Source organism: Achromobacter sp. Root170, from assembly GCF_001428165.1.
Lineage (GTDB): Bacteria > Pseudomonadota > Gammaproteobacteria > Burkholderiales > Burkholderiaceae_B > Achromobacter > Achromobacter mucicolens.
In genome coordinates this window covers 457,635-514,462 of record NZ_LMHN01000012.1, presented here as the reverse complement: position 1 = coordinate 514,462, position 56,828 = coordinate 457,635, and the positions used below count along the sequence as shown (strand labels likewise).

General features: G+C 65.7%; 50 protein-coding genes (2 of these 50 cut by a window edge). 14 read left to right on the top strand and 36 right to left on the bottom strand.

Annotated elements, in window-relative coordinates; all coding sequences use genetic code 11:
• Together ASD87_RS12550 and ASD87_RS12545 are read right to left on the bottom strand one after the other, a co-directional pair.
• A protein-coding gene (locus ASD87_RS12550; RefSeq protein WP_056321794.1) for an energy-coupling factor transporter transmembrane protein EcfT crosses the window boundary here: on the bottom strand, positions 1-316 show its 5' portion. The gene continues 281 nt to the left of window position 1, outside the view; only the first 316 of its 597 coding nucleotides appear in the window; it begins with the start codon at positions 314-316; its stop codon lies beyond the left edge, outside the window.
• Positions 313-990 (bottom strand): energy-coupling factor ABC transporter ATP-binding protein, encoded by a 678-nt coding sequence (locus tag ASD87_RS12545; RefSeq protein WP_056321789.1) that lies wholly within the window; start codon positions 988-990, stop codon positions 313-315. Before ASD87_RS12545 ends, ASD87_RS12550 begins: the two co-directional genes overlap by 4 nt.
• 52 nt (positions 991-1,042) lie before the next feature.
• On the opposite strand from ASD87_RS12545, the gene msrB reads away from it, so the two are divergent.
• Genes msrB through ASD87_RS12525 form a run of 4 tightly spaced genes read left to right on the top strand, consistent with a single transcriptional unit; the run spans position 1,043 to position 3,096 of the window.
• Positions 1,043-1,441, top strand: coding sequence for a peptide-methionine (R)-S-oxide reductase MsrB (gene msrB, locus ASD87_RS12540; RefSeq protein ID WP_056321785.1), 399 nt, complete (start codon positions 1,043-1,045; stop codon positions 1,439-1,441).
• Complete coding sequence (locus ASD87_RS12535; RefSeq protein ID WP_056321782.1) at positions 1,441-2,025, top strand: septation protein A; 585 nt, start codon at positions 1,441-1,443, stop codon at positions 2,023-2,025. Before msrB ends, ASD87_RS12535 begins: the two co-directional genes overlap by 1 nt.
• Positions 2,026-2,032: 7 nt before the next feature.
• Positions 2,033-2,302: a BolA family transcriptional regulator gene (locus ASD87_RS12530; protein ID WP_056321779.1), complete on the top strand. Its 270-nt coding sequence runs from the start codon at positions 2,033-2,035 to the stop codon at positions 2,300-2,302.
• 17 nt (positions 2,303-2,319) lie between these two features.
• Entirely contained in the window at positions 2,320-3,096 is a 777-nt protein-coding gene (locus ASD87_RS12525; RefSeq protein WP_056321777.1) for a peptidylprolyl isomerase, read from the top strand.
• 206 nt (positions 3,097-3,302) lie between these two features.
• On the opposite strand, the gene ligA is transcribed toward ASD87_RS12525, so the two are convergent.
• The 3 genes from ligA to smc are packed head-to-tail and all read right to left on the bottom strand — an operon-like array spanning position 3,303 to position 10,049.
• Positions 3,303-5,402, bottom strand: coding sequence for an NAD-dependent DNA ligase LigA (ligA, locus tag ASD87_RS12520; RefSeq protein WP_056321774.1), 2,100 nt, complete (start codon positions 5,400-5,402; stop codon positions 3,303-3,305).
• Positions 5,402-6,469: a cell division protein ZipA C-terminal FtsZ-binding domain-containing protein gene (locus ASD87_RS12515; protein ID WP_056321771.1), complete on the bottom strand. Its 1,068-nt coding sequence runs from the start codon at positions 6,467-6,469 to the stop codon at positions 5,402-5,404. Before ASD87_RS12515 ends, ligA begins: the two co-directional genes overlap by 1 nt.
• A gap of 46 nt (positions 6,470-6,515) precedes the next feature.
• A complete protein-coding gene (gene smc / locus ASD87_RS12510) occupies positions 6,516-10,049 on the bottom strand; it encodes a chromosome segregation protein SMC (protein WP_056321768.1) in 3,534 nt (1,177 codons plus the stop codon).
• 264 nt (positions 10,050-10,313) lie between these two features.
• On the opposite strand from smc, the gene lplT reads away from it, so the two are divergent.
• Positions 10,314-11,627 carry a lysophospholipid transporter LplT gene (lplT, locus tag ASD87_RS12505; protein ID WP_056321765.1) on the top strand — a complete coding sequence of 438 codons (1,314 nt, stop codon included), beginning with the start codon at positions 10,314-10,316 and terminating at the stop codon, positions 11,625-11,627.
• 77 nt (positions 11,628-11,704) lie between these two features.
• On the opposite strand, the gene ASD87_RS12500 is transcribed toward lplT, so the two are convergent.
• Positions 11,705-12,742 (bottom strand): uracil-DNA glycosylase, encoded by a 1,038-nt coding sequence (locus ASD87_RS12500; protein WP_056321763.1) that lies wholly within the window; start codon positions 12,740-12,742, stop codon positions 11,705-11,707.
• Entirely contained in the window at positions 12,739-13,995 is a 1,257-nt protein-coding gene (gene tsaB, locus ASD87_RS12495) for a tRNA (adenosine(37)-N6)-threonylcarbamoyltransferase complex dimerization subunit type 1 TsaB (protein WP_056321759.1), read from the bottom strand. Before tsaB ends, ASD87_RS12500 begins: the two co-directional genes overlap by 4 nt.
• Positions 13,996-14,126: 131 nt before the next feature.
• Here tsaB and ompR point away from each other — a divergent pair, with 131 nt between their 5' ends.
• The 4 genes from ompR to ASD87_RS12475 all read left to right on the top strand — a co-directional run bounded on the left by ompR (position 14,127) and on the right by ASD87_RS12475 (position 17,494).
• Complete coding sequence (ompR, locus tag ASD87_RS12490; RefSeq protein ID WP_003813882.1) at positions 14,127-14,861, top strand: two-component system response regulator OmpR; 735 nt, start codon at positions 14,127-14,129, stop codon at positions 14,859-14,861.
• Positions 14,862-14,865: 4 nt separating this feature from the next.
• Positions 14,866-16,293 (top strand): ATP-binding protein, encoded by a 1,428-nt coding sequence (locus ASD87_RS12485; RefSeq protein ID WP_108005088.1) that lies wholly within the window; start codon positions 14,866-14,868, stop codon positions 16,291-16,293.
• A gap of 59 nt (positions 16,294-16,352) precedes the next feature.
• The gene (locus tag ASD87_RS12480; RefSeq protein ID WP_006217982.1) at positions 16,353-16,901 is read left to right on the top strand and encodes a peroxiredoxin; all 549 of its coding nucleotides are present in this window, start codon (positions 16,353-16,355) and stop codon (positions 16,899-16,901) included.
• 74 nt (positions 16,902-16,975) lie between these two features.
• The gene (locus ASD87_RS12475) at positions 16,976-17,494 is read left to right on the top strand and encodes a carboxymuconolactone decarboxylase family protein (RefSeq protein WP_042796792.1); all 519 of its coding nucleotides are present in this window, start codon (positions 16,976-16,978) and stop codon (positions 17,492-17,494) included.
• 76 nt (positions 17,495-17,570) lie between these two features.
• Here ASD87_RS12475 and ASD87_RS12470 read toward each other — a convergent pair whose 3' ends face one another.
• The 3 genes from ASD87_RS12470 to ispD all read right to left on the bottom strand — a co-directional run bounded on the left by ASD87_RS12470 (position 17,571) and on the right by ispD (position 21,029).
• A complete protein-coding gene (locus ASD87_RS12470; protein WP_056321755.1) occupies positions 17,571-19,682 on the bottom strand; it encodes a DUF4344 domain-containing metallopeptidase in 2,112 nt (703 codons plus the stop codon).
• A 175-nt stretch (positions 19,683-19,857) separates the two neighbouring features.
• A complete protein-coding gene (ispF, locus tag ASD87_RS12465; protein ID WP_056321752.1) occupies positions 19,858-20,349 on the bottom strand; it encodes a 2-C-methyl-D-erythritol 2,4-cyclodiphosphate synthase in 492 nt (163 codons plus the stop codon).
• Positions 20,346-21,029: a 2-C-methyl-D-erythritol 4-phosphate cytidylyltransferase gene (ispD, locus tag ASD87_RS12460; RefSeq protein ID WP_056321749.1), complete on the bottom strand. Its 684-nt coding sequence runs from the start codon at positions 21,027-21,029 to the stop codon at positions 20,346-20,348. Before ispD ends, ispF begins: the two co-directional genes overlap by 4 nt.
• Positions 21,030-21,058: 29 nt before the next feature.
• Here ispD and mfd point away from each other — a divergent pair, with 29 nt between their 5' ends.
• Together mfd and serB are read left to right on the top strand one after the other, a co-directional pair.
• Positions 21,059-24,541 carry a transcription-repair coupling factor gene (gene mfd / locus ASD87_RS12455; protein ID WP_056321747.1) on the top strand — a complete coding sequence of 1,161 codons (3,483 nt, stop codon included), beginning with the start codon at positions 21,059-21,061 and terminating at the stop codon, positions 24,539-24,541.
• Between the two features lie 24 nt (positions 24,542-24,565).
• The gene (serB, locus tag ASD87_RS12450; RefSeq protein ID WP_056321744.1) at positions 24,566-25,423 is read left to right on the top strand and encodes a phosphoserine phosphatase SerB; all 858 of its coding nucleotides are present in this window, start codon (positions 24,566-24,568) and stop codon (positions 25,421-25,423) included.
• 121 nt (positions 25,424-25,544) lie between these two features.
• Here serB and ASD87_RS12445 read toward each other — a convergent pair whose 3' ends face one another.
• The 17 genes from ASD87_RS12445 to ASD87_RS12365 all read right to left on the bottom strand — a co-directional run bounded on the left by ASD87_RS12445 (position 25,545) and on the right by ASD87_RS12365 (position 44,552).
• A complete protein-coding gene (locus ASD87_RS12445; protein ID WP_056321742.1) occupies positions 25,545-27,806 on the bottom strand; it encodes a TonB-dependent siderophore receptor in 2,262 nt (753 codons plus the stop codon).
• Positions 27,807-28,082: 276 nt separating this feature from the next.
• Positions 28,083-28,412, bottom strand: a complete 330-nt coding sequence (locus ASD87_RS12440; protein WP_056321739.1) for a DUF2818 family protein — start codon at positions 28,410-28,412, stop codon at positions 28,083-28,085.
• 16 nt (positions 28,413-28,428) lie between these two features.
• Positions 28,429-29,913 carry an NADH-quinone oxidoreductase subunit NuoN gene (gene nuoN, locus ASD87_RS12435; protein ID WP_056321736.1) on the bottom strand — a complete coding sequence of 495 codons (1,485 nt, stop codon included), beginning with the start codon at positions 29,911-29,913 and terminating at the stop codon, positions 28,429-28,431.
• A gap of 9 nt (positions 29,914-29,922) precedes the next feature.
• Complete coding sequence (locus ASD87_RS12430) at positions 29,923-31,425, bottom strand: NADH-quinone oxidoreductase subunit M (RefSeq protein ID WP_056321733.1); 1,503 nt, start codon at positions 31,423-31,425, stop codon at positions 29,923-29,925.
• On the bottom strand, positions 31,422-33,461 hold the full coding sequence (nuoL, locus tag ASD87_RS12425) for an NADH-quinone oxidoreductase subunit L (protein WP_056321730.1): 2,040 nt from the start codon (positions 33,459-33,461) through the stop codon (positions 31,422-31,424). The genes ASD87_RS12430 and nuoL overlap by 4 nt, the downstream gene beginning before the upstream one ends.
• 17 nt (positions 33,462-33,478) lie before the next feature.
• Positions 33,479-33,787 carry an NADH-quinone oxidoreductase subunit NuoK gene (gene nuoK, locus ASD87_RS12420; RefSeq protein ID WP_006217969.1) on the bottom strand — a complete coding sequence of 103 codons (309 nt, stop codon included), beginning with the start codon at positions 33,785-33,787 and terminating at the stop codon, positions 33,479-33,481.
• The gene (locus tag ASD87_RS12415; RefSeq protein WP_056321728.1) at positions 33,784-34,434 is read right to left on the bottom strand and encodes an NADH-quinone oxidoreductase subunit J; all 651 of its coding nucleotides are present in this window, start codon (positions 34,432-34,434) and stop codon (positions 33,784-33,786) included. Before ASD87_RS12415 ends, nuoK begins: the two co-directional genes overlap by 4 nt.
• A 17-nt stretch (positions 34,435-34,451) precedes the next feature.
• A complete protein-coding gene (gene nuoI, locus ASD87_RS12410) occupies positions 34,452-34,940 on the bottom strand; it encodes an NADH-quinone oxidoreductase subunit NuoI (RefSeq protein WP_008161196.1) in 489 nt (162 codons plus the stop codon).
• Positions 34,941-34,960: 20 nt separating this feature from the next.
• Positions 34,961-36,034: an NADH-quinone oxidoreductase subunit NuoH gene (nuoH, locus tag ASD87_RS12405; protein WP_056321725.1), complete on the bottom strand. Its 1,074-nt coding sequence runs from the start codon at positions 36,032-36,034 to the stop codon at positions 34,961-34,963.
• The gene (gene nuoG, locus ASD87_RS12400; protein ID WP_056321722.1) at positions 36,034-38,361 is read right to left on the bottom strand and encodes an NADH-quinone oxidoreductase subunit NuoG; all 2,328 of its coding nucleotides are present in this window, start codon (positions 38,359-38,361) and stop codon (positions 36,034-36,036) included. Before nuoG ends, nuoH begins: the two co-directional genes overlap by 1 nt.
• A 15-nt stretch (positions 38,362-38,376) precedes the next feature.
• On the bottom strand, positions 38,377-39,744 hold the full coding sequence (gene nuoF, locus ASD87_RS12395; RefSeq protein ID WP_056321720.1) for an NADH-quinone oxidoreductase subunit NuoF: 1,368 nt from the start codon (positions 39,742-39,744) through the stop codon (positions 38,377-38,379).
• Complete coding sequence (nuoE, locus tag ASD87_RS12390) at positions 39,741-40,235, bottom strand: NADH-quinone oxidoreductase subunit NuoE (protein WP_056321718.1); 495 nt, start codon at positions 40,233-40,235, stop codon at positions 39,741-39,743. Before nuoE ends, nuoF begins: the two co-directional genes overlap by 4 nt.
• 51 nt (positions 40,236-40,286) lie before the next feature.
• The gene (locus tag ASD87_RS12385; protein WP_056321715.1) at positions 40,287-41,543 is read right to left on the bottom strand and encodes an NADH-quinone oxidoreductase subunit D; all 1,257 of its coding nucleotides are present in this window, start codon (positions 41,541-41,543) and stop codon (positions 40,287-40,289) included.
• A gap of 3 nt (positions 41,544-41,546) precedes the next feature.
• The gene (locus ASD87_RS12380; RefSeq protein ID WP_056321712.1) at positions 41,547-42,173 is read right to left on the bottom strand and encodes an NADH-quinone oxidoreductase subunit C; all 627 of its coding nucleotides are present in this window, start codon (positions 42,171-42,173) and stop codon (positions 41,547-41,549) included.
• Positions 42,174-42,254: 81 nt separating this feature from the next.
• The gene (locus tag ASD87_RS12375; protein WP_006217960.1) at positions 42,255-42,731 is read right to left on the bottom strand and encodes an NADH-quinone oxidoreductase subunit B family protein; all 477 of its coding nucleotides are present in this window, start codon (positions 42,729-42,731) and stop codon (positions 42,255-42,257) included.
• Positions 42,732-42,770: 39 nt separating this feature from the next.
• Positions 42,771-43,130 carry an NADH-quinone oxidoreductase subunit A gene (locus ASD87_RS12370; protein WP_006217959.1) on the bottom strand — a complete coding sequence of 120 codons (360 nt, stop codon included), beginning with the start codon at positions 43,128-43,130 and terminating at the stop codon, positions 42,771-42,773.
• Between the two features lie 294 nt (positions 43,131-43,424).
• Positions 43,425-44,552 carry a porin gene (locus ASD87_RS12365; RefSeq protein WP_056321709.1) on the bottom strand — a complete coding sequence of 376 codons (1,128 nt, stop codon included), beginning with the start codon at positions 44,550-44,552 and terminating at the stop codon, positions 43,425-43,427.
• A 458-nt stretch (positions 44,553-45,010) separates the two neighbouring features.
• Between ASD87_RS12365 and ASD87_RS12360 the strand changes: the two genes are divergently transcribed.
• Genes ASD87_RS12360 through ASD87_RS12350 form a run of 3 tightly spaced genes read left to right on the top strand, consistent with a single transcriptional unit; the run spans position 45,011 to position 46,496 of the window.
• Positions 45,011-45,625 (top strand): TetR/AcrR family transcriptional regulator, encoded by a 615-nt coding sequence (locus ASD87_RS12360; RefSeq protein ID WP_056321707.1) that lies wholly within the window; start codon positions 45,011-45,013, stop codon positions 45,623-45,625.
• Positions 45,622-46,065, top strand: coding sequence for a PaaI family thioesterase (locus ASD87_RS12355; RefSeq protein ID WP_056321704.1), 444 nt, complete (start codon positions 45,622-45,624; stop codon positions 46,063-46,065). Before ASD87_RS12360 ends, ASD87_RS12355 begins: the two co-directional genes overlap by 4 nt.
• On the top strand, positions 46,062-46,496 hold the full coding sequence (locus tag ASD87_RS12350; protein ID WP_056321702.1) for an NAD(P)-binding domain-containing protein: 435 nt from the start codon (positions 46,062-46,064) through the stop codon (positions 46,494-46,496). The genes ASD87_RS12355 and ASD87_RS12350 overlap by 4 nt, the downstream gene beginning before the upstream one ends.
• On the opposite strand, the gene ASD87_RS12345 is transcribed toward ASD87_RS12350, so the two are convergent.
• The 9 genes from ASD87_RS12345 to ASD87_RS12305 all read right to left on the bottom strand — a co-directional run.
• Positions 46,467-47,234 carry a phosphatase PAP2 family protein gene (locus tag ASD87_RS12345; protein ID WP_056321699.1) on the bottom strand — a complete coding sequence of 256 codons (768 nt, stop codon included), beginning with the start codon at positions 47,232-47,234 and terminating at the stop codon, positions 46,467-46,469. The genes ASD87_RS12350 and ASD87_RS12345 overlap by 30 nt on opposite strands.
• Before the next feature lie 45 nt (positions 47,235-47,279).
• A complete protein-coding gene (locus ASD87_RS12340; RefSeq protein ID WP_056321696.1) occupies positions 47,280-48,071 on the bottom strand; it encodes a metallophosphoesterase in 792 nt (263 codons plus the stop codon).
• Positions 48,068-49,042 carry a diacylglycerol kinase family protein gene (locus ASD87_RS12335; RefSeq protein WP_056321693.1) on the bottom strand — a complete coding sequence of 325 codons (975 nt, stop codon included), beginning with the start codon at positions 49,040-49,042 and terminating at the stop codon, positions 48,068-48,070. Before ASD87_RS12335 ends, ASD87_RS12340 begins: the two co-directional genes overlap by 4 nt.
• A 90-nt stretch (positions 49,043-49,132) precedes the next feature.
• A complete protein-coding gene (locus ASD87_RS12330; RefSeq protein ID WP_056321691.1) occupies positions 49,133-50,932 on the bottom strand; it encodes a gamma-glutamyltransferase family protein in 1,800 nt (599 codons plus the stop codon).
• A 319-nt stretch (positions 50,933-51,251) separates the two neighbouring features.
• A complete protein-coding gene (locus ASD87_RS12325; RefSeq protein WP_056321688.1) occupies positions 51,252-52,748 on the bottom strand; it encodes an ABC transporter substrate-binding protein in 1,497 nt (498 codons plus the stop codon).
• A 219-nt stretch (positions 52,749-52,967) separates the two neighbouring features.
• A complete protein-coding gene (locus ASD87_RS12320) occupies positions 52,968-53,867 on the bottom strand; it encodes a LysR family transcriptional regulator (protein WP_056321685.1) in 900 nt (299 codons plus the stop codon).
• Positions 53,864-54,523 (bottom strand): metalloregulator ArsR/SmtB family transcription factor, encoded by a 660-nt coding sequence (locus ASD87_RS12315; RefSeq protein WP_056321681.1) that lies wholly within the window; start codon positions 54,521-54,523, stop codon positions 53,864-53,866. The genes ASD87_RS12320 and ASD87_RS12315 overlap by 4 nt, the downstream gene beginning before the upstream one ends.
• A gap of 30 nt (positions 54,524-54,553) precedes the next feature.
• Positions 54,554-56,005 carry an efflux transporter outer membrane subunit gene (locus ASD87_RS12310; protein WP_056321680.1) on the bottom strand — a complete coding sequence of 484 codons (1,452 nt, stop codon included), beginning with the start codon at positions 56,003-56,005 and terminating at the stop codon, positions 54,554-54,556.
• Positions 56,006-56,015: 10 nt separating this feature from the next.
• On the bottom strand, positions 56,016-56,828 hold the end of the coding sequence (locus ASD87_RS12305; protein WP_056321677.1) for a MexW/MexI family multidrug efflux RND transporter permease subunit. Its footprint extends 2,289 nt past the window's final position; the window shows 813 of its 3,102 coding nt (coding positions 2,290-3,102); its start codon lies off the right edge, out of view — the gene reads right to left on this strand; its stop codon occupies positions 56,016-56,018.

The window sequence follows — 56,828 nt, the reverse complement described above, 5'->3', positions numbered from 1 at the left end:
CGGCAAGGGCCAAGCCGACCATTGCCGCCACACGCAGCACGACGGCCAGGGCCTCGATCGGCCCCTGGAACCAGCCGGTGAACAGCGCCACGGCCAGCAGCACCCAGAGCAGCCCGCGCACCTGGCGCCACACGGCTGCTGCCGCGACGCCCGTGGACCAGACCATCGCCACCGAGACGCCGAAGGCAAACGCCAGCCAGAGCGGATCGCGCAGCAGGAACAGGCCCGCGCCCGCCGCCATCAGCGCCAGCAGCTTCACCCATGCCGGCAGCCGGTGCAGCGGTGTGTCGCCCGTGACGTACAGCGGCTCCATCATGCGCAGTGCTCCCGGTACCAGCGCAGCGCGGCGGCTGGCGAGTCGTCGGCCGCGATCACGCCATCACGCACGACCAGCACGCGGTCGAAATCCTCGAGCAGTTCCAGGTCATGGGTCACGACGATGGCGTCGTGGGGCAGCCCGTCGATGGCGGCGCGCACCCGGTTGCGGTTGCGCAGGTCGAGCTGCGTGGTGGGTTCGTCAAAGACGATAAGCGCAGGCTCCATGATCAATACGGCGGCCAGCGCCACCAATTGGCGTTCGCCGCCGGACAGCGTGTGGCTGCTGCGGTCGGCCAGATGGCCCACGCCCAGCCGGTTCAACTGGCTGTCGATGCGGGCCTCGCGCTCGTGGCGGTCGGGCGCCAGGCGCTTCAGGCCGAACGCCAGGTCTTCGCGCACGATGGGAAAGACGATCTGGTTTTCCGGGTTCTGAAAGACGAAGCCGACGCGCGCGCGCACGGCCTTCAGCTCTTGCCGCGTATCCAGCCCGTCCACGCGCACGCTGCCCGACGTGGGCGCCACCAGGCCATTGACCAGCCGCGCCAGCGTGCTCTTGCCGGCGCCATTGGGACCGACGATGCCGACGCGGCGTTCGGCCAGGGTAAGACTCACCCCGCGCAACACTTCCGCCTGGGGCGTCGACACTACCGCCTGGTCAAACTCGATTAACATGGGGCGGGATTATGCCCGAACCATTTCGGGCATCGCGACTCCAAGAGCTCATATGGAAAAAGTACGCAAAACCGACGCCGAATGGCGCGCCCAGCTTTCCCCCGAAGAATACGTGGTCACCCGCCAAAAGGGTACCGAACGCGCATTCACCGGGCGCTACTGGGATACTTTCACCCCTGGCATCTACCGCTGCGTCGGCTGTGGCACCGCGCTGTTCGCATCCGACACCAAATTCGACGCCGGCTGCGGCTGGCCCAGCTACTTTCAGGCGCTGGACCCCGAACTGGTGCGCGAAGAGCGCGACATCAGCCACGGCATGGTTCGCACCGAAGTGCTGTGCAACGTCTGCGACGCCCACCTCGGCCACGTCTTTCCCGACGGTCCCGAACCCACCGGCCTGCGCTACTGCATCAATTCCCTGTCGATGACGTTTGAGCCCCTAGAAGACTGATGAAGAAGTTCCTGTTCGACCTCTTTCCGCTGCTCCTGTTCTTCATCGCCTACAGGTATACGGACATCTTCACCGCCACCGGCGTCGCCATGGCGGCCGCAGTGGCGCAGATCGTCTGGCTCAAGGCCACCGGGCGCCCCACCGAAGCCATGCACTGGATCAACCTGACGGTCATCCTGGTGTTCGGCGGCGCCACCATCTGGCTGCACAGCGACGTTTTCATCAAATGGAAGCCCACGGTGCTGTACTGGATGTTCGGCGGCGCGCTGGTCTTTGCCCGCCTGTTGTTCAAGCGCAACCTGATCCGCCGACTGATGGAAAAGCAGATCCAGCTGCCGGACGCCGCGTGGGACAAGCTGAACATGATCTGGGCCGCCTTCTTCCTGATTGCCGGCGCGCTCAATCTGTATGTCGCGTTCTCGGGTCACTTCACCGAATCCCAATGGGTCAGTTTCAAGGCCTTCGGCCTCATGGGACTGATGATCGTCTTCGTGATTGGCCAGTCCCTGTGGCTGGGCAAGCACATCCAGACCGAGGAAAACACGCCGGCCAACCCGGGCGCCACGCCGCCCGGCAAGCCCTGAGCTTCCCATGCCAGAAACCACCGACCGTATCGCCCTGATCCGGGAGCGCCTTGCCGTCCTGGAACCCGTCAGTCTGGACATCCTGGACGACTCCCATTTGCATGCCGGCCACGAAGGCAGTAAAAACGGCGCCGGCCATTACCGCGTCATCATCGTAGCGCCTTGCTTTACGGGGCTCTCCGCCGTTGCGCGGCACCGGCTGGTGTATCATCATTTGCAAGATTTGATCCCCTATCCGATTCATGCGCTTGCGCTTGACGCCCAGGCTCCCAAATAGAAAGTAAAAGGATATTCATGAAACGCATCGTCATGCTGGCTGCGGCCTGCGTCATCGCCGTGCCGGCTTTTGCGCAAAACGTGGCAACCGTCAACGGCAAGGCCATCCCGCAAAAGAGCCTGGATCAATTCGTCAAGCTCCTGGTCGGCCAAGGCGCCACCGATTCGCCCCAACTGCGCGAACAGGTCAAGCAGGAAATGATCAACCGCCAGATCTTCGTGCAAGCCGCCGAATCCAGCGGCATCGCCAAGCAGGCCGACGTCCAGACCGAAATCGAACTGGCCCGCCAAGGCATCCTGGTCCGCGCGCTGATGGCCGACTACCTGGCCAAGCACCCGGTCACCGACGCCCAGGTCACCGCCGAATACGAGAAGATCAAGAAGGAACAGGCCGGCAAGATGGAATACAAGGTCCGCCACATCCTCGTCGAAGACGAGAAGAAGGCGAACGACCTGCTGGCCCAGTTGCAGAAAAACAAGGGCAAGTTCGACGACCTGGCCAAGAAGAACTCGAAGGACCCGGGCAGCGCCGAAAAGGGTGGCGATCTGGGTTGGGCGCCCCCGACCAACTACGTACAGCCGTTCGCGCAAGCCGTGACGCAGCTCAAGAAGGGCCAACTGGTCGACAAGCCGGTCCAGACCCAGTTCGGCTGGCACATCATCATGGTTGACGACACCCGTCCGGTCGAATTCCCGCCGATGGATCAGGTCCGCCCGCAGCTGGAAGAAATGCTGCGCCAGCAAACCCTGGCCGACTACCAGAAGCAACTGCGCGAAAAGGCCAAGATCCAGTAAGGTCTGCGCTGCTCAAATAACTGCCCGCCGATCGCGGGCAGTTTTTTTTGGGGGCCGACCCAGGTGTCAGACACCCCCTGAAACGCTGCCTCAAGCTGAAGACCATCTCTGCGGGGTGTCTGACACCCCCCCCCCAGCAAGCAACAAAAAGGGCTGCACGCCGGTGGCGTACAGCCCTTCTTCGTTAGCGCGCGGCAGCGTCCTGGCTAGGAAACGCCCAGCAGCGCCTTCAGTCCATCTTCATCCAGCACCGGCACGCCCAGTTCCTGGGCCTTGGTCAGCTTGCTGCCCGAATCTTCGCCCGCGACCAGATAAGCCGTCTTCTTGGACACCGAGCCGCTGACCTTGCCGCCCGCGGCCTGGATGTGCATCGAGGCCTCTTCGCGCGTCCAGTTGGGCAGCGTGCCGGTCAGCACGAAGGTCTTGCCGGCCAGCGTGGTGTCTTGCGGCGCGGCTTCGGCCACCGGGTTCACGCCCTGCGACTTCAGTTGCTCGATGACGTCGCGGTTGTGCTGCTCGGCAAAGAAATGCCGGATCGACGCGGCCACCACGGGACCCACGTCCGGCACCGACGACAAGGCGTCTTCGTCCGCGTCCATGATGGCGTCGATGCTGCCAAAATGCCGTGCGACGTCCCGCGCCGTGGTTTCGCCCACGTGGCGGATGCCTAGCGCGAAGAGCAGCCGGGACAGGTTGGGCGAGCGCGCCTTCTCGATGGCGGCCACCAGGTTGTCCGCGGACTTCTGGCCCATGCGGTCCAGGCCCACGAGTTCCAGCGGACGCAGGCTGTACAGGTCTGCCAGTGTCTTGACGCGGCCGCTGTCCACCAACTGGTCCACCAGCTTTTCGCCCAGGCCTTCGATATCCAGGGCCTTGCGGCTGGCGGCGTGCCACAGTGTCTGCTTGCGCTGGGCGCCACAGAAAAGGCCCCCGGTGCAGCGCGCGATGGTCTCGCCTTCCAGGCGCTCGATGGCCGATTCGCAGACCGGGCATTGCGTCGGCATGACGAATTCACGCGCATCGTCGGGCCGCTTTTCCAGCACCGGGCCCAGCACTTCGGGAATCACGTCGCCCGCGCGCCGCACGATGACGGTGTCGCCAATGCGCACGTCCTTGCGGCGGATCTCGTCTTCGTTGTGCAGCGTGGCGTTGGTGACGGTGACGCCGCCCACGAACACGGGCTTGAGCCGCGCGACCGGGGTGATGGCGCCGGTGCGGCCCACCTGCACTTCGATGTCCACCAGCGTCGTGGTGGCTTCTTCGGCCGCGAACTTGTGCGCCAGCGCAAAGCGCGGCGCGCGCGCCACGAAGCCCAGCACCTTCTGCGCGGGCAGCGAATCGACCTTGTAGACCACGCCGTCGATGTCGTACGGCAGGGTGGCGCGCAAGGCGCCCACCTTGGCGTAGAAGTCCATCAGGCCTTGCGCGCCGCTTGCGCGGTGGTTGTGCACCACATTGACCGGCAGCCCCAGCGAGGACAACCACTCCAGCATGGCGCCGTGGGATTTCTCGGGCAGTTGCGACGCCTGCGCCGCGCCCGCGGAGGCTTCGTCGAACAGGCCGCTCTGCGAGCCGGGCAAGCCATGGACCTCGCCCCAGCCGTAGGCAAAGAAACGCAGCGGCCGCTTGGCCGTGATGCGCGGATCGAGCTGGCGCAGGCTGCCTGCCGCCGCATTGCGCGGGTTGACGAAGACCTTTTCATCGCGCTTGGCCTGGGCGGCGTTCAGCTTTTCGAAGTCGGCGCGGTTCATCAGCACCTCGCCACGCACCTCCAGCACCTTCGGGGCCGCGCCCTTCAATTGCAGGGGAATTGCCTTGATCGTACGGATGTTGGACGTGACGTCCTCGCCGGTCTGGCCGTCGCCGCGGGTGGCGGCCTGCACCAGGCGGCCGTCCTCGTAGCGCAGGCTGATCGCCAGGCCGTCGAGCTTCAGTTCACAGAAGTAGTCTGGCTGCTGCGCGGGTCCCAGCATGCCGGCGCCGCGCAGCGTCTCGGTGACGCGCCGGTCGAAGGCGGCCACCTCTTCCTCGGAAAACGCATTGTTCAGCGACAGCATCGGCACCACGTGGCGCACGCTGCCAAACGCGGAGACCGGCGCCGCGCCCACGCGCTGCGTGGGCGATTCCGGCGTCACCAGTTCGGGATGCTCGGCCTCCAGGGCCTGCAATTCGCGCATCAGCCCGTCGTACTCGGCATCCGAGACGGAAGGCTCGTCGTAGACGTAGTAGCGGACGTTGTGCTGTTCGATTTCGGCGCGCAGGCGCGCCGCGGCTTGCGCCGGGTTCTCGCCGGACATGCTTGCCATCAGGCAAACACCCGCTGGGCGCGCTCGCTGCCGGCGGGCAGACCCGCTTGTTCGAGTTGGCCGAAGAGAACCTGCAGGCGCTCGTCGATGACGGCTTCAGAGCCATCGGCCAGGGGCTTGCCCTGATCGTCGACCAGCTCGGCGCGCAGGCGCGACGCCAGGTCGCGGCCCACATCGACCATGCGGCCAAAGGCGCGGGTGTCGGCCGGGCTGCACGGCACGTCCAGCAGCAGGTACAGGCGTTCGATGCCGCCCATGCCCGCGTCGAACGCCGCGCCGTCTGCGCGGGCCAGCGTGAAGCGGGCCACGCCGTTTTCGTTGGGCCACGCAAGGCGGTTGCCGTCGGCGACGAAACCGACGTCGCGCGCCACGGCCAGGACTTCGGCTGCCGGTTGGGCCGAACCCAACAGCAGCGTCAGGCCAACCTGGGTATCCAGTGCGGCGCAGGTGTCGTCCAGTCGGGCGCCCTGCTCCAGCACGGCCTGCTGGTCGGGGCCTTCGATCGTGGCGTCGAAGCGCTCGGCCATGTCCTGGGCACGCGCCCAGGCTTGCGACCATTCGATGGCGGTCAGGGGACCGCTGCGGTTGGCCAGCAGCACGGCCAACTGCATGGAGGCATAGGATTCGCCGGGATGGACGCGCGCGCGGTGGCGGCGCTGGTCGGTTTCGGCGAACACGCGCATGGGCTTGCGGCCCACGCTGCGCAGGCTCTGCATGTAAGGCAGCAGATCCGCGCCGCGCACCGCGTCGGCAAAGTTGATCTCGATGACCACTTCGCACGCGGGATCGGGTTCTTCCGCGTCGTCGGCATCGCTGCCGGGATCGACGGGGGCCGGTTGGCCGGGCTGCGCGCGCGCGGGCTCACCGCCCATGCCGGGCTCGCGCCGGGCCACATTGGCCGTGGCGGCGCCCGCCGCCCCCGCGCCCAGCAACGGATCCTGTTCGGACGTGGGGAAGTGGCTCTGCATCTTGCGGCGCACGCGCCGGTCCTGCCACCAGTTGAATCCCAACACCAGCAGTATCAGCAAGACGCCCAGGGCTATCAGCCCGATCTGCAAATCACTCATGTATAAATCCCGCGCCTGGAAGGCGGCGCCTTTCTCAATATTGGGTTTATGCCGCTTCGGAGGCCATCATCTGGACGGCCGAATCTATGTCTACCGCAACGATACGCGAAACCCCTTGCTCTTGCATGGTTACACCGATCAATTGCTTTGCCATTTGCATCGCGATCTTGTTGTGCGAGATGAAGAGGAACTGCGTCTGCTCGCTCATGTTGGCGACCAGATTCGCATAGCGTTCGGTGTTGGCGTCGTCCAGCGGCGCGTCCACCTCGTCGAGCAGGCAGAACGGCGCGGGGTTCAGCTTGAACAACGCGAACACCAGCGCGGTCGCGGTCAGCGCCTTTTCGCCGCCCGACAACAGATGGATCGTGCTGTTGCGCTTGCCCGGCGGCTGTGCCATCACCTGCACGCCCGCGTCGAGAATTTCTTCGCCGGTCATGCTGAGCTTGGCCTCGCCCCCGCCGAAGAGCTTGGGGAAGAGATCGCCGAAGTGGCCGTTGACGATGTTGAAGGTCTCTTGCAGCAGTTCGCGCGTCTCGCGGTCGATCTTGCGGATGGCGTCTTCGAGGGTCTCGATGGCGGTCATCAGGTCCTGGTGCTGGGAATCCAGGAAGCCCTTGCGTTCGCGCGAGGTGTTCAGCTCGTCGAGCGCGGCCAGGTTGACCGAGCCCAGCGCTTCGATCTGGCGCGAGATGCGGCCGACTTCCTGTTGCAGCCAGCTGGCGCGGCGCCATTCGTCGGGTTGGTTGGCCAGGAACTGGGCCAGCTCCTCGCGGTCGACTTCGCGCGCGTTGAGCTGCTCCGTGAACTGTTCTTCAGCCAGTCGCGCGGCCTGCTCCTGCAGTTGCAATTCCATGATGCGCGCGCGGCGCGGTTCCAGCGTCTGCTCCTGTTGCTGGCGGTCCTCGTCGGCGCCGCGCAGCAGGGCTGCCAGGTTTTCGAGTTCCTGGCGGGCGCGCGACAGCGCTTCCTCGCGCTCGGCGCGCATTTCCAGGGCATCCTGCAAGCCGGCCTGCGACGCGGACGCGTCAAGCTCCGCCAGGTCGCCCATCAACTGTTCCAGCTCGACCGCGCCGCGCTGGCTCTGGTCTGCGGCCAGTTGCTGGTTGCGCTGCAGGTCGGTGATGCGGACCTGGATGCCGCGTTCGGCGAATTCGGCTTCCTGGGCAGCGCGCTCCAGTTCGCGCAGACGGGTGCGGGCCGCCTCGGCTTGCGCCGCCAGCGTCTCGCCGTCCATCTCGGCATCGGCGAACTTGGACTGGTGCTCGGCGAGTTCTTCGTCCAACGCTTCGAAGCGGGCCTCGGCCTCTTCGCGCGTGGCGCGCAGGTCTTCTTCGTGCGCCTTGATTTCTTCCAGGTCCTGACGCAGGCGCGAGGCGCGTTCGCCGGACTGTTCGGCCTGCTGCTGCAGCCGCGAATGTTCCAGCTGAATGTCGTGCACGCGGCGCGTGACTTCGGCCACACGCGTGCGCGCCGGCGAGATGGCCTGGGACACCTGCTGCCAGGCGGCTTCGGCGCGGGCAACCGCGGCGCGGGCCTGGTCGGCGATCAGTTGCTGGGCCTTGATCTCGCGCTGCAGGTTTTCGATTTCCTGCTGGCGCGCCAGGAGGCCAGCCTGTTCCGAGTCGGGCGCATAGAAACGCACGCTGTGCGCGTCGATCAGGTGACCGGCCTTCACCACGCAGGCAGCGCCGGCGGGCAAGGTGGCGCGCAGGGCCAGGGCCTGGGTCAGGTCATTGGCCGTGTAGACGCCCGCCAGCCATTCGTTCAGCAGCGTGCGCAGGTCGGGATCGGTGATGCGCAGCAGGCTGGCCAGCGGCGTGAAACCGGCCGGCGCCGGCGGCGTGGGCGCGGCGGCGGGCAGTTGATAGAACGCCAGCCGGGCGGGCGGCGCATCGTCGGCAAAGGCGCGCGCCCAATCCAGATTGCGCACTTCCATGGAAGCCATGCGTTCGCGCAGCGCCGATTCCAGGGCGGTTTCCCAGCCCGGTTCGACGTGCAGCTTCTGCCACAGGCGCGACAGTCCGGCGAGTTCGTGCTTGGCCAGCCAGGGTTCGAGCGCGCCCTGCTTCTGCACGTCGTCCTGCAGCTTGACCAGCGCGGACAGGCGGGCTTCCAGGCGGGCCAGGTTCTGGGCTTCGGTCTGGGCGGCGGCCTGGGCGCGGCTGCGCTCGGCGTCGGCCTCGGGCACGCGGCCCTCCAGGACGGCCAGTTCTTCCTGGGCGGCTTCGAGCTGGTCTTCGCCCGCGGCGCGGTCGCCGGCCAGTTGTTCCAGGCGCTCGGGGTCGGGGCTGTGCAGTTCGCGCAGTTCCTGTTGCAGGCGCTCGCGCCGCTGGTCCAGGGTCTGCATCTGGCGGTCGGCGTCGCGCTGGGTCTGCGCGACCAGCGCAAGGTTCTGCTCGACACGGGCCAGAGCCGCGCGCATCTCGTCGCGGCCGGCGGCGGCTTCGCGCACGCGCTGCTCGACCGAGGGCAGGCCCGCCTGCGCGTCTTCCGCGGTGGCGCGCGCCTCTTCGGTGCGCGCGGCGGCCGCGGCCAGGTCGTCTTCGGCCTGGGCGATCTGTTCGGTGCAGTGCTCGCGCTGGCTGGTCCATTCGGCGATCTGCTGCTGAAGCTGATCACGACGGGCCTGCAGGCGGTTGCGGGAATCGACGACGTGGCGGATCTCGGCTTCCAGGCGGCTGACCTGGGCGTTGGCCTCGTACAGGGCGCCCTGCGCGGTATGGACGGCGTCGCTGGCGGCGTAGTGGGCCTGGCGCCGGGATTCCAGCGCGGCCTCGCCCGCACGCAGCCCGGCAATGGCCGCTTCCAGTTCGTTCTGGGCCTGCGCCATTTCCTGCGCCTTCTTGGCGCGTTCCTCGCGGGCCCCGGTTTCCTTCAGCAGCCACAGCGAATGCTGCTTCTTTTCGCCGTCGGCCTGGAGCTCGCGGTAGCGGGTGGCCACTTCGGCCTGGGCTTCCAGCTTTTCGAGCTGGCTGTTCAATTCACGCAGGATGTCTTCGACGCGGGTCAGGTTCTCGCGCGTGTCGGACAGGCGGTTTTCGGTCTCGCGGCGGCGTTCCTTGTAGCGCGACACGCCGGCCGCTTCTTCCAGGAAGACCCGCAGTTCTTCGGGGCGGGCTTCGATCAGGCGGTTGATCATGCCCTGCCCGATGATCGCGTAGCCACGGGCGCCCAGGCCCGTGCCCAGGAAGATGTCGTGGATGTCGCGGCGGCGGACCTGCTGGTTGTTGACGAAATAGCTGCTGGTGCCGTCCCGGGTCAACACCCGGCGCACCGCAATTTCGGCGTAGCTGCTCCATTGGCCGGCAGCGCGCCCCTCGCTGTTGTCGAACACCATTTCGACCGAAGCCCGGGCGGCGGGCTTGCGGTTGCCCGAGCCATTGAAGATGACGTCCTGCATGGACTCGCCACGCAGTTCCGATGCCTTGGCTTCGCCCAGCACCCAGCGCACGGCGTCGATGATGTTCGACTTGCCGCAGCCATTGGGTCCCACCACGCCGACCAGCTGGCTGGGCACGGGGATGACGGTGGGGTCGACGAAGGACTTGAAGCCGGCGAGTTTGAGCTGAGTAAGGCGCACAGTACGATGACGACGGGGTGGGTTGAACGAAAGGCGTTAACGGACCTGCCGCACAGATTGCAAACCGGCCCAAGAAGGGCCGGCTCTCATATGGGTCGTATGATACCGCAGGCGGTCTCCACCCTGACCTTGGCGCCGGGCAACCCGCGGGCAAACGCGCAATGGCTCGGGGCAAGGGTCCGGCTATACTCCCTGACACTTTTTGGCACGACACATAATTTTCACGCGGACTGGCCAGCCTCTGGCCAAAGATCGGGGACATTCTTGAAACGTGGTTTCTATCTGGTCATGGCGGCGCAGGCCTTCTCGTCATTGGCGGACAACGCGCTGTTCATCGCAGCGATCGCGCTGATACAGGAGCTGCACGGTCCTGACTGGCTGGCCCCGATGATGAAATGGTCGTTCGCGCTGGCCTATGTCGTGCTGGCCGCGTTCGTCGGCGCCATCGCGGACTCCTATCCCAAGGGCCGCGTGATGTTCTCCACCAATGCCCTGAAGGTGGCCGGCTGTCTGCTGATGTTCTCGTACGCCAGCATCGGCGTCGCCCCCCAATACCAGACCTGGCTGGTCTGCGCGGCCTACGGCGTGGTGGGCATCGGCGCCGCGGCCTATTCCCCCGCCAAGTACGGCATCGTGACGGAAATGCTGCCGCCCACCATGCTGGTCAAGGGCAACAGCTGGATCGAGGGCCTGACGGTCTTCTCCATCATCCTGGGCACCGTGCTGGGCGGCCTGCTGATCTCCTCGTCCGTTTCCACCGCCCTGCTCAGCCACTCCTTCATCGGCAAGCTGGTCCACACGCCGGCCGAGGCCGCCATCCTCGTCATCGCCTTCGTCTACCTGCTGGCGGCGCTGTGCAACCTGATGATTCCCCGCACCCACGTGCGTTATCCGCCGCAGCAGAAGAACCCCGTACGCCTCGTGCGCACGTTCTGGGGCTACGTCTGCGTGCTGTGGAAGGACAAGCTGGGGCAGATCTCGCTGGCCGTCACCACCCTGTTCTGGGGCGCCGGCGCCACGCTGCAGCTTATCGTCATCGAATGGGGCCGCAGCCACCTGGGCTACCAGCTCGACAAGGCGTCGATGCTGATGGGCGTGGCCGCGCTGGGCACGGTGGTCGGGTCGATCCTGGCCGGCCGCATCCCGCTGCGCCGCGCGCTCGCCGTGCTGCCGGTCGGCGCCATGATGGGCCTGGTCGTGCTGCTGATGCCGCTGGTCTACCAGCCCTGGAGCGTCTATCTGCTGCTGTTGCTGACGGGCGGACTGGCCGGTTTCTTCGTGGTGCCCATGAACGCCCTGCTCCAGCACCGCGGCCACGTGCTGCTGTCGGCGGGCCATTCGATCGCCGTGCAGAACTTCAACGAACAGCTCAACATCCTGCTCATGGTGGCCATGTACACGCTGCTGTTGTGGCTGGAACTGCCGATCAACGTGATCATCGTGATCTTCGGCTCTGTCGTGGCCGTGCTGATGGTGGTCTTCATGCGCTGGAGCAAGCGCAACATGCAGGCCAACCCCGACCTGCACGACCAGATCGGACAGGAAGGCCACGGCCGCGCACTGGATACCACCCACTAGGCCGCGCGCGCCAACCACTTGATCTTCCAGCAAAAAACCGGGCTCTCGCCCGGTTTTTTCATTTGCCGCCGGTTCCGCTACAGTTCGCGGGCGGCCAGTTTCAGGTCCTGCCAGGCACGCGCCTTTTCCGACGGGCTGCGCAGCAGATAGGCCGGGTGGTAGCTCACGACGACCGGAATCTGCGCGCCCTCGTCCGTCTTCAAGTGATGGACGCGGCCCCGCAGGCTGCCGATGGTGGCGTCCGTGCCCAACAGCGTCTGCGCGGCAAACCGCCCCAGCACCAGGATGCGCTCGGGTTTGAGCAACGCGATCTGCCGCATCAGATACGGGCTGCAGGCGGCGATTTCCTCGGGTTTGGGATTGCGGTTGCCCGGGGGACGGCACTTGATGACATTGGTGATGAAGACGTCCCGCTCGCGGCTCATGCCCACCGCCGCCAGCATGGCGTCCAGCAACTGGCCCGACCGGCCCACGAAGGGCTGGCCCTGGCGGTCTTCCTGTTCGCCGGGAGCTTCGCCCACCACCAGCCAACGGGTCGGCTGAGCGCCCTGGCCGACCACCGCATGGCGGCGGCCCTGGCACAGGCCGCAGGCCGAACACGCCACGACCTGCGCGGCCAGCTGTTCAAGATTGGCGTCCTTGACGGCCTCGGCCACCGGAATGGGCGGTGGCGCTTCCTCCTGGACTTCGACCTTCGGCGCCGGCCGCGGCGGCGGGCCGGTGCGGTTCAGGATCGAGGCCGGAATGGCCGATGATGCGCGCCCGGATGGCGGGTCTGCCGGCGTGGCGGCGGGCGCGGAAACCTGGGCAGCCTGCGCGGGCGGCGCAATCGTTGGAACCGCAGAGGGCCATTCGGCCGGGGCCGGCGCGACGATGGCGGATTGGGGTGCGGCAGCGGGCGCGCCGCCGGACAGGGCCGAGGGCGCCGCCACGGGGGCTGGCGCCGATGCGCCGGAAGGCACGGCGGCAGAGGGCCCGACGGGCGTCTTGATAACCGGCGCGGCAGGCGGCGTACGCAGCCACAGCCGCTCCATGCCGAGTTCGCGCAGCCAGATGCGCTGCAACGGGTTGATGCGGGGAGGCACGGGGCGCGCCGCGGCGTCCACCGGGTTCATGCCTGGGCTCCGTCGGCTTGGCCAAAGCGCTTTTGCATGACGATGGCATCCTCGCGGCCGCCCTTGTCAGCCGGGTAATAACCACGGCGCACACCGATCTGCAGGTAGCCGTGGCCCTTATAGAAACTGATGGCCGAGGCGTTGGACGGCCGCACTTCCAGCAACAGCCCTTCCAGCCCCCGTTCGCGCGCCTGCTGTTCGCACCAATCGAGCAGCGCGCCGCCGAGCCCCTGGCGGTGCAGGTCCCGCGCCACCGCAATCACCAGCAGGTGCGCCACGTCGGGCGCATACATCAGCACGCAGAATCCGGCCAGTTTGCCCTCGCGCCGCAACGTCCAGGCGCCGTAGCCCGACGCCAGGGCGTCAGCGAAATTGCCGCGCGTCCAGGGGAACGCCTGTACTTGCGCCTCCAGCGCCACGACTTCCTCCAGGTCCGCCTGCGTCATGGGCTGCGGCACCGGCGTGGCGAGCGATGGCTGGGCTTTGGGATTGCCGCCCTCGCCACGCAGGCGCTCGGCGGTGGTGAACGCCACCTTGTCCCGCACATACAGGGGCGCCGCCAGCTCGGGCGCCAGGGTTTCGCCCCGCAGCCAGCCCTGGCGGGCAAGGCGCGCCACGCTGGCTGCCTGCGGCCGCTGGGCATCGACGGCACGGCGCCATTCGGCGGGCGCCGCCATGTCGGCGGCGTATGCGTCCCAGGCATCGCCTGCCAGCAGCGGCGCGATCGGCTGCCCGGCCCGCGCCGACCAGATCGGCAAATGGTGCGCCGTCCAGGGCACGACCTCGGCGGCGGCGATCAGCATCGGCGCCTGCAGGGTTTCCCAGACGGATTCATCACCCGCCGCGGCGCTGCGGCGGTAGACTGCGAGATAGACCTCGTTCATGCGGGCGTCCAGCGCCACGACCACGGCCTCGCCAGGGGTGCCATCGACGTCCGCGGCCACCGCCTGGTGCGAAACAATAGGCAACACCGGGATGCCCAGCCCCAGCGCCATTCCCTGGGCGACGCCGCAGGCCACGCGCAGGCCGGTGAAGCCGCCGGGCCCCTGCCCGAACGCCACGGCGTGCAGCCCTGATGCGGCAATGCCGGCCTCGGCAAGCAGCGCATCGGCCATAGGCAGTAGGCGCTCGGCGTGTTCCTGGGAACCTTCGTGTTCGCGGACACTGATCTCCAGGCGGCCGTCGACCGCCCGCAAAAGGGCCACGCCACATCGTGACGACGAAGTTTCCAGTGCCAGCAGGTTTAGTTCCATAGATGCAGATTGTACGAAATAAGGCGCTGTAACCCCCGGGTGTAAGGGGGATTTCAACCAGGGATCGCAATGTGTAATATCTTGTGAACGCCCTCTAGCCCCCGGTTCTTGTCACTGTTACATTTCCGGCCATGAATACGCAAAACACCACCCCCACCCGAAAAATCCTCGTCGTTGACGACGATCCGCGCTTGCGCGATCTGCTGCGCCGGTACTTGTCCGAACAGGGATTCAACGTTTTCGTCGCCGAAGACGCCAAAGAGATGGGCAAACTCTGGCAACGTGAGCACTTCGACCTGCTCGTGCTGGACCTGATGCTGCCCGGCGAGGATGGCCTGTCCATCTGTCGCCGGCTGCGCGGTGGTCACGACAACACCCCCATCATCATGCTGACGGCCAAGGCGGAAGAAATCGACCGCATCGTCGGCCTGGAGATGGGCGCGGACGACTACCTGTCCAAACCCTTCAACCCCCGCGAACTGCTGGCCCGCATCAATGCGATTCTGCGCCGCCGCGGCACGGAAGAACATCCCGGCGCCCCCAGCCAGGAAAACGAATCCATCGCCTTCGGCCCCTACGTGCTGAATCTGTCCACCCGCACGCTCACGCGCAACGGCGAACAGGTGCCCATCACCACGGGTGAATTCTCGGTGCTCAAGGTCTTTGCGCGCCATCCGAAGATTCCCCTGTCGCGCGACAAGCTCATGGAACTGGCTCGCGGCCGCGAATATGAAGCCTTCGATCGCAGCCTGGACGTCCAGATCTCGCGTCTGCGCAAACTGATCGAGCCAAACCCGTCCAAGCCCGTATTCATCCAGACCGTTTGGGGTCTAGGATACGTGTTCGTGCCGGACGGTGGTAGCTGATCGGCTGGCCCGCCCCGGGCAGGAGCGCAGCGTCGTGCCGCGCCTGCGCAGAACATTCAGGAACCTGACATCACGTTTGCGGCTGGGCTTGTTCGGCCGCACGTTCCTTTTGCTCGCCGCGCTGATGCTCGTCAGCCTGGGCGCGTGGCTTCAAGTATTTTTCAGCATGGAGCTGGGACCGCGCGCCAATCAAATGGCGCAGCGGGTGATCACGGCCGTCAATATCACGCGCACCGCGCTGATCTATTCCCATAACGGCGAACGCAGCAAGCTCCTGCTCGACCTGGCCACCAACGAGGGCATCCAGGTCTATCCGCGCGAGGTCACGGACTTCGCCGAAGCCCTGCCCGACGACGACTACTGGCAACGTGTCGCCCAGCACATCCGCACGCGCTTCGGCCCGGAAACGCAGATTGCCTGGGGCGTGAACCAGGTCCCCGGCTTCTGGGTCAGTTTCCAGATCGAAAAGGACCTGTACTGGCTGGTATTCGAGCGCGAGCAGATTGGCCTGACAGGCGGCATTGAATGGCTGGGATGGGGCGCCACCGCGCTATTGCTGTCTCTGGTCGGCGCCGCGGTCAGTGTGGGATTCGTCAACCGGCCGCTCTCCCGTCTGGCGCGTGCGGCCCAGGTGCTGTCGCGTGGTGAAACACCCGCGCCGCTGCCCGAGCAGGGCCCGCTCGAGATCCGCGACCTGAATGCGTCGTTCAATCGCATGGCCAAGGATTTGCGGCAGGCCGAGGCCGATCGCGAACTCATGCTGGCCGGGATCTCGCACGATCTGCGCACCCCGCTTGCGCGCATGCGGCTGGAAATCGAACTGAGCGGCGTGTCCGAGGACGCGCGGCAGGCCATCGACGAAGACCTCGGCCAGATCGACCACAGCATCGGCCAGCTCATGGAATACGCGCGCCCGGCGGGCACGCTGCCGCAACTGGCCACCGATATTTCCGCCGTGCTTGCCGAACTGTACGAACGCGAGCGCAGCCATACCGCCTCGCTCGGCGGCGAACTGGAAGCCTCGCTCGAACCTGGCCTGCGCGCCCGCATCACCGCGCTGGACTTGAAGCGCATCGTCAGCAACCTGATCGAAAATGCGCGCCGCTATGGCCGCTCGCCCGACGATGGGATGGCGCACCTGAACATGACGCTGCAGGCCGAAGGCAGCATGATCGTCATCGAAGTGTCCGACCGCGGCCCTGGCATCGCGCCGGAAGACGTGGACCGACTGCTGCGCCCGTTCTCTCGCGGTGAGGCCGCCCGCACCGGCGTCAGCGGCGCGGGCCTGGGTCTGGCCATCGTCGAACGCCTGCTCAAGCACGTCGGCGGGTCGCTGCGCATGCTGCCGCGCGAGGGCGGCGGACTCACCGCACGGATAGAGCTGCCCAAAGCCAAGTTTAGGAATTATCAATTAGACAACGATAATCCATAGCGTAAAATTTGTGGTTTGAGGCGCTGCCTTATCTCCACCCAACAACTACGGGAGTAAACATGAAAACTGTTGGCGACAAACTCGAACCCTTCAAGGTCACCGGCGTCAAGCCCGGCTTCAACCAGCACGAAGAAAACGGCGTGTCGGCGTTCGAAGACATCACCGAAAGCTCGTTCCCCGGCAAGTGGAAGGTGATCTACTTCTACCCGAAAGACTTCACGTTTGTGTGCCCGACCGAAATCGTCGGCTTCAACAAGCTGGCCAAGGATTTCGAAGACCGCGACGCCGTCCTGCTGGGCGGTTCGACCGACAACGAATTCGTCAAGCTGGCCTGGCGCCGTGAGCACCCGGACCTGAACAAGCTGGGTCACTACCAATTCGGCGACACCACCGGCGCCCTGATCGACCAGCTGGGCGTGCGTGAAAAGGGTGCTGGCGTTGCCCTGCGCGCCACGTTCATCGTCGACCCGGACAACACGATCCAGCACGTTTCGGTGAACAACCTGAACGTCGGCCGTAACCCGGAAGAAGTGCTGCGTCTGCTCGACGGTCTGCAAACCGACGAACTGTGCCCGTGCAACCGTACGGTTGGCGGCGCCACGCTGTAATTTCCAGCCCGGTCCGGGGCCTGTTCGCAGGCCCTGCTCCGGGTATTTATTGCGCTAGATTATAGGTAAAAACTATGGAATTTCTTACGACCATTAAGGAACAGCTGCCGGATTGGGCCAAGGACATCCGCCTGAATCTGGACGCCGTGATTGCCCGCTCGACGCTGGCTCCCGAAGACGCCGTGGGCGCCGCCCTGTCCGCCGCGTATGCCGCGCGCAGCCCGGTGCTGGTCGAGGCCTTCAAGAGCGGCCTGTCGGAAGGCGACGCCAATGCCGCGCTGACCGCCTCCGCCCTCATGGGCATGAACAACACCTGGTATCCCTACGTGGAGATGACCGGCGACGCCCAGTTGAAGAGCCTGCCGGCCCAGTTGCGCATGAACGCCTACGCCACCCACGGCGGCGTGGAAAAGAAGCGCTTCGAGCTCTTCGCCCTGGTGGCTTCCATCATCGGCAAGTGCCATTTCTGCGTGGCTTCGCACTATGAGAACCTGAAGAACGACGGCCTGTCGACCGAACAGCTGCGCGACGCCGGCCGGATTGCCGCCGTCGTCAACGCCGCCGCGCTGGCGCTGGCCGCCCAAGGCAAGTAAGCGCCCCGCCGCTCGCAAAAAAAAGCCCGCCTGCATGATGCAGGCGGGCTTTTCCTTTTGGCTGACGTGTAACGCGCTATTTGCCGGCGGCGGGCTTGACCGGCGCGGTCGGCAGGCCGTTGGCGGTCCACGCCTCCATGCCGCCCCGATACCAGTAGGCGCGCCAACCCAGGGTCCCCGCGCGCAGCGCCGCGTTGTAGGAGGATCGGTCGTTCATGCCCGCGCCCATGAACACGATGGGCGTGTCGCGCCGGTCTCCGGTGTTCTTCTTCAGCCAGGCGTCCAGCGCGCCTTGCAGGTGGTCCGCGACGCTGCCGTCCGACCCGGCGTCGGACAGCGGATAGGCGATGGGCAGCGTCTCCCGTAGCCCGCTGGTGTCGATGATGAGAATGTTTTTATCGTTGTTGATCAACCGCACCAGCTCCGGCGTCGTGATGATGTCGGCGCGCGTGTGCTTGTTGGGCGTTGGCCCCCGATACGGCGACGAGAACAGCAGGTTCGTCGGCGGCACGCCGTAGTCCTTCAGCTCGTCGAAGGCGCCGGCGGGCAGCGCCGGCATGCCTTGCCCCGCCGCGGGCGGTTGCCGCGGCGCCGGCGGCGCGCCGCCATCCTTGGCGACGACCTCGCCGCCCACCGTGCCCATCTCAATGTCCGAAACCATCACCGCGATGTTCTCGATGAGGTCGTAGCACATCGTGATCGACCCCTCGCGCGGGTTGTACCAGGCGTTCAACTGGCCGCAATCCTTGAACACCACGTTGACCGGCCGCGGCAGCACGTAGGTCTGGCCGAGCAGCTTGATGTTGTTGGTGATGGCCTCGGACAGGTTGTTCGCGAACAGGTTGCCGATCTTGCGCTTGGATGGCTCGAACACCACGTTGACCGGCGCGCCGGGCGCGTTGGCCGGCTGCAGGCCGTCGGGCGTCCAGGTGCCGACCCGCGTATGCGGTGCCAGCAGCCGGCGCCACGCGCGGTTCTGCTTGTTGAATTCGTCCGTGCACCGCGCTTTGGTCCGGTCCTCGAAGCCAACGTGCTTGGCCACCGGTTCGAACACCGCGGGATTGCCGCCGTACATGATGCACAGCATGTTGCGAAAGCGCTTCAAGTCGCCCGTGTGCTCGTCCTGCCAGGCCGAACTTGCCGAGGCGCCGCGCTTTTCCGCCAGCTTGCCGCTGTAGTACCACTGCAGCGCGGCATACGTCGCGGCCTCGCGGGCCATCGTGTTCAGGTCCTCGTCCTTGGTCGGATACATGGTGGGCTCGACGATCTGCAACGCCGAGTACATGTCGACCGCGTCTTCCTCGGCGCCCGTCGCCGGCAACTCCAGCTCGCCGATCAGCGCGTGGCCAAACTCGTGCAGGAAGATGCTGCGCATGATCCCGACGTAGACCCCGACGATGCGCAACGTATCGCCGCCAAAGCGCGGATAGGGACCCTCGCCCGGCAAGCCGGGAGCGTTGTTGGCGGGCGTGCGGGTGGCGGGCGTGTTGTTGGCTGCCGTGTTATTGGCGGGCGCGGGAGGCGGCGCCGCCGACGGCACGCGCGGCGCACCCGCCCCCGCGCCGCCTTGCGCGCCGGACCCGGCGGGCTTGGCAGCCACGTCCGACACGATCATGAAGTCGGCAATGCCGAACGTGCCTTCGTCGTACGCCATGATGCCGATTTCGCTGCCCAGCGCGGGCTCGTTCTCGATATCGGCAATCTTCTGGCCATTGACCAGGAAACGCGCGGCGCCGGGCACTTCCACCACTCTGATGCGGTCGGTGCCGTCCAGCTTGGCCACGTTGGGCACGGAAGCGATGTCGCGGCGCGTCTGGCCCTCCAGACAGAACAGCATCGTGTTGCGGTCCGCCCGGATCTCCAGGAGGCACAGGCTCTTGCGCGCGTTGTTGTTCAGCGCGATGCCGATGGACGCCTTGGGACTCTTCGAGTTGACCATCACGTTGACATCGGTGATGCGGCCCGTCTCGGGCGCAGGCCCCGGATTGATGTAGAACGTCTGCTCGCCGCCGGACACATCGCTATTGCGCAGCGTGAACCAGCCGTCCTGCTCGCCGACGTGCCAGCCCTGCAAAAGCTGCTGTTTGACGGTGCCTGCCAGTGGGCCGAGCTGCTTCTCATACGCCGCGTGCGCGGTGGTAGCAAAAGCGGCCAGCACGAAAAATAGCCCCGCGCCACGGAATCGCATCTGAATGTCCCTGATTAGTCAGATTTCAAGTCGCGCAGCGTATGTCAGATCAAACCCGTCCGCTTATTCATTTGTTAAAGATGTATTCCAACGTAAAAGCCGCCCGGGCTGGCGGCACGGACGGCTTTCGATTTGGGGGCGGGCGTGGCGTTCGCGCCACGGAACCGGTGGCGCGTCAGGAATCCACGCGCGCCAGCAGCGCAACCACCGTCGCCGCGATGCCTTCCTTGCGGCCCAGGTAGCCCAGCCCTTCGTTGGTCTTGGCCTTGATGTTGACTTCGGTCTCTGCCAGCCCCGTATCGGCGGCAATGTTCTTCACCATGGCCGGCGCGTGCGGGCCGATCTTGGGCGCCTGCGCATGCAGCGTGGCGTCGATATTGACCGGCGCCCAGCCCGCCTGGCGCACGCGCGCCATGGCTTCGCGCAGCAGGACGCGGCTGTCGGCCCCCTTGAAGGCCGGATCGGTGTCGGGAAAGTGCCGGCCGATGTCGCCCAGCCCCGCCGCGCCCAGCAGCGCGTCGGTGATCGCGTGCAGCAGCACGTCCGCATCGGAATGCCCTAGAAGGCCGTGCGTATGGGGAATCGTGACCCCGCCGATGATCAGCGGCCGGCCTTCGACCAGCGCGTGCACGTCAAAGCCCTGCCCGACGCGAAAAGGAATGCTCATAGCCATTTTTCCATCAGTTCAAAATCGTCCGGCCATGTCACCTTGAAATTGCGCATCGACCCCGAGACCAGCAGCGGCGCGTAGCCGGCGGCCTCGATGGCCGAGGCCTCGTCGGTGGCGATGACGCCATTCACGGATGCCGCGGTCAGCGCATCGCGCAGCACGCCTGCCCGGAACATCTGCGGGGTCTGCGCCAGCCACAGGCCATTGCGATCCAGTGTGCGCTCGACCCGCTGGTGCCCGCCCTTGACCGTGTCGGCCACCGGCAGGGCCAGCAAACCGCCCACCGGATCGGCCAGGCAGGCATCGATCAGCCGCGCCAGCGCCTCGGCAGGCAAGCCGGGGCGGGCCGCATCGTGCACCAGCACCCAGGTGTCGTCGGCGACCTCGCTGTCGGCAAGCGCGCCGGCGACCGTATCGGCGCGCGTCGCGCCGCCGCAGGCACGCCAGACAGTGCGCGGCAGGCCAGCAAGCGCGGCATCGACCCAGCCGTCGCCCGGGCTGACCGCCACCCGGACCTCGGACACGCGCGCGTCGGCCAGCAACGCGCTGACCGCATGGCGCAGCATGGGCTGTCCGGCCAATGGACGGTATTGCTTCGGAACGGCCTCGTGTCCGGGCCGGCTGGCGCGGGCGCCGACACCGGCGGCGGGCACGATTGCGATGATTGCGTCAGACATGGTGCGGAGATTTTATAATCGTTCGCTTGATGTCCGCTTCCAGCCTGATGCCCGCCCCTTCCTCCTCCGCCACGGCCGCCCCCCCCGTCCCCGCCACGGTTCCCACCCTGTCCGCGCTGAAGCCCGGCACGCGCTACGCGCAGCCCAGGCCGCCGGGCTCCGGCGACGCCTGGCTGCTGGCGGATCTGGCCCGCCAGGCCGGCGGCCCGCTGGTCATCCTGACGGCCGAGCCCCTGGAAGCGCAGCGCCTGGCCGAGGAAATCCAGCTGTTCGCGCCCGGTCTGCGCGTGCGGCAGCTGCCCGACTGGGAAACGCTACCCTACGATGCGTTCTCGCCGCACCAGGACCTGATTTCGGAGCGCCTGCACACGCTGCATTCGCTGATGATGAAGACGGTGGACGTGCTGACCGTGCCCATCACCACGGCGCTGTACCGGCTGGCGCCGCCCTCGTTCCTGGCCGCCTACACGTTCTCGTTCAAGCAGAAGGACCGGCTGAACGAAGCGGCGCTGCGCGCGCAGCTCACGCTGGCCAATTACAACCACGTCACCCAGGTGACCGCGCCCGGCGAATTCTGCCTGCGCGGCGGCCTGATCGACCTGTTCCCGATGGGCTCGGTGGTGCCGTACCGCCTGGACCTGTTCGACGACGAAATCGAGACCATCCGCAGTTTCGACGTGGACACCCAGCGCAGCCTGTACCCCGTGCGCGAGGTCCAGCTGCTGCCAGGCCGCGAATTCCCGATGGACGAGGACGCGCGCAACCGGTTCCGCGCGCGCTTTCGGGAAATTTTCGAAGGCGATCCCTCGCGCGCCCTGCCCTACAAGGATATCGGCAACGGCATCCCCTTTGCCGGCGTCGAGTACTACCTGCCGCTGTTCTTCGAAGAGACCGCCACGCTGTTCGACTATGTGGCCGAAGGCACGGTCATGGTGACGGTCGGCGACATCGACGACGCGATCCAGCGCTTCAACCAGGACACGGCCAGCCGCTACGGCTTCTTGAAGAGCGATCGCGAGCGTCCCGTGTTGCCGCCCTCGGCCCTGTTCCTGGATAACGAATCGCTGTATGGCCGGCTGAAGGCCTTTCGCCGCCTGTCGCTGACCGCCGGCCAGCCGCACCCCGACTTCCGGGCCGCGCCCGACGTCAGCGTGGCGCGCCGCGCCGACGATCCCATCGCCAAGCTGCGCGCGCTGGTGCAAGCGGGACAGACCCGCGTGCTGCTGTGCGCCGATTCCGCAGGACGCCGCGAAACGCTGGTGCAGATGCTGCACGAATTCGGTGTCACGCCCGACGCGCAGCCCGAGACCATCGAGGCCTTCCTGGCGTCGGACGCGCATTTCGGCATCGTCGCCTCGCCGCTGGGCGTGGGCTTTCAGCTGCCGGAGGCGAACCTCGCCTTCCTGACCGAAAACGACCTCTACCCCGGATTGGCGACCCCGGGACGCCGCGGCAAGCGCGACCAGGAGCGCGCCAGCAACGTCGAAGCCATGGTGCGCGACCTGTCCGAGCTGCGCGAGGGCGATCCCGTCGTCCACGCCCAGCACGGCATCGGGCGCTACCACGGCCTGGTCAACATGGACATGGGCGAAGGCGAGATGGAGTTTCTTCATCTTGAGTACGCCAACGGCAGCACGCTGTACGTGCCGGTGTCGCAGCTGCACGTGATCGCCCGTTACAGCGGCGCGGATCCGGAAGCCGCGCCGCTGCACCAGCTGGGCTCGGGGCAATGGGACAAGGCCCGCCGCAAGGCGGCCAAGCAGGTGCGCGACACCGCTGCGGAACTGCTGGCGCTGTATGCGCAGCGCGCCGCGCGCGAAGGCTTTGCGTTCAACCTGCCGCTGAACGACTACGAGGCCTTCGCCGAGGGCTTCGGCTTCGAAGAGACGGCCGATCAGGCCGCCGCGATCCAGGCCGTCATCAGCGACATGACCTCGGGCCGCCCGATGGACCGCCTGGTCTGCGGCGACGTCGGCTTCGGCAAGACGGAAGTCGCGCTGCGCGCCGCGTTCCTGGCCGTCGCCAATGGCAAGCAGGTGGCGCTCTTGTGCCCCACCACCCTGCTCGCCGAGCAGCACGCGCAGACCTTTACCGACCGGTTCGCCGACTGGCCCGTACGCGTGGTGGAACTGTCGCGCTTCCGCTCGGCCAAGGAAGTGTCGGCCGCCATCGAAGGCATCAACGACGGCCGGGTCGACATCGTCATCGGCACGCACAAGATTCTGTCGAAAGATGTGAAGTTCAAGCGGCTGGGTCTGGTCATCATCGACGAGGAGCACCGTTTCGGCGTGCGCCAGAAGGAAGCGCTCAAGTCGCTGCGGGCCGAGGTCGACGTCCTGACGCTCACCGCCACGCCCATTCCCCGCACGCTCGGCATGTCGCTGGAAGGCATCCGCGACTTCTCCGTCATTGCCACGGCGCCGCAGAAGCGCCTGGCCATCAAGACCTTCGTGCGGCGCGAAGACGGCAGCACACTGCGCGAGGCCCTGCTGCGCGAACTCAAGCGCGGCGGCCAGTGCTACTTCCTGCACAACGAGGTCGAGACCATCCACAACCGCCGGGCGCGCCTGGAAGAGCTGGTGCCCGAGGCCCGGATCGCCGTCGCGCACGGCCAGATGCCCGAGCGCGAACTCGAACAGGTGATGAAGGGCTTCTACCAGCAGCGCTACAACGTGTTGCTGTGCACCACCATCATCGAAACCGGCATCGACGTGCCCAGCGCCAACACTATCGTGATCCATCGCGCCGACCGCTTCGGCCTGGCGCAGCTTCACCAGTTGCGCGGACGCGTCGGGCGCTCGCACCATCAGGCCTACGCCTACCTGCTGACGCCGGGCGAGGACGCCATCACCAGCAACGCCAAGAAGCGGCTGGAAGCCATCCAGGCCATGGAAGAGCTCGGCTCGGGCTTTTACCTGGCGATGCACGACCTCGAAATCCGGGGCACCGGTGAAGTGCTGGGCGACTCGCAGTCGGGCAACATCCAGGAAGTGGGCTTCTCGATGTACAACGAGATGCTCAACGAGGCCGTGCGCGCGCTGCGCGCCGGCGAAGAACCCGACCTGGACGCGCCCTTCAATCTGGCGTGCGAGGTCAACCTGCACGCCCCGGCGCTGCTGCCGTCCGATTATTGCGCCGACGTGCATGCGCGCCTGGCCATCTACAAGCGGCTGGCGCACGCCGCCGACGAGGACGACCTGATCCACATCCAGGAAGAACTGATCGACCGATTCGGCAAGCTGCCGGAAGCGGCCCAAACCCTGCTGGCCACGCACCGCCTGCGGCTTGCGGCCCAGCCGCTGGGCATCGTCAAGATCGACGCCAGCGAAGCGCAGGCCCTGATCCAGTTCGGCCCCAAGACCTCGGTCGATCCGGCCCGCATCATCGACCTCGTCCAGCGGCAGCGGCACATCAAGCTGGCCGGACAGGACAAATTGCGCGCCGAGATCAAGGCCCCCCTCATTCCCGCCAGGGCGGACGCCGTGCGCGCCGTCCTACGTGCGCTCAAGTAACCCCGACTCTCGTTCCCATCCGCCATGACTACCCACAATCTCGTCGTTCAATCCCCCGGCCTCGCCATCGAACATGCGGAGCAGCTTGCCGCGCTGGCCCAGGCCCAGGGCGTGGCGCGCATCAGCAACACCGCGGCGCGCCTGCTCGACGTGCAGCACGACGACGAGACGCGCGCGGTGGTATGCGCCTTCGCCGAGGCGCGCGGCGTGGACGCAGCCTTCGTGCCCGCCGGACTGAAGCTTGCCCACTGCAAGGTCCTGGCCATGGACATGGACTCGACCCTGATCAACATCGAATGCATCGACGAGATCGCGGGCGTGGTCGGCGTGAAAGACAAGGTGTCGGAGATCACCGAGGCCGCCATGCGCGGCGAGATCAAGGATTTCGCCGAAAGCCTGCGCCGGCGGGTCGCACTGCTGAAAGGCGCGCCGGCTGGCGCGCTGGACCAGGTCTACGAGGAAAAGCTGCGCCTGAACCCTGGGGCCGAACGCCTGATCTCCACGGCCCAGGCCGCCGGCATCAAGGTGCTGCTGGTGTCGGGCGGTTTCACCTTCTTCACGGAACGCCTGCGCGCCCGCCTGAACCTGGACAGCGCCCACGCCAACACGCTGGAAATCGAAGACGGCGTGCTCACCGGACGCGTGCTGGGCGACATCCTGGACGCCGACGCCAAGGCCTCCCACCTGCGCGACTTCGCGCGCACGCACGGCGCCTCGACGGATCAGATCATCGCAATGGGCGACGGCGCCAACGACCTGAAGATGCTGGCCAACGCCGGCTTTCCGGTGGCCTACCACGCCAAACCGCTGGTGCGTCAGCAGACGCGCTACGCGCTGAACGTCTCCGGATTGGACGGCGTGCTGAACTGGTTCGAGAGCTGATCCTGCCTCAAAGGTCTCCTCAAAGGTGTCTGACACCGCGCCGCAACGCACGCCAGCCACCGCCCAAAAGCAAAAGCCACCTCAGCAACGAGGTGGCTTTTGCTGACGCGGCGCCCCGCCATCAGTACCGCACGCGCAGGGACAGCAGCGCCGCCCGGCCCGTGCCCAGCGCCGCGTAGTGCGCGGCGTAGGCCTTGGTGTAGTACGTTTCGTCGAAGATGTTCAGCACGTTCAACTGCGCCGAGAAGTGCTCGTTGAATTCATAGCCGGCCATCGCGTCGAAGCGCCAGTACGACGGCACCCAGCGCGCCTTGGGCGTGCCGTCGGCGTTCTTCGTGGCGTCCGAGTTGCCGTACACCTTGTCGACGTAGTACGCGCCGCCGCCGACCGTCAGCTTGGGCAGGACCTTGTACGTCGTCCACAGGCTGAAGGCGTTGCGCGGCGTGTTGGGCAGGTCCTGGCCGACGGCGCCGCTGTTGTATGCGCCCTTGGTCATTTCGCTGTCCATGAAGGTGTAGCCGCCGAACACATTCCACTTCGGCGTGATGGCGCCCGAGAATCCCAGCTCGATGCCGCGCACCTTGGCTTCGCCCACTTGCGCCACTTCGGTCGCCGACACCGCCACGCTGGTGTTCTTGCGGATGTCCTGGAACGCCGCGGCCGACAGCGTCAGCTTGTCATCGAACACCTGCCACTTCGTGCCCAGCTCCACCGTGCGGCTCTTTTCCGGTTCCAGCGAAGAGGTCGACAGCGAGGTCGCATCGCTGATCGCTCCACCAGCAATGGCGGACGGCGTCGACGAGGTGCCGTAGGTCGCGTAAATCGTGCCGTTGGGCACGGGCTTGTACGCCAGGCCGACCTGGTAGTTGAAGAGGTTGTCCTCACGGCTCGTGCTGTAGAACGCGGGGGTGCTGGATGGATCGTTGCGGCCGCGCGCGATGTTGCTGCCGCTGGTGCGGTAGTTGTCCCAACGTGCGCCCAGGCTGGCTTGCCACTGTTCGTTGAACTTGATGGTGTCGAAGCCGTAGAGGGCCAGCGTGTCCGTGTTGTAGACGGCAGGATTGTTGTTGCGGGTCAGCTTGCCGGTGTAGTCGTCGTGGGGATTCGGATCCCACAGCGACGTGCACAGCGCCGGGTTCGACAGGTCCGTGGCGCTGACCTTGCAGTTCATCGGGCCCCGCGCGATCGTCTGGGTGTAGCTGTCCTTGTCCTGCTTGATGTTGCTGTACTCGAAGCCCAGGTCGAACGAGTGCTTCAGGCTGCCGGTCTCGAATTCGCCCGTCAGGTCCGTCTGGTTGGCGAACGTCTTGGTGACGTAATAGCCGGACTTGAGCGCGCGATACACCAGCCCGTTCGGGATGTTGCCCTTGCTGTCGTCGGGATTGGTCGCCGCGAAATCCGTCGTGCCGCGGCCATAGCGCGTTACGTTGCGCAGTTGCAGCTTGTCCGAGAAGTCGTGCTGGAAGTCCACGGTGGCAACATCATCCCGGGTCTTCATGAAATCGCGGCCGGTCAGGCCATAGAACGACTTGCGGCTCACGCCCATGGTCTCCGTCACCGGCTGACCCGACTTCGGGTCATACGGAATGGAGTAATCGGGCATGCTGTCGTCCTGGTAGTGGTAGTAGCTCAGCGTGATGCGCGTCGGCGTGCCCACGCCCAGCATCAGCGACGGCGCCACGCCCCAGCGCTCGAAGTCCACTGCGTCATCGCGGCCCGGCGTGTCGCCCTTGTTGCCCATCACGTTCAGACGGAAAGCCGCCTTCTCGCCCAACCGCCAGTTGCTGTCGATCGTGGCGCGGTAGTTGTTGTCCGTGCCGATCTGCGCCGTGGCTTCGGTGAAGTCCGTGGCCTTTGGCGTCTTGCCGACCATGTTGATGCTGCCGCCCGCGCCGCCGCGGCCGGAGTACACCGAATCCGGTCCCTTGATGATCTCGACCTGCTCCAGATTGAAGGTATCGCGCACCTGCGTGCTGCTGTCGCGGATCCCGTCCAGGAAGATGCTGCCTGCCGAATTCTGGCCGCGAATGATGGGCAGGTCACCGCCCGGACGGCCGCCCTCACCCGCGCCGAAGGTGATCCCCGGCGAGTTGCGCAGCACGTCCTGCAGCGTGGATGCCGCCTGATCCTGGATCACCTGCTGCGGCACAACCTGCACCGTGCGCGGCGTGTCCAGCAAAGGCGCCGTCATCTTGGGAGACTGCGCGGTCGACGTCTGGTACGACGAGCTTTCGCCCTCCACGCGGACGGGCGACAACTGCGTCACGCCGCTGTCAGCGGACTGCGCTGCGGCATAGGGACTGACAAACAACGCGGGGGCGGCAATCGCAGCAGCCAGCGACGTGGCGAGCGTATTCAGCGAATACGAATCTTGGGGCTTCAATCCAGCTTCTCCAGAATGTAAATAGCAACGATTCTTGTTTTTTTGTCGTTTGCGATTCTGAACCGAGGCGCTGAATGAAACCTGAATGACAGGCTTTTGATGATCTAAAAGATAAAAAAACAACAGAGTTGATCTGCCGCAAAAGCGAAACGGTCGGAGAATCGAATCGGGGGCAGATCAACGGTGGGATCCGGAAGGGTCACAAGCCCCTGCCGGCATGCGCAGGACAAAAAAAACGCCCCGGAATTCGGGGCGCTATTTTGTGCTGCGCAGGACTCAGACCCGAAGGCGAGGATGCCGCTTGAAGAGGTACCGGTACACGAACCCGGGATACGCCAGCACCAGATACAGGCTGAGCGTGATGGCGTAGAACTCCCAGGTCTGGGCGAAGCGGTTGCCCAGCGTAGACTCGAACGCAAAGCCCAGCGCGCCGACGATGGCGTAGAACACCAGCACCTCGACCAGCCGCAACCAGAACGGCTTGACCGCCACCGCCCCACCCTGCTTCCAGGGCAGCACGGCGAAGACGCGCTCGGTCAGGAAAGGAAGATTCGCGCTGACAAGCGCCAGCGCGATCAACAGCCACACCGCCAGCGTCTGGTTCATGGCTGTTATCCGTTCCTTAGAGGCTCAGCGACGAGCGGATGGCCTGCACGCACAGGGCCATCAGGCCACCCGGCAACAGACCCAGCACCAGGATCAAGGCGCCGTTGATCGACAGCACGCCGCGCTGGCCGGCCGTGGCCACCATCGGGGCAGCGTCGGCCGCCGGTTCGTCGAAGTAGACGACCTTGACCACACGCAGGTAGTAGAACGCGCCGATCAGCGAGAACAGCACCGCGACCACAGCCAGCGTCACGTGGCCGGCGGAAACCAGCGCCTGCAGTACGGCCAGCTTGGCGTAGAAGCCCACCAGCGGCGGGATGCCGGCCAGCGAGAACATCAGGAGCAGCACGATGGCGGCATGCCACGGGCTGCGGCGGTTCAGGCCCTTCAGGTCGTCGATGTGCTCGCACTCAAAGCCCTGGCGCGACAGCAGCAGCACGATGCCGAAGCTGGCGAGCGTGGTCAGCACGTAGGTCAGCATGTAGAACAGCGAGGCGCCGTAGGCGGCCGACGACAGTTCCGGCTTGCCGGCCACCGACCCCGACATCAGGCCCAGGAGCACGAAGCCCATGTGCGAGATGGTCGAGTAAGCCAGCATGCGCTTGAAGTTGGTCTGGGCAATGGCGGTCAGGTTGCCGATGGCCAGCGACAGCACCGCCAGGATCATCAGCATCGGCTGCCAGTCGGTGGCCAGGCCGTGCAGGCCGTCAACCAGCAGGCGCAGCGTGATCGCAAAAGCGGCCAGCTTGGGCGCGCCGCCCAGAATCAGCGTGACGGCGGTGGGCGAACCCTGGTAGACGTCCGGCACCCACATGTGGAACGGAACGGCGCCCAGCTTGAACGCAAGGCCCGACACCAGGAACACGATGCCGAACACCAGCGCCATCTTCTCGGCCTTGCCGGCGGCGATGACGTTGGACACTTCGGTCAGGTCAAGGTGACCCGTCGCGCCATAGATCATGGACATGCCGTACAGCAGGAAGCCCGAGGCCAGCGCGCCCAGCACGAAGTACTTCATGGCGGCTTCGGTGGCCACGACGTTGTCGCGGCGCAGGGCGATCAGCGCGTACAGCGCCAGCGACATCAGCTCCAGACCCAGGTAGATGGAGATCAGGTTCCCGGAGGAGATCATGACCATCTGGCCCAGCAGGGCAAACAGCGTCAGCACGTAGAGTTCGCCGCCGCGCACCATGTCGCGAACCTGCGCATACACGCGGCCGTAGATCAGCGTGACGCCGACGGCAAGGTACGAAGCGATCTTCAGCAGGTGCGACAGCTCGTCCGTGACGTACAGGCCGTTGAACGTCGAGCCAGCCACGCCGTTCTTCCACTGCACGGCCGACACGACGGTCAGCACGCCCAGGGCAAGCATGGTCAGCAGAAACGTCGGCTTGCGCTCGGGGTGATTGCTGACCGCGTCGATGAGCAGGATAGCCAGGCCGAAAATCAGCAGAAGGATTTCCGGTGTCGCCAAGGCGAAATCGATTTGGGATTGCATCATTGTCTTGTCTTACAGTTTCGAGACGGCAACGTGTTGCAGCAGGGCCTCGACCGACACGTGCATGACGTCGGTAAAGGGCTTGGGATAGATCCCCATGTACAACACGGCGATCGCCATCACGCCAAGAATCACGAATTCGCGGCGGTTGATATCGGTCAGCTCGCGCACGTGGTCGTTGGCGACATCGCCCAGGACGACGCGCTTGACCATCCACAGCGAATACGCCGCGCCCAGGATCAGGGCAGTAGCTGCCAGCAGGCCGATCCAGAAGTTGTGCTCGACAGCGCCCATGATCACCATGAATTCGCCGACGAAGCCGCTGGTGGCCGGCAGGCCGCTGTTGGCCATCGAGAACAGGATGAAGAACGTGGCAAAGCGCGGCATCACGTTGACCACGCCGCCGTAGTCGGCGATGCGGCGCGAGTGCATGCGGTCATAGAGCACGCCAATACACATGAACATGGCGCCCGACACGAAGCCGTGCGAGATCATCTGCACGATGGCGCCTTCGACGCCGGCCGTGTTGAAGATGAAAAAGCCCAGCGTGACAAAGCCCATGTGAGCGACCGACGAATAGGCCACCAGCTTCTTCATGTCGTCCTGCACGATCGCGACCAGACCGATGTAGATCACGGCAATCAGCGACAGCGTGATCATCAGGCCGGCCAGGCTGTGCGAGGCGTCAGGCGCGATCGGCAGCGAGAAGCGCAGGAAACCGTAGGCGCCCAGCTTCAGCATTATCGCGGCCAGCACGATGGAGCCACCCGTGGGCGCTTCCACGTGGGCGTCCGGCAACCACGTGTGAACCGGCCACATCGGCACCTTGACCGCGAAAGCCGCGAGCAGCGCCACGAAGATCAGGATCTGCGGGGTATAGCCCAGCTTGGTCTGCTGCCAGGTCAGGATGTCGAACGAACCGCCCGAGACATTCCAGAGGTAGACGAACGCGACCAGCGTCAGCAGCGAACCCATCAGGGTGTACAGGAAGAACTTGAACGCCGCATACACGCGGTTCGGTCCGCCCCAGACACCGATGATGATGTACATCGGGATCAGCGTGGCTTCGAAGAACACGTAGAACAGCATGCCGTCCAGCGCGCAGAACACGCCCACCATCAGACCCGACAGGATCAGGAAGGCGGCCATGTATTGCGCGACGCGGCTCGTGATGACTTCCCAGCCGGCCAGCACCACGATGATGGTGATGAACGCGGTCAGGAGCACGAACCACATCGAAATGCCGTCGATGCCCAGGTGGTAATTGACGTTGAAGGCCTCGATCCAGGAGGTCTTCTCCACGAACTGCATGGCGGCCGTGGAGGAATCGAACCCGGTGTAGAGCGGAATCGTGACCAGGAAGCCGGCGATCGCGCCGACGAGCGACAGGCCGCGCGTCAGGCCGGGACGGTCGTCACGGCCCACCGCCAGCACCAGCAGGCCGAATACGATCGGGACAAAGATCGCAAGCGTGAGCCAGGGAAAAGTGTTGGATGCCATCTCGCTTGCCATCATTGGGGAATCAGCACAAAGAAAGTCACCAGCGCCATGACGCCGATGATCATTGCGAACGCGTAGTGATAGATGAAGCCGGACTGCAGGTGGCGGCTGATGGCTGCCACCCAGCCCACGACACGGGCGCTGCCGTTGATCAGGATGCCATCGATGATGCCGCGATCACCGGTCTGCCACAGGCCGCGGCCCAGGCAGCGCAGACCACGCGCGATGACCTGCTCGTTGAACCAGTCGACGTAGTACTTGTTCTCGAGGATCTTGTTCACGCCCGACAGGTTGGCCTTGATGGCGGCCGGCACCTTGGGGTTGATCAGGTAGCAGTACCACGAGATGACGAAGCCAGCGACGACCAGCCAGAACGGCAGGGTCTGGAAGGCATGCAGGCCGTAGGCGACCCAGCCGTGCCATTCCTCGCTCAGCACGTGCATGGCGGGATGCTGCTGCGGCAGCACCTTGATGACGCCGTCGAAGAACTTGCCGAACACCATCGGGTCGACCGCCCAGGCGCCGACGAACACCGACGGAATGGCCAGCAGGATCAGCGGCAGCGTGACGACCCAGGGCGACTCGTGCGGCTTGCCGCCGTGGTGGCCATGGCCGTGGTCGTCATGGCCGTGATCGTCGTGACCGTGCGCGTCATGGCCGTGGCCGTGGTCGCTGGTGTCGAAGCGTTCCTTGCCATGGAAGACCAGGAAGTACACGCGGAACGAGTACAGCGACGTGACGAACACGCCGATCAGCACGGCATAGTAGGCAAAGCTAGCGCCCCAGACGTTGGCCTGGCCGGCGGCTTCGATGATGTTTTCCTTCGAGTAGAAACCCGAGAAGAACGGCGTGCCGACGAGCGCCAGCGTGCCCAGCAGGAAGGTGATCCAGGTGATGGGCATGTACTTGCGCAGGCCGCCCATGTTGCGGATGTCCTGGTCGTGGTGCATGCCGATGATGACCGAACCCGCACCCAGGAACAGCAGCGCCTTGAAGAACGCGTGCGTCATCAGGTGGAAGATCGCGACCGAGTAGGCCGACGCACCGAGCGCGACAGTCATGTAGCCCAGCTGCGACAGCGTGGAATACGCAATGACCCGCTTGATGTCGTTCTGGATGATGCCCAGGATGCCCAGGAACAGCGCACCGATGGCGCCGATCACGATGATGAACGACAGCGCGGTATCCGACAGTTCGAACAGCGGCGAGAAACGCGCGACCATGAAGATGCCGGCCGTCACCATGGTGGCGGCGTGGATCAGCGCGGAAATCGGGGTCGGGCCTTCCATCGAGTCGGGCAGCCAGGCGTGCAGCGGAACCTGGGCCGATTTGCCCATGGCGCCGATGAACAGGCAAATACATGCCACCGTCAGCAGCATCCAGTCGGAGCCGGGCAGCGTCATACCGGCCAGCTTGTCGGCCTGCGCGAAGACTTCACCGTAGTGCATGGTGCCGGCGTAGGCGAACAGAAGGCCAATGCCCAGCACGAAACCGAAGTCGCCGACGCGGTTGATCAGGAACGCCTTCATGTTGGCGAAGATCGCCGTGGGGCGCGTGTACCAAAAACCGATCAGCAGGTAGGACACCAGGCCCACCGCTTCCCAGCCGAAGAACAGCTGCACCATGTTGTTCGACATCACCAGCATCAGCATGGAGAACGTGAACAGCGAGATGTACGAGAAGAAGCGCTGGTAGCCGGGATCGTCAGCCATGTAGCCGATGGTGTAGATGTGCACCATCAACGACACGGAGGTCACCACGACCATCATCATGGCCGACAGCGGATCGATCAGGAAGCCGATTTCCAGCTTGGTCTGGCCGATCAGGCTCCAGGTGTAGACCGCGCCGTCGAAGCGCAGGCCGTTCAGCACGTCGCCCAGCACCACCACCGAACCGATGGCGGAGATGAGCACGCCCAGGATGGTGATGACGTGCGAGGCGCGGCGGCCGATGGGACGGCCCAGGAACCCGGTGCCGAAAAGGCCCGCGAGAATTGCTCCGGCCAGCGGCGCCAGCGCGATGAGCAGGTAGAGATTGGGTGAGCTAGACATTTTCTTCCAATACCCCGTCAGCCCTTCAGGCGATCGAGTTCGTCAACGTTGATCGTGTTCAGGTTGCGGAACAGCAGCACCAGGATGGCCAGGCCGATCGCCGCTTCGGCGGCGGCCACGGTCAGGATGAAGAACACGAACACCTGGCCGGCGGTGTCGCCGAACCAGCTGGAGAACGCCACGAAGTTCATGTTGACGGCCAGGAGCACGAGCTCGATGGACATCAGGAGAATGATCAGGTTGCGGCGATTCAGGAAGATGCCGAAGATCCCGATGGCGAACAGGATTGCGCCAAGGATCAGATAGTGGGCCAGCGTCAGCGTCATTGTTGTTCTCCTTGGGGCGCGGCACCGTTCGACGCGTCACGCTTGGCCTGGGCGCGCTCGCTCTGGGCGGGCATGCTCACCATGCGGAAGCGGTCCTTCGCACGCACGCGGACAGCGGCGACCGGGTCGTTGTACTTCACGTCGCGGCGGCGGCGCAGGGTCAGCGCGATTGCGGCAACCATGCCGACCAGCAGCAGCGCGGCGCCCACTTCAACGGCGTAGACATACTGCGTGTACATCGCCTCGCCCAGCGCGCGGGCGTTGTTGTAGTCGCTGGGCAGTTGCGCCTGCGGACCGGAGCCGTACCAGATGGTGCCCAGCACGAAGGACACTTCCAGCACCAGCACGAGACCGATGACCAGGCCGAGCGGCAGGTAGGTCTTCATGCCCTGGCGCAGGGTGTCCATGCGGATGTCGAGCATCATCACGACAAAGAGGAAGAGCACCATTACGGCGCCCACGTACACCAGCACCAGCAGCAGCGCGAGGAACTCGGCGCCCAGCAGCATCCAGAGCATGGCCGCGTTGGCAAACGCCAGGATCAGGTGCAGAACGGCGGTGACCGCGCTGCGCGCGGTGATCACGCGGAAGGCCGCGATCACCAGCACGGCGGCCAGTATGTAGAAAAGGACAGTGGTAAAAGTCATGGATCAGACCCTGGGCTTCAGCGGTAAGGCGCGTCTTCGGCCCGGCGGCGGGCGATGTCGGCTTCGTAGCGGTCGCCCACGGCGAGCAGCATGTCTTTGGTGAAATACAGGTCGCCGCGCTTTTCGCCGTGGTATTCGTGGATGTGCGTTTCCACGATGGAATCCACGGGGCAGCTTTCCTCACAGAAGCCGCAGAAGATGCACTTGGTCAGGTCGATGTCGTAGCGCGTCGTGCGGCGGGTGCCGTCGTCGCGCTGATCCGACTCGATCGTGATCGCCAGCGCCGGGCACACGGCTTCGCACAGCTTGCACGCGATGCAGCGCTCTTCCCCGTTGGGGTAGCGGCGCAGCGCGTGCAGGCCGCGGAAACGCGGCGACGCAGGGGTCTTTTCCTGGGGGTAGCGCAAGGTGACCTTGCGCTTGAAGAAATACTTGCCCGTCAGGCGCATGCCCTTGAGCAACTCGGTCAGCATCAGGCTGCCGAAGAAATCCTTGATCGCTTCCATATCCTGCCTCTGCTTGGCGCTTAGCGCCAAATGTTCCAGGGCGTCTGCATCCAGATCGCCACCACGACCAGCCAGACGCCGGTCAGCGGGATGAAGATTTTCCAACCCAAACGCATGATCTGGTCGTAGCGGTAGCGCGGGAACGAGGCCCGGAACCACACGAACAACGAGACCACGACGAACGTCTTGAGACCCAGCCAGATCCAACCCGGAATCCAGGTCAGCGGCGCGATATCGATCGGGGAAGCCCAGCCGCCCAGGAACATGATCGACGCCATGCAGGACAGCAGGATCATGTTGGCGTATTCGCCCAGGAAGAACAGCGCGAAGGCCATGCCCGAGTACTCGACCATGTGGCCGGCCACGATTTCGGATTCGCCTTCCACCACGTCGAACGGGTGGCGGTTGGTTTCTGCGACGGCCGAGATCACGTAGATCACGAACAGCGGCAACAGCGGCAGCCAGTTCCAGGACATGAACGTCAGGCCCTTGTCGGCAAACCAGCCGCGGTTCTGCACGTTGACGATCTCGGACATGTTCAGGCTGCCGGACACCAGCAGGACCGTCACCAGCACGAAGCCGATGGCCAGTTCATACGACAGCATCTGGGCCGAGGCGCGCAGCGCGCCCAGGAACGCGTACTTGGAGTTGGACGCCCAGCCAGCGACGATCACGCCGTACACGCCGATGGACGTGATGGCCATGATGTACAGCAGGCCGGCATTGACGTTGGCCAGCACGACGTCGGGACCGAAGGGCACGACCGCCCAGGCAGCCAGCGCGGGCATCAGCGTGACCACGGGGGCCACGACGAACAGCACCTTGTTGGCCTGGCTGGGAACGACGACTTCCTTGGTGAGCAGCTTGAAGACGTCTGCGAAAGGCTGCAGCAGCCCCTTGAAGCCGACGCGGTTCGGACCCATGCGCACGTGCATGGCGCCGATCATCTTGCGCTCCCAGTACGTCAGGTACGCCACGCACAGGATGATGGGCACGGCGATGACCACGATCTTGATGAGGGTCCAGAGGACCATCCAGACCGTCGGGCCCAGCAATGCCTGACCGTGGCTTTCAAGAACATTGAGCCATTCCATCAGGCACGCTCCACGCTGATTTGACCAAATGCGCCACCCAGGGCAGCGGTAGTTTCGAAGGCGGCGGAAATGCGCACGGCGCGATCGGCCACGGCATCATCCTGCACGGTTTCCAGTTCGACGGCGCCCTGCCCGGCCGAGACGCGCACCTTGACGCCGGCCGTCAGGCCGAGGCTGGTGAGGGTACGGCCGTTCATGGCGGCGGCGGGCTTCTTCGAAGCCGGCGAGGCCTGCAGCGGTTCCGAGCGGCGCACCATGGCGTCGGTGCGGTAGATCGGCACATCGGCGACGCGTTCCAGGCCGGAGAGGGCCTGGCCCAGACCCAGCGGAGCCTTGACGTCGTTGGACAGGCGGCCTTCGACGCCGCTGGCCAGCACGGCGTCGCGCACGGACTCGGAGGTCTCGTCGTCGAAGCCGGCCAGATGCAGGACGTTGCCCAGCACGCGCAGCACCTTCCAGCCCGGACGGGTCTGGCCGAACGGCGTGACCGTGCCCTTGAAGCTTTGGGCCAGGCCTTGGGCGTTGACGAACGTGCCCGAGGTTTCCGTGAACGGCGACACCGGCAGCATCACGTCCGCCCATTCGGCAGCGGCCGAACGGTAAGGCGTGAGCGCGACGGCGAACTGCGCGCCGCGCAGCGCGGCGATGGCTTGCTGGCCGTTGTCGGCATCCAGCAGCGGTTCGGCGTGCAGGACGATGTAGGCCTTGAGCGGTTCGGCGAGCATCGCTGCGGCGGTCTTGCCGCCCTTGCCCGGGATGGCGCCGGCGAGGTAGCCGCCGACGGTGTTGCCGCCCGAGGTCAGGAAGCCGAACTTGCCGCCCGACAGGTCAGCCACGGCGCGGCCGTTGGCGGCCAGGGTGGTGGCCTGAGCGCTGGCGACGGCCAGGTTGCCCATCAGGACGGCCGTGTTGGCGCCCGAGGCAAGGCTGGCGGCGATGAGCTTGGCGTTTTCGCCCGGCGTGACCGAGGCGAACTCGGCCGGCACGGCCTGTTCCTTGGCCTGGGCCAGCGCGACGGCCACTTCGGCCAGCGCGCGCGCCAGTTCCGACGGGGCCACGGTGATGCGCGCGGTCACGGGCATCAGGGGATCGTCGGCGGCGCTGTCGACCATCAGGATCTGCGTGCCGCGCTTGGCGGCCTGGCGCAGACGCTGGGCCATCAGCGGGTGATCCTTGCGCAGGAACGAGCCGACGACCAGGACGCGGTCCAGGTTGTCGAGTTCGGCGATGGGCATGCCCAGCCACGGCGCGCCGGTCAGCGCGGCGTCGAAGGCCGGGTCGGTCTGACGCAGGCGGAAGTCGATGTTCTCGGAACCCAGCGCGCGAACCAGGCGGCCCAGCAGCGCGTATTCCTCGGTCGTGGCGTATTCGGACGCCAGGGCGCCGATCTGGCCGGCGCCGAAGCTGTCACGCACGCGCGACAGGCCTTGGGCCACGGCCTGCAGGGCATCGGCCCAGGAGGCTTCCTGCCACTTGCCGTCGGTGCCCTTGATCATCGGGGCGGACAGGCGGTCTTCGCTGTTCAGGCCTTCGTACGAGAAGCGGTCGCGATCGCTGATCCAGCATTCGTTGACGGCTTCGTCCTCGAACGGCACCACGCGCATCACGCGGTCGCCCTTGACCTGGACGACCAGGTTGGCGCCCAGGCTGTCGTGCGGGCTGACCGAACGGCGGCGAGCCAGTTCCCAGGTGCGGGCGCTGTAGCGGAAGGGCTTGGAGGTCAGCGCGCCCACCGGACAGATGTCGATCATGTTGCCCGACAGTTCGGACTCGATCGAACGGCCGACGAAGGTCGTGATCTCGGAGTGTTCGCCACGGCCCAGCATGCCCAGTTCCATGACGCCGGCGATTTCCTGGCCGAAGCGCACGCAGCGGGTGCAGTGGATGCAGCGGGACATTTCCTCGGCCGACACCAGCGGGCCCAGGTCCTTGTGGAACACGACGCGCTTTTCTTCCTGGTAACGCGAGGAAGAACCGCCGTAGCCCACGGCCAGATCCTGCAGCTGGCATTCGCCGCCCTGATCGCAGATCGGGCAGTCGAGGGGGTGATTGATGAGCAAGAATTCCATCACCGACTTCTGAGCGGCGCGAGCCTTCTCCGAGCAGGTGTGGACGACCATGCCGTTGGTCACGGGCGTGGCGCAGGCGGGCAGCGCCTTGGGCGCTTTTTCCACTTCAACCAGGCACATCCGGCAGTTGGCCGCGATGGACAGTTTCTTGTGGTAGCAGAAATGCGGCACGTAAAGCCCGACTTTCTGGGCGGCATGCATGACCATGCTGCCTTCGGGCACTTCGACCTTGTTGCCGTCGACGGTTAGTTCAACCATTGCTGTTCCTGAGACCTACAGATATTGCGGGACCACACAAGACTTGTGCTCGATGTGGTGCGCGAATTCGTCGCGAAAATGCTTGAGGAAGCCACGTACGGGCATGGCGGCGGCGTCACCGAGGGCGCAGATGGTGCGGCCCATGATGTTGGCGGCCACGTTGTCCAGCAGCTCCAGATCTTCCGGACGGCCTTGACCGTTCTCGATACGGTGCACCATGCGGTACAGCCAGCCGGTGCCTTCGCGGCACGGCGTGCACTGGCCGCAGCTTTCTTCGAAATAGAAGTACGACAGGCGCAGCAGCGACTTGACCATGCAACGCGTCTCGTCCATGACGATCACCGCGCCGGAGCCGAGCATCGAGCCGGCCTTGGCGATGGAGTCATAGTCCATCGTGCATTCCATCATGATGTCGGCGGGCAGGACCGGGGCGCTCGAGCCGCCGGGAATGACCGCCTTCAGCTTCTTGCCGCCGCGCATGCCGCCTGCCAGTTCCAGCAGGGTCGAGAACGGGGTGCCCAGCGGGATCTCGTAGTTGCCGGGACGCTCGACGTCGCCAGTGATCGAGAACAGCTTGGTGCCGCCGTTGTTCGGCTTGCCGACTTCCAGGTAGGCCTGGCCGCCGTTGCGGATGATCCACGGCACCGCCGCGAACGTTTCCGTGTTGTTGATCGTGGTGGGCTTGCCGTACAGGCCGAAGCTGGCCGGGAACGGCGGCTTGAAGCGCGGCTGGCCCTTCTTGCCTTCCAGCGATTCCAGCAGCGCGGTTTCTTCGCCGCAGATGTAGGCGCCGTAACCGTGGAATGCGTGCAGCTGGAAGCTGAAGTCGGAACCGAACAGGCGGTCGCCCAGGAAACCGGCGGCGCGCGCTTCTTCCAGGGCTTCTTCGAAGCGCTCGTAGACTTCGAAGATTTCGCCGTGGATGTAGTTGTACCCGACGCTGATGCCCATGGCGTAGGCCGCGATCGCCATGCCTTCAATCACGATGTGCGGATTGAAACGCAGGATGTCGCGGTCCTTGAACGTGCCCGGTTCGCCTTCGTCGGAGTTGCAGACGAGGTACTTCTGGCCGGGGAAGGCGCGCGGCATGAAGCTCCACTTCAGGCCGGTGGGGAAGCCCGCGCCGCCACGGCCGCGCAGACCCGACGCCTTTACCTCGGCGATCACGTCTTCCGGCTTCATGCCGGTGGTGAGGATCTTTTTCAGGGCTTCGTAGCCGCCGCGCTTGACGTAGTCGGCCAGGCGCCAGTTGGCGCCGTCGACGTCGGCCATGATCTGCGGCTGCATGTGCCGGCCGTGCAGGCACATCGAGTTGGACAGGTCGTTCAGGGGGTTGGGGTCCAGCCCCTGCGCGAACTGCTTGTACAGGTCAGGCGCATTCATGCCGACTCTCCTTGCTGCTTGAGGGCCGCGACCAGCGCGTCCAGCTTCTCGTCGGTCATGCGCACGCACATATGCTTGTTGTTCACGATCAGCACGGGGGAGTCGCCGCAGGCGCCCATGCACTCGCCTTCGACCAGGGTGAACTGGCCGTCTTCGGTGGTCTGGCGGTAGTCGACGCCCAGCTTGCGCTTGAGGTATTCGCCGGCACGGTCGCCATCGCGCAAGGCACAGGGCAAGTTGGTGCAGACGGCGATCTTGTTCTTGCCGACGGGCTTGACGTCGAACATGTTGTAGAACGTGGCGACTTCCTGGACCGCGATGGGCGGAACGCCAATGTAGTTGGCCACGTCTTCGATGACTTCGGTAGCCAACCAGCCCTTCTCTTCTTGCGCGATGGCAAGCGAGGCCATGATGGCGGACTGCCGCTGGTCGGCCGGGAACTTGGCCAGTTCACGGTCGATTTTCTGGTAGGCCTGTTCGGAAAGCAGCATAGTTTGAATCCGGGTTATGCGGGCGTGCTCGTGACTGTCTGGGGCGGATGATCAGCGATCGATCTCGCCGAAAACGATGTCCTGCGTGCCAATGATGGTGACGGCGTCGGCGATCATGTGGCCGCGCGACATTTCATCCAGCGATTGCAGGTGGACAAAGCCGGGCGCCCGAATCTTCAGGCGGTAGGGCTTGTTGGCGCCGTCGGACACCAGATAGATGCCGAATTCGCCCTTCGGATGCTCGACCGAGGCGTACGCCTCGCCCGGGGGCACGTGGAAACCTTCGGTGAAGAGCTTGAAGTGATGGATCAGCTCTTCCATGTTGGTCTTCATGGCGGTGCGCGACGGCGGGGCGATCTTGTGGTTCTCGATCATGACCGGGCCGGGATTGTTGCGCAGCCATTCCACGCACTGGCGGATGATGCGATTGCTCTGGCGCATCTCGGCGATGCGGACCAGGTAGCGGTCGTAGCAATCGCCGTTGACACCCACGGGGATGTCGAAATCAAGCAGGTCGTAGACTTCGTAGGGCTGCATCTTGCGCAGGTCCCATGCGACGCCCGAACCACGCAGCATCGGGCCGGTGAAGCCCAGCGCCTTGGCGCGATCGGGATCGACCACGCCGATGCCGACCAGACGCTGCTTCCAGATACGGTTGTCGGTGAGCAGCGTTTCGTACTCGTCGACGCAGGCCGGGAAACGGTTGGTGAAGTCTTCGATGAAATCCAGCAGCGAGCCCGAACGCGCGTCGTTCATGGCGCGGATTTCCTTGTCGCCACGGTACTTGCTGGAGTCGCCGTACTGCGGCATGGAATCCGGCAGGTCGCGGTAGACGCCGCCCGGACGGTAGTAGGCCGCGTGCATGCGCGCGCCCGACACCGCTTCGTAGCAGTCCATCAGGTCTTCGCGTTCACGGAAGGCATACAGGAACACCGCCATGGCGCCCACGTCGAGCGCGTGCGAACCCAGCGACATCAGGTGGTTCAAGAGGCGGGTGATTTCATCGAACATCACGCGGATGTACTGCGCGCGCAGCGGGGCTTCGACGCCCAGCAGCTTTTCGATGGCCATGACGTAGGCGTGCTCGTTGCACATCATGGACACGTAGTCCAGGCGGTCCATGTAGGGCAGCGCCTGGATGTAGGTCTTGTGTTCGGCCAGCTTTTCGGTGGCGCGATGCAGCAGGCCGATATGCGGGTCGGCGCGCTGGATGACTTCGCCGTCAAGCTCGAGCACCAGGCGCAGCACGCCGTGCGCGGCCGGGTGTTGAGGACCGAAGTTCAGGGTGTAGTTCTTGATGTCTGCCATGATTCAACGCCCCATGCCGTAGGTGTCTTCGCGCACCACGCGCGGGGTGATCTCGCGCGGATCGATCGTGACCGGCTGGTAAATGACGCGCCGTTGTTCGGGGTCGTAGCGCATTTCGACGGTGCCCGACAGCGGGAAGTCCTTGCGGAAGGGATGGCCGATGAAGCCGTAGTCGGTCAGGATGCGGCGCAGGTCCGGGTGGCCTTCGAAGACGATGCCGTACAGGTCGAAGGCTTCGCGCTCGAACCAGCCGACCGTGGGCCAGCACTCGATCAGCGAGGCGACCATGGGGAACTCGTCGTCGGGCGCCCAGGTGCGCACACGCAGCCGCCAGTTGTTCTCGATGGAGAGCAGGTGCGCCACGACAGCGTAGCGCGAGCGGTGGATGCGGGCGTTCGTTTCCTCGGGCAGCTGACGCGTGCCGTTGCCCCAGGTCAGGTAGTCGACGCCGCAGAGGTCGATACAGGTTTCAAAGCGCAGGCCGGCTTCGGTGCGCAGCTTGTTGCAGACGGAGAACCACTGCTCCGCGGGCACTTCGAGCGTCAGCTCGCCCAGCGCCTCGGTCAGCGCGATGTCCGCGCCGAGGGTGGTCTGCAAATTGTTTTTCAGGGATTCGAGCCTGGTCATCATCTTGTACGCTTAGGTGAACCGATACGCTGGTTTCGCAAGGTTCGCGGCGGCTTAAGGCCTGCCGGCGAACCGGACGAAGCATCAGCGCGCAATCGTGTTGGTCAGACGGATCTTGTTCTGCATTTGCAGCAAGCCGTAGACCAGCGCCTCGGCCGTGGGCGGGCAGCCCGGCACGTAGACGTCTACCGGTACGATGCGATCGCAGCCACGGACCACCGAATACGAGTAGTGGTAGTAGCCGCCGCCATTGGCACAGGAGCCCATGGAAACCACCCAGCGCGGCTCGGGCATCTGGTCGTAGACCTTGCGCAGCGCCGGCGCCATCTTGTTGCACAAGGTGCCGGCCACGATCATGAGATCGGACTGGCGGGGACTGGGCCGGAAGATGATGCCGAACTGGTCCAGGTCGTAGCGGGCCGCGCCCGCATGCATCATCTCAACCGCGCAACAGGCCAGACCGAAGGTCATGGGCCACATCGAACCGGTCTTCGCCCAGTTCAGGAACTTGTCGGCGCTGGTGGTGATGAACCCTTGCTTGAGAATGCCGTCTATAGCCATATTCGTCTCTGATAGCGTGCTGTGAAATGAACCCGGAGGTCACTCCCAATCCAGCGCGCCCTTTTTCCATTCGTAGATGAAGCCGACGGTCAACACGGCGAGGAAAACCATGACCGTCCAGAAACCGACGAGTCCGACGGTGCCCTGGGCGATGGCCCACGGAAACAGGAACGCGATTTCCAGGTCGAAAAGAATGAACAGGATCGCCACGAGGTAGTAGCGCACGTCAAACTTCATGCGTGCATCTTCAAACGCTTCGAAGCCGCACTCGTAAGGCGAGAGCTTCTCAGCGTAAGGACGCCGCGGACCAAGGAGGGAGCCGGCCGTTAGAAGCGCGAACCCGATAAGGGTGGCCACTACGATAAACAGCAGGACGGGAAAATACTGTTGCAGGTTCATTCAGGCGTCCGTCAAATGCGCAAACCTTAGGATTGTAGCATTCGCGCGGTTACTTCCGGCTGAACTCTGTAGCTTGAATAGCAGGCGAAAGACTGCATTCCTCAAATGGAACAATCGCAGCTTTCGTCGGCGTACTTCGAAGGATACACGGCTTGATGAGCACGAAGCCGTAGTATGCACGAATTCAGCCAGCAGACGAAAAAAAACCACCCCCAAAAGGGTGGTTTATGCGAACGGGCCGAGGCCCGTTCGACTTTGCTTTAAATCCAGACAGGGCTTGCGCCCTGCGTTGGATTAGAAGCGGTGACGGACACCGACGCCGACAGCGGTCGACTTCAGGTCGTTCAGGAACGCGTAGTTCGTGGCGTACGAACCGTAAGCGTACAGGTTGGTGCGCTTGGACAGGTCGTAGGTGTAGCCCAGCGAGTAGATGTTCATGTTGGAATCATCACCCGTCAGCTTGTCGTTCGACGGATCAACACGCTGCCACGAACCGAAGATGTTCGAAGCGCCGCCGATCGGGGCCGACAGACCAACCAGGTACGAGTTAGCCTTGAAGCCGTCAGCAAACAGGTTGTTGCCGAAGTTCACGGAGCTCGAGCCACCACCGATGGTGCTGGTGGCGGTGCCTTGGCCGGCGAACCAACCGTCGGTCGTGCGAGCGTAGGCCAGAGCCAGCTTCACGACTTCAAAGTCGTACGAACCGCCGATGGCGTACATACGCGGGGTGGCGTCGGTCGATTCGGTCGGCAGACGGTTCGAGGCGTTCAGCTGGTCGTACGACAGAGCGACGTTCAGCGGGCCGTTGACGTAGCGCAGACCGGTCGTGATGGCGCGGGTGTTGTCGGCGGTCTTGAAGCCGGTTTCCGAACCCTTGGTGTCATCAGCGCTGAACGAGTAGCCAACGCCGAACTGGAAGCCGCTGAACGACGGGGTCTGATACATGACCATGTTGTCGTAGCGTTGCGTGTTAGCAGCGCTCATGCCAACGCCGATGTTGGCTTGACCGAAGCCAGCGCCGAACGGATCGATCGAGCCGAAGTACTTCGACGCGATGTTGGTTTGACGACCGAAGTCCAGTTGACCCCAGCTGTCGCTGGCCAGACCGACGGTGGCTTGACGGCCGAACAGACGACCACCTTGAGCGGAGGTGCCGTTACCCGAGTTGAAGCCCGATTCCAGTTGGAAAACAGCGCGCAGGCCGTCACCCAGATCTTCCGAACCACGCAGACCCCAGCGCGAACCGTTCTGGACGCCGTTGATCATGCCAAAACGGCTGCCGTTTTGGGCATCAGTACCGCCGCTGATCTTGTTGTAGCCGAGGCCCGTGTCGATGATGCCGTACAGGGTGACAGACGTTTCTGCCTGGGCGACACCGGCGAAACCGGCGAGCAGGGCGGCAGCGAGCAGAGTCTTTTTCATTTAAGAAATCTCCGTTGATTTGAGTGACAAGAGCAGCAATCCAGCAAACCAGCCTGCCGCCCCCCTAACTCCGCGAAGGGAAGTTGACGCTATTGCATCAAAAATCGGGGGGGCTGGCTATGGTCGGCATCAGAAAAGTGCAGGTTTGCGACAGGCTTGTTGGGAAGTTGCAACATCCCGCTGATGCTTGCCCGGCAACGCTAGGGCTTTCCCTTACCGAAAAGCCCGAGCGCGCAACCATGCGACTTTCGGCCCTGCCCCCAATTTTCCGGGCAATTCCAAAACCCATTTGTCGCGCAACTTTCTTCACGGATCCGGCGGCCATCCGGCGAAAAACGGAGGCGGCCGCGATGACGCCGGCCCTGCTGATCATCGTAGCCAAGTCCCGGCTGGATAACATTGTTATTAATAAAAATCGTCGATATGATCGGTGGCATCGAACAGACGTCCAGCCCCATATGTCCACCCCCTCCCCTCGCGCCGACCGAAACGAACGACTCAGCGCCCTGCGTCGGCAGATCATCCTGGACGCCGCGCAGCGCGTCTTCGAGCGCGACGGTCTTGAAAAAACGACGATCCGGGCGATTGCGAAGGAAGCCGGCTGCACGACGGGGGCCATCTATCCGTGGTTTGCGGGCAAGGAAGCGCTTTATGGCGAACTGCTGGACGAATCGCTGCAGCGGCTGCACGCGCATCTGGAGCGAGCCGAACAGGCCGAAGCGCCGGAATCGGCCGCGCGCGGCGTGATCCGCGCGTTCTTCGGTTATTACGCCGAGCGGCGCACGGATTTTTCCCTGGGGCTGTACCTGTTCCAGGGACTGGGGCCGCGCGGACTGGGCCGCGACATGGACGAGAAGCTCAATTCCCGGTTGCGGCAATCCATCGATCTCATCGGCCAGGCGTTGTCGCGCACGAAAGGCTGGCGCGGCGAGGCCGTGCAGGCCGAGCAGATGAACGTGTTCACCTACCTGATGGGGCTGTTGCTGCTGCTGCACACGCGCCGTCTCAAATCCCTGGGCCAGCAGGCCGACGCGCTGCTGGACAACTACTGCCTTGCCCTGGAGCAACGATGACTGCAACCGCCCTAGCCGCCAACGGCCACGCGCCGCTGATCAGCCTTGCCGACTTTCACGTGCTGCTGGCCGACCAGCACCCGTTCTCGATGCTGCTGGGAATCGACGTACTGCACATCGGCCACGGCACGGCGCATGCCGTGCTGCCCGCCCGGGACACGCACCAGCGGCTGGGCGGCATCGTGGCCGGACCGATGCTGATGGGGCTTGCCGACCTGGCCATGTATGCGGCGGTCGTGGGCGCCACCGGCCAGGCGCATGCGGTCACGGCCAGCCTGACCATCAATTTCCTGCGCAAGAGCCCGGCGGGCGCCATCCATGCCCATGCCCGCCTGCTGAAGGTGGGCCGGCTAAGCGCGGGAGAGGTCGTGCTGACGGGAGAAGGCTCGGACGAGCCGGTTGCCCATATCGTGAGCACGTGGTCGGTGCCCAAGCCATGAGTCCGCGCGTCAGCATCGTCGGCATGGGCAGGATCGGCACGCTGGCTGCGCGGCGGCTGCTGGCAGCCGATCCCGACATTGCGCTGACGCTTTTTGACATCGAGGCGGACCGCTGCGAAGCCTTCCGCGGCAACGCGACGCTGGCGACGTCGGCGCGCGAAGCCCTGGCGGAATCCGACACCATCGTGCTGGCCCTGCCCCGCGAGCGCGAGATCGATCGCACGCTGGAACGCTTCAGCGACGGGCGGGTCACCGCGCCCATCGCCGGCAAGCTGATCATCGACCTGGATCCGCCGCCGGCCGACCGGATGCGGCAGCTGGACCGGGCCATTGCCAGCGCGGGGGGACGTTATGCCTGCGCGCCGTTGCAGGCGTGCGATTCGGCTGGCGTGGAGGCTCGCTTACTGGACGCGCTGACCCCACCGGCCTGACACGTGCAGCCGCTCGACGGCCGCCACGCAAAGGACCAGCCAACCGAGGCTGACGGCAAACCCGGCCACGACGTCGCTCGCGAAATGCACCTGCAAGAGGATGCGGCTAAGGCCGATGGCCATGATGAGCGCGGCCATGAACGCCACGCAGGGCAAGCGCCACGCGGGCGGGGAAAACCGCCACATCAGGTAGCACGCCGTGCCGTACACGGCCATGGCGGCAGAGGCGTGACCGCTGGGAAAACTCCAGCCGGTCGCCATGGCATAGCCGTGGTCGTGATCGGGGCGCACGCGTTCGAAGGTGTGCTTGAACAGCCAGTTGAGCGCGCCGTTCAGGCCGGTCGCGATGGCGCAAAAGAGCGCAAGCTGCCACAGCCCGCGCCATAACAGCGCAATCGTCATCAGCACGGCGACGACGGTGAGCAGGTTGCGGTCGCCCAGATACGTGATCCAGGACAGCAGCCACAGCATCGACGTGCACATGGACATGCTGAGCGCATCGGCCAGCGCGCCGTCGAACTGCACCACGGCGCCGCGGCTTTCGACAGCCAGGGCCAACGTGAGAAACAGAACGAAGGACACGCCGGCCACGCCGGCAAACAGCGCGGCGCGGCCATTGCGGGACAACCGCCCATGGCACCGCATGAACAGCAGCGCCGCGCCGCCGGCCAGCAGCGGCAGCGCGATAAACAACGAGAGGGCATGGGCCGCGGCCCATGCGGCGTAGACATCGGTCATGTGTGCGCCATCAAAAAAATTTCGCGCGGACGAGCGCGCGCACTACTACAGCGAGACCAGCGTCTTGTCGACGGGTGCGAACGCGTGCGCGCCGGCCGCGTAGTCCCAGCGCTCGACGTGGCAGACCTGCTGGCCGTCCTCTTCGGTGCGGGTGATCACGCCCAGCGAATTGGGCACGGTGCCCCGGACGCGGTGCGAACAGGTCGTTCCGGCCTGGACGATCCAGCCGGCCGGCCCCGTCGGCGCGGTCAGCGGCAGCACGTAGGGCAAGTGTATGTGACCGCCCAGCACCAGGTCGACGCCCGCCTGCGCCCACGCCGCGAGCGCGCGCTCGCGGCCGATCAGCAGGTTGGACAGGTCGGATTCGACCTTGGCGCGCACCGGATGGTGCGCCACGACGATCCGCAACTGCCCCGGCCGCGCCTGGCGCAGCCGCTGGGCGACCCGGGTGATCTGGGCATCGGAGATCTCGCCGTCCTTGTGGCGCCTTGGCCGCGTGGTGTTCACGCCGATTGCCAGCACGCCGTCGTTCTCGAACACGGGTTCGAGGATTGGTCCGAGCGCGCGCTTGTAGTTGCCGTACGGATTGAGCACCCGCAGAAACACGTTGAACAGCGGGATATCGTGATTGCCGGGCACCGCCAGCACGGGCAGCGCCAGGCGCTCGATGAAACGGCGTGCGGCGGCGAACTGGCTGCGGCGCGCGCGCTGGGTGATGTCGCCGCTGAGGACCACGAGATCGGGCGACAGTTGCCGTGCCAAATCCAGCACAGCTTCAATGACCGCCTTGCGCTCGGTGCCGAAATGGGTATCGGACAGATGCAGGATCCGCGTCATGAGCGGTCCAGGAACTCGGGATCCGCCGGCACCACGAGAGGTAGACGATCAGTCGCCACCTTGAATTCGAGCGGCGTGTCCATCCAGGAGATTTCGCCGTCCATCGCCACCTTGACCCGGCGGCGCCCTCGCACCCCCACCGTGAGCTTGTCGAACGCGAAATTGATCACGTTCTCAGCGTCACCCAACCGGCTTAGCAGGCCGCGCACCAACAGGCCATAGAGCGCCAGCGTGCCGACGGGCCGCGCCGCCATGGCGACCAGTTGGTTCCGATCGAGCCCGTCGTTTTCGATGCCGATATGTTCAAGCTGCAGTTTGTTGTTGCCCACCACCAGCGTCGGCGAGGTCAAGCTGCGCGACTTGCCTTCGAATTCCAGTTGCAGGCCAAGCTGGCGCGGTTGGCGCCACAGCGTGACCAGGCCCGACCACAGCGCGACCCAGCGCCGGCGGCCGTAGCGCTGCTTGTAGGCTTCGCGGTCTTCCAGCAGTTGCGGATACAAACCAAGGCTGGCGTTCACGAGGAACAGGCGGCCGTTCAGCAGGCCGACCTGCACCGGCCGGATGGTGCCTTGCAGGAAGCCGCGCAGCGCCACGTCTGTCTCTTGCGAAATGCCGTAGGTGCGGCCGAAGTAGTTGAAGGTGCCTTGCGGCAGGATGCCGAAGGGCACGCCTTGTCGCAGCACCGTGCCCGCCACGGCATTGAGCGTGCCGTCGCCGCCCGCGGCAATGACGACGCCCTGCTCGTCCTGCGCGCGCTTGACCGCCTGGCGCGCCACGTCCGTCAGCCGCGACGGATCGTCGACCGGCATGAGTTCGTAGCGCCGCCCGGCCTCGTCGAGGATCTGCCGGATGGTGTCCTGCAGGACCTGCGCGTCGCCGCGCCCCGATCCTTTATTGAGGACGATGAATAAGGGTTCTGTTCCCGTGAGGGGTCGAGCCGCTGTTGCCGGGCTCTGCTCGGATGGCGTCATGCGACAAACATACCCTAAGCGGGCAAAGCGCCGCAAGACGCGGTGAAGCGCGGGCACGCACGCTTTGTAAGCAAGCGTGCGTGCGACCGGTCAACGCCCGATGGCGTAGGCCTGCATCAGGCGCGGCGTCGCGGCCGCATGCAGCAGTCCGTCGGGATCGCGCGAGGCCGCGGTCAGCCGGCCGACCGACCATTCGGGCACTTCCTCGATCTGGTGCCCGCGCTGGCGCAGGGCCTCGATGACCTCGGCGCCGAAGCTGGCCTCCAGCGCGAGATGGCCCGGCTTGCGGTCACGGGGATAGAACGAGGTGGGAAAGTGCATGGTGTGCGACATGGGCAGGTCGATGGCTTCCTGCAGGTTCAGGCCGTGATGCACGTGACGCAGGAAGAACAGGAGCTGCCATTGCTCCTGCTGGTCGCCGCCCGGCGTGCCGAACGCCAGATAGGGCTTGCCGTCGCGCAGCGCCAGCGACGGGGTCAGCGTGGTGCGCGGGCGCTTGCCCGGTGCCAGCGTGCCCGGCAAGCCTTCTTCCAGCCAGAACATCTGGGCGCGGGTGTTCAGGCCGAAGCCCAGTTCGGGGATGACCGGCGAGGACTGGAACCAGCCGCCCGACGGCGTGGCCGAGATCATGTTGCCCCAGCGGTCGATCACGTCCACGTGCGTGGTGTCGCCGCGCTTGGCCGAGGCGCGCATGTCGGCAAGCGTCGGTTCGTTCGTGGCGCTGCCGGGCGCGGTGACCGGCGACAGCCGTTCCAGGGTGTCCATGACGCGCGCCACCTGCGCCTCGAAGCCGGGCACCTGGCCGGGCAGCAGGTCGCGCGACGCGCCCTCCCCGATCAGCTGGCGGCGTTCGGCGTTGTACGCGTCGGACAGCAGATGGGCCAGCGGCACGTCGATGAACGCGGGGTCGCCGTAATACGCTTCGCGGTCGGCAAAGGCGAGCTTCATGGCCTCGGTGACGCGATGGATGAACTCGGCGCTGGTGGGACCGACGCCTGCCAGGTCCATGTCCTTCAGGATGGCGAGGGTCTGCAGAAAGACCGGCCCCTGGCTCCAGGCGCCCGCCTTGGCGACCGTGTAGCCGTGATAGTCGTAAGTCAGCGGCTTGTCATAGCTGGCGGACCAGCCGGCCAGGTCGTCGGCGGTGATGACGCCGCGGTGGGTCGTTCCGCTTTCGTCCATGACGTCGGTGTTGCGGGCGAAGCGGTCGATCTCCTCGGCGATGAAGCCGCGGTAGAACGCGTCGCGCGCGGCCTCGATCTGGCGGTCGCGGTCGGCGCCAGCGCCTTCGGCGGCTTTGAGGACGCGGGTCCAGGTGCGGGCCAGCGCCGGATTGCGAAACAGCTTGCGGGCCTGCGGCACCTGCCCGCCCGGCACGTAGACCTGGGCGGTCGTCGGCCAGTGCGTCTCGAAGAAGTCTTTCAGGCCGGCGATGGTGTTGGAGATGCGCGGCATCAGCGCATGGCCGTGCTCCGCGTAATAGATGGCGGGCTCAAGCACGTCGCGCACCCGCATCGTGCCGTGGTCGCGCAGCAGCAGCATCCAGGCGTCGAACGCGCCCGGGATCACGGTCGCGAGCAGGCCGTTGCCGGGGATGAGCTTCAGCCCTTCGGCGCGGTAGCGTTCGAGCGTGGCGGCGGCGGGCGTGGTGCCCTGCCCGCACAGCACCTCGACCTTGCCGGTGCGGGCGGAATAGAACACGGCGGGCACTTCGCCGGCAGGGCCGACCAGATGAGGCTCGACCACCTGCAGCACGAACGCCGAGGCGACGCAGGCATCGAACGCATTGCCGCCGCGCTCCAGCAGCGACATGCCAGCCGCGCTGGCCAGCCAATGGGTGGACGTCACGACACCGAAGGTGCCGAGAATTTCCGGGCGAGTCGTAAACATGGTGGGTCCTGGTGTGGGAGGGGTGTCTGACGCCAAGGTGCGGCTATCGGCCGGTGTCAGACACCCGTGGGGCATCGAGATGTACAGCGGTCATTGCGTACGGGTGTCAGACACCTGGGAAGGAGAGACCCGCCGCCAGCAACTGACGCCATCCGGGACACCGCGGATCCGGCTCCGCCGGTCCGCTGGTGTCGCCCCCTTGAGGGGGGGCCCGCGTCAGCGGGCTGGGGGTGGGCCTTACCTTCCGGTCCGCTGGTGTCGCCCCCTTGAGGGGGCCCGCGTCAGCGGGTAGGGGGTGGGCCTACCTCTAGGGGTGGGCCTACTTCTTCTCTACCCCTTTCAAGCGGATCAAGCCGTCCGGATACGGAACGAAGCCATGCACCTTGGCCTGCACGCCGAACGTCCACGGCAGGTAGAACAGGTAGATGATGGGACGCTGGTCCTGCATCGCGGCCAGCACCTGGTCGTACAGGGCGCGGCGCTTGGCGGTGTCGGCCTCGGCGCGGGCGTCGTTGAGCAGTTTGTCGACGGCGGCGTCGCAGAACTTGCCGTCGTTCAGGTTGCCCTTGCAGCTCAGGTACTGGTGGATGTTGCCGCTGGGATCGACCCGGCCCGACCAGCCGCTCTGGCCTACCTGGAAGTCGCCGCGCGCGAGCGAGGACTGCAGCGAGGCGAATTCGACAGGGCGCAGGGTGATGTCAAAGCCCGCTTCGGCCCCCATGGCCTGCACCAGTTCGAAGACCTGCTGCATGGTGGTGTTGTTGCCGAAGGTGATCTCGACCTTCACGCGGTCGTAGCCGGCTTCCTTGAGCAGGGCCTGCGCCTTCTTGGGATCGCGGCCCGGGCGGTCGAAGGACTTGTTGTAGGCAAAGCTGGCGGGCGGGAACGGCTGGTGGGCAGGCTGGAACATGCCTTCGCCGATCACCTGGTTCAGCACGTCGCGGTCGATGGCCAGATCCAGCGCCTGGCGCACGCGCTTGTCCTTGGCCAGCGGATGATCGGCGCGCGCGCCGTTGGCGAGGTTCACGGAGATGGACTGGAAACCCAGGCCGGTCACCGGGGCCAGACGCAGGCTGGGGTCGTCCTTGACGGCCTTGGCGTCGCTGGGCGCCACGCGCTCGATGATGTCCAGGTCGCCGGCGCGCAGGTTGTTCAGGCGCACGGTGTTGTCCGGAATCGGCGTGAAGACGAGGCGGTCGAAATGGTAGTTGGCCGCGTCCCAGTACTTGGGGAATTTCTCGAGCACGATGCGGTCGTTCTGCACGCGCTCCTTGAACTGGTAGGGGCCCGAGCACACGGGCTTGCCGCCGGGATCCTTGTCGAAACTGGCGGGCGAAATCATCATGCCGGCGCGGTCGGACAGCTGCGACAGCAGCGAGGCGTCCGGTTCCGACAGGTTCAGCACCACGGTCTGGTCGTCCGGGGCGTCCACGCTGGCCACCGTGGCCAGTTCGCTCTTGCGGTTGCTGTCGGGCAGCGTGCGGGCGCGGTCGAGGTTGGCCTTGACCGCGGCGGCATTGATGGGAGTGCCGTCATGGAAGACGGCATCCGTGCGCAGCTTGAAGGTCAGCGTCTTGTTGTCGGGGCCGACGGACCACGATTGCGCAAGCTGGGGCACAAACTTTAGGTCGGGCGTGATGTCGACCAGCCGGTCGCACAACGAGGCGAACACGATGCGGCCGACAAAGGTGCGGGCGCGCGCCGGATCCAACACATCAGGGTCGTCCTGCAGCCCGATACGCAAGGTGGACTGGGCTTGCGCCAATCCGGTGGCCAGCATTCCCGCCATGGCCATGGCGAGGCAAAGTTTACGCATGAAAGATCTCCGTCGATTCCGCGGGGGACCGTGCCTCGTGCGCGGGCGCACCGCCTGGCAGGGAGGAACAGACCCCGGGTCGTGCCGCATCGCCGGGCCCATCCCCCTCGTGCGCACGTTGTTGCTGGATTCTGCGCCAGGCGCGCGGCGATTGTATAGACCGGCGCGGGGCGCGCCGCCCACTATACGCCCGTGGCGGCCGCCTTGCGGACGAAAGCCTCAGGGCAGACGGCACGGCGCCGAGAAATCGGCCGAGGCGGCAACCGTGTCGCGCAGCAGGGCGACCAGCGGCCGGGCGTCGTCGCGCCGGTACTGGAACGCGTAAGGCAACGCGGCCAGCTCGGGATCGCCGTGCAGGACACGCAGGCTGCCTTCGGCCTGGAGCTTTTCGGCCCAATGCCTGGGCAGCAGCCCCACCCCGGTGCCTTCGATCAGCAATCCCACGATGGCGCCCCAGTTGTTGCAGCACAGGCGCTCGCCCGCGGCCTGCCGCCCGCCCAGCCAGTCGTCGATGATGCGCGTGGTGCCCGCGCCCTCGGGCAAGGTCACGAGCGGCAGCCGGGCCAAGAGGGCCATGGTCATGCCGGTTTCGCCGGGCTGCAGCACCGCGGGCGCGGCAACCCAGGAAAAGCGCGCCTCGCCGATGGGCAAGGACGCAATGCCGGCGCGGGACGACCGGCCGGCGATCACGGCGAAATCCAGTTCCCCGTCCGCGACGCGTTGCTCCAGCACCTGGCCGATGTCGACGTAGGGTTCCAGCACCAGCTCAGGGTAGGCGGCGCGCACGGCGCGTATCAGCTGCGGCAGCCAGGTCAGCGCCGTGAGTTCGCCCACGCCGAAACGGCAGCGGCCGCGCAGGCCGGGCGTCTCGGTCATGGAAGCGCGGATCTGGTCCGCGGCGGCGAGCAAGCCGCGCGCCTGCGGAACCAGGCGCTGGCCGGCGTCGGTCAACACGGCCTTGTGGCCGCTGCGGTCAAAGAGCGGCTGGCCCAGCGCTTCTTCCAGTTCCGTGATGCGCTTGGAAAGCGAGGACACCGACAGGTGAAGCCGCTCGGCCGCCACGGCGAAACTGGCGCAGGTGGCGGCCCAATAGAAGGCTTCGAGCTGCTTGAGCGTCATGGCCGCTTGCTGACGCGATAGGCGCAGCGCCGCGCGCCGGCCAGGATATGTTCTTCGCGGTCGACCTGCACGCCCTCGCCCAGCACCTTGCGGAACAGTTCCAGCTCGCTGCGGCAAAAGCCCATACAGGCCTTGGCGGCCGAACAGATGGGGCAATGGTTCTCGATGAAGACGAATCCGGCTTCGTCCTCGCGCAGTTCCGCCATGTAGCCCTCCGCGCTGCGCACGTCGACCAGCCGTTCGAGCCGCGCCTTCAGGTCCGGCGCGTCCTGCATGGCCTGCTGGTAGACGTTGAGCATGGCGTTCTCGCGCACCTGCACCAGCTTGTCGATGCCCTCGTCGCCAAACACCTGGCGCACCGCCGCGATCATCTGCACCGTCATCTCGGCGTGTGTGTCCGGAAAACGCCCGTGGCCGGCGGCGGTCAGGAACCAGATCTGGGTGGGCCGGCCGCGGCCCGCGCTGCGGCTCTCGGCGTCGACCAGCCCGTCGGCGTGCAGCCGCGTCATCTGCTGACGCACCGCCTCGGCCGTCACGTCCATGGCCCGCGCGATGACCGCGATGGATTGCGGCCCCCGGGTCTTCAGGGTCATGAGGACGCGGTCCGAAGGCTGGTGCGGCAGCGCGGCTGCCGGTTGGGACAGGCTGTCAGACATGAGGGGTATCGATGCTCCGGATGAAGGTTCCTATGGTGCCACGGCCAGCCGCGTCTGGCCGGCCTCGTCAGCCTGCCAGCCGCCGCCCAGCGCCTTATAGAGCGCCACGAGGCGCGTATAGGACTCGGCTTCCGCCACGGCCACGGCGTCCTGGGCGCGCAAAAGCGTACGCTGCGCATCCAGCACGGTCAAATAAGGCGTGCTGCCCTCGCGGTAGCGCAGCCGGGCCAGTTCGGCCGCCCGCCCGCTGTGGGCCGCAGCCTGCGCCAGGCTGCCCAGGCGCTGCTGCGTCTGCCCGTATTCGGCCAACGCCGACTCCACTTCCTCGACCGCGCGCAGGACCGCTTGCTCGTAGCGCGCCGCCTCGCCATCCAGGCGCGCCTCGGCCCCGCGCTTGCGGGCATAGGCCGACGGCAGATGGAACGCGGGCCAGTTGGCGTTGGCCGCGACGCCGAACCCGCGGCTGGCGGCCGAGCCGAAGTCCGCGCCGCGCAGCGCGACGAATCCCAGGAAGCCACCCAGATCGATGCGCGGGTACAGCTCGGCCGTGGCCACGCCCACGTCTGCGTTGGCGGCAGCCAGGTTGCGTTCGGCGGCCAGCACGTCCGGGCGCCGCGACAGCAACGCGCCCACGTCGCCAATGGGCAGGCGCGCGGTCAGCGGCGCAAGCGGCTGGACGGCGTCCAGCGCACCCAGCTCCGCCGGACGCAGCGCCGCCAGCACCGCGATCCGGTAGCGCGCCAGCCGGCGCGCGGTCTCCTGGACCGGGACGCTGGCCCGCACGGTGTCGAGTTCGGCCCGCGCGCTGGCGAGGTCTCCTTCGTCGCCACGGCCGGCCGAGACCAGCGCCTGGGTCACGCGCAGGCTGTCCTCCTGGCTGGCCAGGTTGGCGCGCGCCACGGCCAGCCGCTGCTCGGCGCCGCGCAGTTCGAAATAATTGCGCGCCACTTCGGCCGCCACCACGATGCGCGCCTGCGCCAGGTCGGCAGCCTGCGCCTCGCTACGGGCCGCGGCGCTCTCGGCCGCGCGGCGCAGCCTGCCAAAAAGATCCAATTCCCAGGCCGCGTCAAAGCCCGCCCGGTAGCTTTCGGCCAGATTGCGCTGGCCTGCGACGCCGGGATTGGCCTGCGACAGGCTGCGCTCGTAGCCGCCGCCCAGCGTTACGGCCGGCAGCTTGTCCAGTTCCTTTTCGTCGAGCACCGCGCGCGATTCGGCAAGGCGGGCCTGGGCGATGCGGATGTCCAGGTTGCGGGCGAGCGCCATGCCGATCAGGCGATCCAGTTGCGGGTCCTGCAGTTGCTTCCACCAGTCGCGCTGGACCTGATCGGTGGAAAACAGCGCCTGCTCGGGGCTGGTCAGCACCACGGGCGCCGGGCTGGGCCGGCGGTAGTCGGGTCCGACGGCGCAGCCCGCGGCGGCCAAAGCGGCCAGCAGCACGGCGGCGCCGCGGAAAAGGCGGGGAAAGAAATGCGGTTTATCCATGATCGATTCCTCAGTGCTGGACGGCGGCGCGCGCGTCCTCGGCGTCGGCCTGCGCCAGTTCGCGGGCGCGCGGCGTATCGTTGGCGGCGCGGTGGTCCCGGGCAAACACGGTGTAGACCGTGGGCAGCACGAACAGCGTGAAGAGCGTGCCGACCAGCAGCCCGACCACGATGACCAGTCCCAGGCTGTAGCGGCTGTGCGCGCCGGCGCCGGTGGCGAACAGCAGCGGAATCAGCCCCATGACCATCGCCGCCGTGGTCATCAGGATGGGACGCAGGCGGATGCGTGCGGCCGCTTCCATCGCCGCGCGCCGGTCCAGCCCATGGCTGACCTGCATCTCGTTGGCGAACTCCACCATGAGGATCCCGTGCTTGCTGATGAGCCCGATCAGCGTCACCAGGCCGATCTGCGTATAGATGTTGACCGTGGCCATGCCCAGCGCCAGCGGGATCAGGGCGCCGCAGATCGACATGGGCACGCTTACCAGGATGATGAAGGGATCGCGCAGGCTTTCGTACTGGGCGGCCAGCACCAGGTAGATGACGATGATGGCGAAGATGAACGTGATCATCAGCGCCGAGCCTTCCTGCGTGAACTGCCGCGCGTCGGACTGCCAGTCGTAGCTGAAGCCCGCCGGCAGCGATTGCGCCTCGCGCGTGAGGAACTGCACCGCATCGCCCATCGTGACGCCCGGCATGGGAATCGCCTGGAACGTGGCGGCGTTCAGCTGGTTGAACTGCGTGAGCTTGTTGGGCTCCACGCCCATCGACACCGATACCAGGTTGGACAGCGGCACCTGCGCCCCCGAGGCGCTCTTGACGTG

Coding starts and splice junctions, on each gene's coding strand:
- ispD (WP_056321749.1), bottom strand. CDS start 21,029: ATGTCTGACGCAATCATCGCAATCGTGCCCGCCGCCGGTGTCGGCGCC.
- ASD87_RS12545 (WP_056321789.1), bottom strand. CDS start 990: ATGTTAATCGAGTTTGACCAGGCGGTAGTGTCGACGCCCCAGGCGGAA.
- nuoH (WP_056321725.1), bottom strand. CDS start 36,034: ATGGAATGGCTCAATGTTCTTGAAAGCCACGGTCAGGCATTGCTGGGC.
- nuoF (WP_056321720.1), bottom strand. CDS start 39,744: ATGAATGCGCCTGACCTGTACAAGCAGTTCGCGCAGGGGCTGGACCCC.
- tsaB (WP_056321759.1), bottom strand. CDS start 13,995: ATGGAACTAAACCTGCTGGCACTGGAAACTTCGTCGTCACGATGTGGC.
- ASD87_RS12360 (WP_056321707.1), top strand. CDS start 45,011: ATGTCCACCCCCTCCCCTCGCGCCGACCGAAACGAACGACTCAGCGCC.
- ASD87_RS12385 (WP_056321715.1), bottom strand. CDS start 41,543: ATGGCAGACATCAAGAACTACACCCTGAACTTCGGTCCTCAACACCCG.
- ASD87_RS12315 (WP_056321681.1), bottom strand. CDS start 54,523: ATGTCTGACAGCCTGTCCCAACCGGCAGCCGCGCTGCCGCACCAGCCT.
- nuoG (WP_056321722.1), bottom strand. CDS start 38,361: ATGGTTGAACTAACCGTCGACGGCAACAAGGTCGAAGTGCCCGAAGGC.
- ASD87_RS12330 (WP_056321691.1), bottom strand. CDS start 50,932: ATGTTTACGACTCGCCCGGAAATTCTCGGCACCTTCGGTGTCGTGACG.
- mfd (WP_056321747.1), top strand. CDS start 21,059: ATGTCCGCTTCCAGCCTGATGCCCGCCCCTTCCTCCTCCGCCACGGCC.
- ASD87_RS12350 (WP_056321702.1), top strand. CDS start 46,062: ATGAGTCCGCGCGTCAGCATCGTCGGCATGGGCAGGATCGGCACGCTG.
- ASD87_RS12525 (WP_056321777.1), top strand. CDS start 2,320: ATGAAACGCATCGTCATGCTGGCTGCGGCCTGCGTCATCGCCGTGCCG.
- serB (WP_056321744.1), top strand. CDS start 24,566: ATGACTACCCACAATCTCGTCGTTCAATCCCCCGGCCTCGCCATCGAA.
- ASD87_RS12480 (WP_006217982.1), top strand. CDS start 16,353: ATGAAAACTGTTGGCGACAAACTCGAACCCTTCAAGGTCACCGGCGTC.
- ASD87_RS12320 (WP_056321685.1), bottom strand. CDS start 53,867: ATGACGCTCAAGCAGCTCGAAGCCTTCTATTGGGCCGCCACCTGCGCC.
- ASD87_RS12310 (WP_056321680.1), bottom strand. CDS start 56,005: ATGGATAAACCGCATTTCTTTCCCCGCCTTTTCCGCGGCGCCGCCGTG.
- ASD87_RS12375 (WP_006217960.1), bottom strand. CDS start 42,731: ATGGCTATAGACGGCATTCTCAAGCAAGGGTTCATCACCACCAGCGCC.
- ASD87_RS12325 (WP_056321688.1), bottom strand. CDS start 52,748: ATGCGTAAACTTTGCCTCGCCATGGCCATGGCGGGAATGCTGGCCACC.
- nuoL (WP_056321730.1), bottom strand. CDS start 33,461: ATGTCTAGCTCACCCAATCTCTACCTGCTCATCGCGCTGGCGCCGCTG.
- ASD87_RS12345 (WP_056321699.1), bottom strand. CDS start 47,234: ATGACCGATGTCTACGCCGCATGGGCCGCGGCCCATGCCCTCTCGTTG.
- nuoE (WP_056321718.1), bottom strand. CDS start 40,235: ATGCTGCTTTCCGAACAGGCCTACCAGAAAATCGACCGTGAACTGGCC.
- ASD87_RS12475 (WP_042796792.1), top strand. CDS start 16,976: ATGGAATTTCTTACGACCATTAAGGAACAGCTGCCGGATTGGGCCAAG.
- ASD87_RS12515 (WP_056321771.1), bottom strand. CDS start 6,469: ATGAGTGATTTGCAGATCGGGCTGATAGCCCTGGGCGTCTTGCTGATA.
- ASD87_RS12355 (WP_056321704.1), top strand. CDS start 45,622: ATGACTGCAACCGCCCTAGCCGCCAACGGCCACGCGCCGCTGATCAGC.
- ompR (WP_003813882.1), top strand. CDS start 14,127: ATGAATACGCAAAACACCACCCCCACCCGAAAAATCCTCGTCGTTGAC.
- ASD87_RS12500 (WP_056321763.1), bottom strand. CDS start 12,742: ATGAACCCGGTGGACGCCGCGGCGCGCCCCGTGCCTCCCCGCATCAAC.
- nuoK (WP_006217969.1), bottom strand. CDS start 33,787: ATGACGCTGACGCTGGCCCACTATCTGATCCTTGGCGCAATCCTGTTC.
- ASD87_RS12335 (WP_056321693.1), bottom strand. CDS start 49,042: ATGACGCCATCCGAGCAGAGCCCGGCAACAGCGGCTCGACCCCTCACG.
- ASD87_RS12530 (WP_056321779.1), top strand. CDS start 2,033: ATGCCAGAAACCACCGACCGTATCGCCCTGATCCGGGAGCGCCTTGCC.
- ASD87_RS12365 (WP_056321709.1), bottom strand. CDS start 44,552: ATGAAAAAGACTCTGCTCGCTGCCGCCCTGCTCGCCGGTTTCGCCGGT.
- ASD87_RS12370 (WP_006217959.1), bottom strand. CDS start 43,130: ATGAACCTGCAACAGTATTTTCCCGTCCTGCTGTTTATCGTAGTGGCC.
- nuoI (WP_008161196.1), bottom strand. CDS start 34,940: ATGGAAGCGATCAAGGATTTCTTCGGCAGCCTGATGCTGACCGAGTTG.
- ASD87_RS12535 (WP_056321782.1), top strand. CDS start 1,441: ATGAAGAAGTTCCTGTTCGACCTCTTTCCGCTGCTCCTGTTCTTCATC.
- nuoN (WP_056321736.1), bottom strand. CDS start 29,913: ATGATGCAATCCCAAATCGATTTCGCCTTGGCGACACCGGAAATCCTT.
- ASD87_RS12430 (WP_056321733.1), bottom strand. CDS start 31,425: ATGATGGCAAGCGAGATGGCATCCAACACTTTTCCCTGGCTCACGCTT.
- ASD87_RS12340 (WP_056321696.1), bottom strand. CDS start 48,071: ATGACGCGGATCCTGCATCTGTCCGATACCCATTTCGGCACCGAGCGC.
- ASD87_RS12380 (WP_056321712.1), bottom strand. CDS start 42,173: ATGATGACCAGGCTCGAATCCCTGAAAAACAATTTGCAGACCACCCTC.
- ligA (WP_056321774.1), bottom strand. CDS start 5,402: ATGGCAAGCATGTCCGGCGAGAACCCGGCGCAAGCCGCGGCGCGCCTG.
- ASD87_RS12470 (WP_056321755.1), bottom strand. CDS start 19,682: ATGCGATTCCGTGGCGCGGGGCTATTTTTCGTGCTGGCCGCTTTTGCT.
- msrB (WP_056321785.1), top strand. CDS start 1,043: ATGGAAAAAGTACGCAAAACCGACGCCGAATGGCGCGCCCAGCTTTCC.
- ispF (WP_056321752.1), bottom strand. CDS start 20,349: ATGAGCATTCCTTTTCGCGTCGGGCAGGGCTTTGACGTGCACGCGCTG.
- ASD87_RS12440 (WP_056321739.1), bottom strand. CDS start 28,412: ATGAACCAGACGCTGGCGGTGTGGCTGTTGATCGCGCTGGCGCTTGTC.
- ASD87_RS12415 (WP_056321728.1), bottom strand. CDS start 34,434: ATGACTTTTACCACTGTCCTTTTCTACATACTGGCCGCCGTGCTGGTG.